General features: G+C 63.3%; 52 protein-coding genes and 1 pseudogene (1 of these 53 cut by a window edge). 17 read left to right on the top strand and 36 right to left on the bottom strand.

Annotation, left to right across the window (positions count from 1 at the left end; genetic code table 11):
• The 9 genes from HMPREF2760_RS07730 to HMPREF2760_RS07770 all read right to left on the bottom strand — a co-directional run.
• Positions 1 to 1,403, bottom strand: partial view of an ABC transporter ATP-binding protein gene (locus tag HMPREF2760_RS07730; protein WP_070597017.1) — the 5' portion only. The gene continues 331 nt to the left of window position 1, outside the view; the window shows 1,403 of its 1,734 coding nt (coding positions 1-1,403); its start codon is at positions 1,401 to 1,403; its stop codon lies beyond the left edge, outside the window.
• A complete protein-coding gene (locus HMPREF2760_RS07735; protein WP_070597018.1) occupies positions 1,400 to 3,178 on the bottom strand; it encodes an ABC transporter ATP-binding protein in 1,779 nt (592 codons plus the stop codon). The genes HMPREF2760_RS07730 and HMPREF2760_RS07735 overlap by 4 nt, the downstream gene beginning before the upstream one ends.
• On the bottom strand, positions 3,175 to 3,858 hold the full coding sequence (locus HMPREF2760_RS07740) for a class I SAM-dependent methyltransferase (RefSeq protein ID WP_070597019.1): 684 nt from the start codon (positions 3,856 to 3,858) through the stop codon (positions 3,175 to 3,177). The genes HMPREF2760_RS07735 and HMPREF2760_RS07740 overlap by 4 nt, the downstream gene beginning before the upstream one ends.
• 73 nt (positions 3,859 to 3,931) lie before the next feature.
• On the bottom strand, positions 3,932 to 4,669 hold the full coding sequence (locus tag HMPREF2760_RS07745) for an ABC transporter permease (protein ID WP_070523826.1): 738 nt from the start codon (positions 4,667 to 4,669) through the stop codon (positions 3,932 to 3,934).
• A complete protein-coding gene (locus tag HMPREF2760_RS07750; RefSeq protein WP_070517740.1) occupies positions 4,666 to 5,418 on the bottom strand; it encodes an ABC transporter permease in 753 nt (250 codons plus the stop codon). The genes HMPREF2760_RS07745 and HMPREF2760_RS07750 overlap by 4 nt, the downstream gene beginning before the upstream one ends.
• On the bottom strand, positions 5,415 to 6,458 hold the full coding sequence (locus tag HMPREF2760_RS07755; RefSeq protein WP_070517741.1) for an ABC transporter ATP-binding protein: 1,044 nt from the start codon (positions 6,456 to 6,458) through the stop codon (positions 5,415 to 5,417). Before HMPREF2760_RS07755 ends, HMPREF2760_RS07750 begins: the two co-directional genes overlap by 4 nt.
• A complete protein-coding gene (locus tag HMPREF2760_RS13070; RefSeq protein ID WP_232745441.1) occupies positions 6,455 to 6,982 on the bottom strand; it encodes a hypothetical protein in 528 nt (175 codons plus the stop codon). The genes HMPREF2760_RS07755 and HMPREF2760_RS13070 overlap by 4 nt, the downstream gene beginning before the upstream one ends.
• Before the next feature lie 166 nt (positions 6,983 to 7,148).
• Positions 7,149 to 9,395 (bottom strand): ATP-binding cassette domain-containing protein, encoded by a 2,247-nt coding sequence (locus tag HMPREF2760_RS07765; protein ID WP_232745443.1) that lies wholly within the window; start codon positions 9,393 to 9,395, stop codon positions 7,149 to 7,151.
• A gap of 107 nt (positions 9,396 to 9,502) precedes the next feature.
• On the bottom strand, positions 9,503 to 10,006 hold the full coding sequence (locus HMPREF2760_RS07770; protein WP_230307979.1) for an ECF transporter S component: 504 nt from the start codon (positions 10,004 to 10,006) through the stop codon (positions 9,503 to 9,505).
• A gap of 627 nt (positions 10,007 to 10,633) precedes the next feature.
• On the opposite strand from HMPREF2760_RS07770, the pseudogene HMPREF2760_RS07775 reads away from it, so the two are divergent.
• A pseudogene (locus tag HMPREF2760_RS07775) lies at positions 10,634 to 11,020 on the top strand (IS110 family transposase); the annotation flags it as partial.
• Between the two features lie 2 nt (positions 11,021 to 11,022).
• Here the strand turns inward: HMPREF2760_RS07775 and HMPREF2760_RS07780 are convergent.
• The 3 genes from HMPREF2760_RS07780 to glf all read right to left on the bottom strand — a co-directional run bounded on the left by HMPREF2760_RS07780 (position 11,023) and on the right by glf (position 13,196).
• The gene (locus tag HMPREF2760_RS07780; protein ID WP_046647606.1) at positions 11,023 to 11,631 is read right to left on the bottom strand and encodes a three-helix bundle dimerization domain-containing protein; all 609 of its coding nucleotides are present in this window, start codon (positions 11,629 to 11,631) and stop codon (positions 11,023 to 11,025) included.
• 50 nt (positions 11,632 to 11,681) lie between these two features.
• Positions 11,682 to 11,918, bottom strand: coding sequence for a hypothetical protein (locus HMPREF2760_RS07785; RefSeq protein WP_070597020.1), 237 nt, complete (start codon positions 11,916 to 11,918; stop codon positions 11,682 to 11,684).
• An 81-nt stretch (positions 11,919 to 11,999) separates the two neighbouring features.
• Positions 12,000 to 13,196: a UDP-galactopyranose mutase gene (gene glf, locus HMPREF2760_RS07790; protein WP_070597021.1), complete on the bottom strand. Its 1,197-nt coding sequence runs from the start codon at positions 13,194 to 13,196 to the stop codon at positions 12,000 to 12,002.
• Between the two features lie 168 nt (positions 13,197 to 13,364).
• On the opposite strand from glf, the gene HMPREF2760_RS07795 reads away from it, so the two are divergent.
• A complete protein-coding gene (locus HMPREF2760_RS07795) occupies positions 13,365 to 15,296 on the top strand; it encodes an N-acetylmuramoyl-L-alanine amidase (protein WP_070597022.1) in 1,932 nt (643 codons plus the stop codon).
• 98 nt (positions 15,297 to 15,394) lie between these two features.
• On the opposite strand, the gene HMPREF2760_RS07800 is transcribed toward HMPREF2760_RS07795, so the two are convergent.
• The 7 genes from HMPREF2760_RS07800 to serS all read right to left on the bottom strand — a co-directional run bounded on the left by HMPREF2760_RS07800 (position 15,395) and on the right by serS (position 24,993).
• Positions 15,395 to 16,495 carry an HNH endonuclease signature motif containing protein gene (locus HMPREF2760_RS07800; RefSeq protein WP_070597023.1) on the bottom strand — a complete coding sequence of 367 codons (1,101 nt, stop codon included), beginning with the start codon at positions 16,493 to 16,495 and terminating at the stop codon, positions 15,395 to 15,397.
• 45 nt (positions 16,496 to 16,540) lie between these two features.
• A complete protein-coding gene (locus HMPREF2760_RS07805; RefSeq protein WP_070523840.1) occupies positions 16,541 to 17,386 on the bottom strand; it encodes a Cof-type HAD-IIB family hydrolase in 846 nt (281 codons plus the stop codon).
• 115 nt (positions 17,387 to 17,501) lie between these two features.
• On the bottom strand, positions 17,502 to 19,049 hold the full coding sequence (gene glpK, locus HMPREF2760_RS07810; protein WP_070523843.1) for a glycerol kinase GlpK: 1,548 nt from the start codon (positions 19,047 to 19,049) through the stop codon (positions 17,502 to 17,504).
• A 24-nt stretch (positions 19,050 to 19,073) separates the two neighbouring features.
• A complete protein-coding gene (locus HMPREF2760_RS07815; RefSeq protein ID WP_070597024.1) occupies positions 19,074 to 19,811 on the bottom strand; it encodes an MIP/aquaporin family protein in 738 nt (245 codons plus the stop codon).
• Between the two features lie 74 nt (positions 19,812 to 19,885).
• On the bottom strand, positions 19,886 to 21,610 hold the full coding sequence (locus HMPREF2760_RS07820) for a glycerol-3-phosphate dehydrogenase/oxidase (RefSeq protein ID WP_070597025.1): 1,725 nt from the start codon (positions 21,608 to 21,610) through the stop codon (positions 19,886 to 19,888).
• Positions 21,611 to 21,941: 331 nt separating this feature from the next.
• Positions 21,942 to 23,636, bottom strand: coding sequence for a lysophospholipid acyltransferase family protein (locus HMPREF2760_RS07825; RefSeq protein WP_070597026.1), 1,695 nt, complete (start codon positions 23,634 to 23,636; stop codon positions 21,942 to 21,944).
• Between the two features lie 94 nt (positions 23,637 to 23,730).
• Positions 23,731 to 24,993, bottom strand: a complete 1,263-nt coding sequence (gene serS, locus HMPREF2760_RS07830; RefSeq protein WP_070563457.1) for a serine--tRNA ligase — start codon at positions 24,991 to 24,993, stop codon at positions 23,731 to 23,733.
• Positions 24,994 to 25,050: 57 nt separating this feature from the next.
• Between serS and HMPREF2760_RS07835 the strand changes: the two genes are divergently transcribed.
• The 3 genes from HMPREF2760_RS07835 (at position 25,051) to HMPREF2760_RS07845 (ending at position 27,372) form a co-directional block, all read left to right on the top strand.
• Positions 25,051 to 25,791, top strand: coding sequence for a GntR family transcriptional regulator (locus tag HMPREF2760_RS07835; RefSeq protein WP_070523858.1), 741 nt, complete (start codon positions 25,051 to 25,053; stop codon positions 25,789 to 25,791).
• Between the two features lie 72 nt (positions 25,792 to 25,863).
• Positions 25,864 to 26,994: a septum formation family protein gene (locus HMPREF2760_RS07840; protein WP_070523861.1), complete on the top strand. Its 1,131-nt coding sequence runs from the start codon at positions 25,864 to 25,866 to the stop codon at positions 26,992 to 26,994.
• A 30-nt stretch (positions 26,995 to 27,024) separates the two neighbouring features.
• Positions 27,025 to 27,372, top strand: coding sequence for a metallopeptidase family protein (locus HMPREF2760_RS07845; RefSeq protein ID WP_070531807.1), 348 nt, complete (start codon positions 27,025 to 27,027; stop codon positions 27,370 to 27,372).
• 23 nt (positions 27,373 to 27,395) lie between these two features.
• Here the strand turns inward: HMPREF2760_RS07845 and HMPREF2760_RS07850 are convergent, their stop codons facing one another.
• Together HMPREF2760_RS07850 and pheA are read right to left on the bottom strand one after the other, a co-directional pair.
• Positions 27,396 to 28,043 carry a histidine phosphatase family protein gene (locus HMPREF2760_RS07850; protein ID WP_070597027.1) on the bottom strand — a complete coding sequence of 216 codons (648 nt, stop codon included), beginning with the start codon at positions 28,041 to 28,043 and terminating at the stop codon, positions 27,396 to 27,398.
• A gap of 11 nt (positions 28,044 to 28,054) precedes the next feature.
• Positions 28,055 to 28,960: a prephenate dehydratase gene (pheA, locus tag HMPREF2760_RS07855; protein WP_070562208.1), complete on the bottom strand. Its 906-nt coding sequence runs from the start codon at positions 28,958 to 28,960 to the stop codon at positions 28,055 to 28,057.
• 41 nt (positions 28,961 to 29,001) lie between these two features.
• On the opposite strand from pheA, the gene HMPREF2760_RS07860 reads away from it, so the two are divergent.
• The 3 genes from HMPREF2760_RS07860 to HMPREF2760_RS07870 all read left to right on the top strand — a co-directional run bounded on the left by HMPREF2760_RS07860 (position 29,002) and on the right by HMPREF2760_RS07870 (position 32,338).
• Positions 29,002 to 30,147: an amidase gene (locus HMPREF2760_RS07860; protein ID WP_070597028.1), complete on the top strand. Its 1,146-nt coding sequence runs from the start codon at positions 29,002 to 29,004 to the stop codon at positions 30,145 to 30,147.
• Entirely contained in the window at positions 30,144 to 30,842 is a 699-nt protein-coding gene (locus HMPREF2760_RS07865; protein WP_070597029.1) for a CPBP family intramembrane glutamic endopeptidase, read from the top strand. The genes HMPREF2760_RS07860 and HMPREF2760_RS07865 overlap by 4 nt, the downstream gene beginning before the upstream one ends.
• Positions 30,843 to 31,048: 206 nt before the next feature.
• Positions 31,049 to 32,338 carry an LCP family protein gene (locus tag HMPREF2760_RS07870; protein WP_070597040.1) on the top strand — a complete coding sequence of 430 codons (1,290 nt, stop codon included), beginning with the start codon at positions 31,049 to 31,051 and terminating at the stop codon, positions 32,336 to 32,338.
• 106 nt (positions 32,339 to 32,444) lie between these two features.
• On the opposite strand, the gene HMPREF2760_RS07875 is transcribed toward HMPREF2760_RS07870, so the two are convergent.
• From HMPREF2760_RS07875 to HMPREF2760_RS07885, 3 genes are read right to left on the bottom strand one after another with little or no spacing between them, the layout of a single operon-like run.
• Positions 32,445 to 33,374: a DUF5926 family protein gene (locus tag HMPREF2760_RS07875; RefSeq protein ID WP_070597030.1), complete on the bottom strand. Its 930-nt coding sequence runs from the start codon at positions 33,372 to 33,374 to the stop codon at positions 32,445 to 32,447.
• A 21-nt stretch (positions 33,375 to 33,395) separates the two neighbouring features.
• Positions 33,396 to 34,100 (bottom strand): glycerophosphodiester phosphodiesterase family protein, encoded by a 705-nt coding sequence (locus HMPREF2760_RS07880; RefSeq protein ID WP_070531787.1) that lies wholly within the window; start codon positions 34,098 to 34,100, stop codon positions 33,396 to 33,398.
• Positions 34,100 to 35,047, bottom strand: coding sequence for an L-lactate dehydrogenase (locus HMPREF2760_RS07885; RefSeq protein WP_070523884.1), 948 nt, complete (start codon positions 35,045 to 35,047; stop codon positions 34,100 to 34,102). Before HMPREF2760_RS07885 ends, HMPREF2760_RS07880 begins: the two co-directional genes overlap by 1 nt.
• Positions 35,048 to 35,187: 140 nt before the next feature.
• Here HMPREF2760_RS07885 and HMPREF2760_RS07890 point away from each other — a divergent pair, with 140 nt between their 5' ends.
• Entirely contained in the window at positions 35,188 to 37,029 is a 1,842-nt protein-coding gene (locus HMPREF2760_RS07890; protein WP_070523887.1) for an alpha/beta-hydrolase family protein, read from the top strand.
• 24 nt (positions 37,030 to 37,053) lie between these two features.
• On the opposite strand, the gene msrA is transcribed toward HMPREF2760_RS07890, so the two are convergent.
• Complete coding sequence (msrA, locus tag HMPREF2760_RS07895; RefSeq protein ID WP_070523890.1) at positions 37,054 to 37,704, bottom strand: peptide-methionine (S)-S-oxide reductase MsrA; 651 nt, start codon at positions 37,702 to 37,704, stop codon at positions 37,054 to 37,056.
• 165 nt (positions 37,705 to 37,869) lie between these two features.
• Here msrA and HMPREF2760_RS07900 point away from each other — a divergent pair, with 165 nt between their 5' ends.
• Positions 37,870 to 38,472 (top strand): superoxide dismutase, encoded by a 603-nt coding sequence (locus HMPREF2760_RS07900; protein ID WP_070523894.1) that lies wholly within the window; start codon positions 37,870 to 37,872, stop codon positions 38,470 to 38,472.
• 421 nt (positions 38,473 to 38,893) lie between these two features.
• Here the strand turns inward: HMPREF2760_RS07900 and HMPREF2760_RS07905 are convergent, their stop codons facing one another.
• The gene (locus tag HMPREF2760_RS07905) at positions 38,894 to 39,790 is read right to left on the bottom strand and encodes a LysR family transcriptional regulator (RefSeq protein ID WP_070523897.1); all 897 of its coding nucleotides are present in this window, start codon (positions 39,788 to 39,790) and stop codon (positions 38,894 to 38,896) included.
• A 70-nt stretch (positions 39,791 to 39,860) separates the two neighbouring features.
• Between HMPREF2760_RS07905 and HMPREF2760_RS07910 the strand changes: the two genes are divergently transcribed.
• Positions 39,861 to 41,012 (top strand): MFS transporter, encoded by a 1,152-nt coding sequence (locus HMPREF2760_RS07910; RefSeq protein ID WP_070523901.1) that lies wholly within the window; start codon positions 39,861 to 39,863, stop codon positions 41,010 to 41,012.
• An 11-nt stretch (positions 41,013 to 41,023) separates the two neighbouring features.
• Entirely contained in the window at positions 41,024 to 42,316 is a 1,293-nt protein-coding gene (locus HMPREF2760_RS07915; RefSeq protein WP_070597031.1) for a copper oxidase, read from the top strand.
• Between the two features lie 126 nt (positions 42,317 to 42,442).
• Here HMPREF2760_RS07915 and HMPREF2760_RS07920 read toward each other — a convergent pair whose 3' ends face one another.
• The gene (locus tag HMPREF2760_RS07920; RefSeq protein WP_210386352.1) at positions 42,443 to 43,879 is read right to left on the bottom strand and encodes a TM0106 family RecB-like putative nuclease; all 1,437 of its coding nucleotides are present in this window, start codon (positions 43,877 to 43,879) and stop codon (positions 42,443 to 42,445) included.
• 75 nt (positions 43,880 to 43,954) lie between these two features.
• Between HMPREF2760_RS07920 and HMPREF2760_RS07925 the strand changes: the two genes are divergently transcribed.
• A complete protein-coding gene (locus HMPREF2760_RS07925; protein ID WP_070523907.1) occupies positions 43,955 to 44,587 on the top strand; it encodes a DUF6474 family protein in 633 nt (210 codons plus the stop codon).
• Between the two features lie 195 nt (positions 44,588 to 44,782).
• Positions 44,783 to 45,100 carry a histone-like nucleoid-structuring protein Lsr2 gene (locus HMPREF2760_RS07930; protein ID WP_070563488.1) on the top strand — a complete coding sequence of 106 codons (318 nt, stop codon included), beginning with the start codon at positions 44,783 to 44,785 and terminating at the stop codon, positions 45,098 to 45,100.
• Here HMPREF2760_RS07930 and HMPREF2760_RS07935 read toward each other — a convergent pair.
• Positions 45,097 to 45,735 (bottom strand): LuxR C-terminal-related transcriptional regulator, encoded by a 639-nt coding sequence (locus tag HMPREF2760_RS07935; protein WP_010188464.1) that lies wholly within the window; start codon positions 45,733 to 45,735, stop codon positions 45,097 to 45,099. The two genes, HMPREF2760_RS07930 and HMPREF2760_RS07935, sit on opposite strands and share 4 nt — an antisense overlap.
• A 36-nt stretch (positions 45,736 to 45,771) precedes the next feature.
• Positions 45,772 to 46,944, bottom strand: a complete 1,173-nt coding sequence (locus HMPREF2760_RS07940; protein ID WP_070597032.1) for a sensor histidine kinase — start codon at positions 46,942 to 46,944, stop codon at positions 45,772 to 45,774.
• Here HMPREF2760_RS07940 and HMPREF2760_RS07945 point away from each other — a divergent pair.
• Complete coding sequence (locus HMPREF2760_RS07945; protein ID WP_070597033.1) at positions 46,943 to 47,497, top strand: DUF2020 domain-containing protein; 555 nt, start codon at positions 46,943 to 46,945, stop codon at positions 47,495 to 47,497. The two genes, HMPREF2760_RS07940 and HMPREF2760_RS07945, sit on opposite strands and share 2 nt — an antisense overlap.
• Positions 47,498 to 47,570: 73 nt before the next feature.
• Here the strand turns inward: HMPREF2760_RS07945 and HMPREF2760_RS12875 are convergent, their stop codons facing one another.
• Entirely contained in the window at positions 47,571 to 47,723 is a 153-nt protein-coding gene (locus tag HMPREF2760_RS12875; RefSeq protein WP_167595825.1) for a hypothetical protein, read from the bottom strand.
• Positions 47,723 to 48,481: a class E sortase gene (locus HMPREF2760_RS07950; RefSeq protein WP_070532603.1), complete on the bottom strand. Its 759-nt coding sequence runs from the start codon at positions 48,479 to 48,481 to the stop codon at positions 47,723 to 47,725. The genes HMPREF2760_RS12875 and HMPREF2760_RS07950 overlap by 1 nt, the downstream gene beginning before the upstream one ends.
• Before the next feature lie 65 nt (positions 48,482 to 48,546).
• Between HMPREF2760_RS07950 and yidC the strand changes: the two genes are divergently transcribed.
• Positions 48,547 to 49,533: a membrane protein insertase YidC gene (gene yidC, locus HMPREF2760_RS07955; protein ID WP_070523917.1), complete on the top strand. Its 987-nt coding sequence runs from the start codon at positions 48,547 to 48,549 to the stop codon at positions 49,531 to 49,533.
• Here yidC and HMPREF2760_RS07960 read toward each other — a convergent pair.
• The 4 genes from HMPREF2760_RS07960 to HMPREF2760_RS12880 form a co-directional block, all read right to left on the bottom strand.
• Positions 49,490 to 50,098, bottom strand: coding sequence for a TetR/AcrR family transcriptional regulator (locus tag HMPREF2760_RS07960; protein ID WP_070563501.1), 609 nt, complete (start codon positions 50,096 to 50,098; stop codon positions 49,490 to 49,492). The genes yidC and HMPREF2760_RS07960 overlap by 44 nt on opposite strands.
• A gap of 68 nt (positions 50,099 to 50,166) precedes the next feature.
• Positions 50,167 to 50,427 (bottom strand): GlsB/YeaQ/YmgE family stress response membrane protein, encoded by a 261-nt coding sequence (locus tag HMPREF2760_RS07965; RefSeq protein ID WP_010188457.1) that lies wholly within the window; start codon positions 50,425 to 50,427, stop codon positions 50,167 to 50,169.
• Positions 50,428 to 50,567: 140 nt separating this feature from the next.
• Positions 50,568 to 51,464, bottom strand: coding sequence for a universal stress protein (locus tag HMPREF2760_RS07970; RefSeq protein ID WP_070563504.1), 897 nt, complete (start codon positions 51,462 to 51,464; stop codon positions 50,568 to 50,570).
• 40 nt (positions 51,465 to 51,504) lie between these two features.
• Positions 51,505 to 51,651: a hypothetical protein gene (locus HMPREF2760_RS12880; RefSeq protein ID WP_167595824.1), complete on the bottom strand. Its 147-nt coding sequence runs from the start codon at positions 51,649 to 51,651 to the stop codon at positions 51,505 to 51,507.
• Here HMPREF2760_RS12880 and HMPREF2760_RS07975 point away from each other — a divergent pair.
• Positions 51,587 to 52,639 carry a pseudouridine synthase gene (locus HMPREF2760_RS07975; protein WP_083299169.1) on the top strand — a complete coding sequence of 351 codons (1,053 nt, stop codon included), beginning with the start codon at positions 51,587 to 51,589 and terminating at the stop codon, positions 52,637 to 52,639. The two genes, HMPREF2760_RS12880 and HMPREF2760_RS07975, sit on opposite strands and share 65 nt — an antisense overlap.
• Before the next feature lie 35 nt (positions 52,640 to 52,674).
• Here the strand turns inward: HMPREF2760_RS07975 and HMPREF2760_RS07980 are convergent, their stop codons facing one another.
• Complete coding sequence (locus HMPREF2760_RS07980; RefSeq protein ID WP_246823651.1) at positions 52,675 to 53,493, bottom strand: hypothetical protein; 819 nt, start codon at positions 53,491 to 53,493, stop codon at positions 52,675 to 52,677.
• Positions 53,494 to 53,790 lie beyond the last annotated feature (297 nt).

Genomic DNA, 53,790 nt, shown 5'->3' on the forward strand with positions numbered 1-53,790 from the left:
CCCTCCTCCCCCACCGGGTTATCCCACCCGGAAGGCAGCAGCTCCACGATGCGGTCCACCCCGGATCGCCGGGCGGCCTCGCGCAAGCGGTCTCCGTCGCCGGGCTTGGAACCGAATCCGGGGTCGGCGAAGACCACGTTGTCCCGCACGGACGCGTCGAAGAGGAACGTCTCCTGGAACACCGGGGTCACCAGCGAGTTTACGCCGTCGGTGCCGATCCGAGACAAGGGCACCCCGCCAATGAGGATCTCCCCCGAGTCCGGATCATGAAACCGCGACAGCAGCCGCATGACCGTCGTCTTGCCCGCCCCCGAAGGTCCCACTATGGCGACCAGCACTCCCTGAGGCGCACGGAAGCTGACGCCGTCGAGGACCTTCTTCTCCCCGTACCCGAAGCTCACGTCGCGGAACTCCACGTCATGCCCGTCGGGCAGCTCCGGTGCGGCAGGCTCGGGAAGGGCGGGGATCGCCCGCAGGTCACGCAGCGCAGCCAACGTGTTGCGGCCCGCGCCGAAACCGCCGGACAACGCTCCCGCCGTGGTGATCGGTCCGGTGAACTGGACGACCACAATGAGCATCGGCGCCAAATGCGCCGGTGACATCCCGCCCGTCGCGGCGACCGCCACGGCGACGACCACCGCCGCCGTGAACACCGCATGGACGACCGAGCCCAACCGTCCGATGGCCGCGCCTTGCGTCGACGTCGCCTTCGCGAACGCATCGTGTTGGGCCTGGATCGCCTCATCCACCATCGCGTCCGCCGCCGAACCGTCGCCCGCGGCGCGAATCACCTGCTGGCCGCGGGTGAACTCGATCAGCCTGCCGGAGACGGCAGCTACGGCGTCAGCATGCGCTTCGTCCGACTCCCCGCCAACCCGGCCAATGGCCCGGTAGGCGAAGAAGAGCACCGGCGCCGACGCGACGAGAACCAACCCGACGCGCCAATCCACCGCCAGAATTCCGAGAGCGATGACGGTCGGCGCAACCACAGCAGCGATGACGGGCCTCAGGATCACGTGCGGCACGGACGCCGCGAACGCCATGCCCGAAGACGCCATCTCCGAAAAGCGGCCGGCCGTGGACTTGGTGACGTACCCGAGTGGCAACGTCAGCACGCGTTCGCCCAGGGAACGCAGCAGGGACGACAGCACCGCTGCGGAATTCGCCCTGCCGACCGTCCCCGCGGCGAGGGACAGCACCGCATGGGCGGCCGCGAGGCCGGCGATGACGCCGGTGAAACGCCACGCCGTCGCATCATCTCCCACGGCCAGAGCCGACAGCAGCGGCAGCAGCGTGACGAACGCCGCACCCTGTGCCAGCGCGGCAAGCGCGGCCAACGCAATGAGCCACGCCAGCGTCATCTTCGAGCGCCGATCCGTCATCGACCACAAGTCCCGGATCATCGGTTCCCTGCCTTTTCATCGTCTGCTTCAATGCCCCGCGGGGCGGATGGTTCGTCGTCGAGCGCGAACGCGCGCCACAGATCCCGGTAGCGGCCACCGCGCGCAAGCAACTCGTCGTGGGTGCCCGCCTCCGCGACCGCTCCCCCATCGAGAACGAGGATGCGGTCGGCGTTGCGGATCGTGCTCAATCTGTGCGCAATCACGATCACCGTCCGCGAACGAGCCAAACGCTCGATTGCGGACTGAATGAGGGCCTCGGAAGCCGGATCCGCGTAAGCGGTTGCCTCGTCGAAGATGAGCACCGGCGCGTCCGTGACAATCGACCTCGCGATGGCCACGCGCTGCGCCTCACCACCGGAAAAGGTCACGTCGACGTTGACCACCGAATCCAGGCCCTTCGGCAGCGCCGCGATGACCGTATCGAGGTTCGCGAGCTTCGCGGCCGCCATGATTTCGCCGTCGGTGGCGTCTCTCCTGGCCAGCCGGATGTTCTCCCGCAAGGGCAGCGTGAGCAACTGCGGATCCTGGAACACCACCGACACCGAACGGTGCACGTCGCGCACGGCGATGTCGCGAAGATCGTCGCCGCCCAGCAGCACCGAGCCTTCGACAGGGTCGTGGAAACGTGCCAACAGCCGGGCGACGGTGGACTTTCCGGAACCGGAGGACCCCACCAGCGCCGTGAGGGTCCCCGGTTCGAACGTCGCGGACATCCCGTCGAGGACCCGCGGCCCATCCCCGTAGGAGAAGACCAGGTTCCGAACCTCGAGCGCGCCCCCGCGCGCGGGCACCGGATCGGCGGGCTCGGCGATCGGCGGCGTGCTCAGCACCTTCGCAATGGACTTCAGAGCGGCGAGCCCCGCGATGATGGGTTCGGAGTTCATGGCCACCCGCACGATCGCCGCGGAGAGTCCAAGGCCGAGAACCAGCCCGGCGACGAGACCCTCGGGTTTGCCGCCCGCGGTGTCCCTCAAAGCGAGGCCGGCGCCGCACACCACTGCGAGGACCGTGATCGGGGACGTCACCACGTCGATGAGCCCGAGATAGATGTTCGACTGCCGGGACCAGGCGGACCACGCGCGGACGAACGACGACGCCGCGGCATCGTAGCGGCCCGCGCCCTGGCTGGCGCGTCCGAAGGACTTCATCACCGGGATGCCGCGCACCAACTCGATGACCGCAGCCGTCACTTTTTCAGAGGCTCGTTCGTAGTCGCGCTGAAGACCGGCTCCGCGCGAAATCATCACGCCCATCAGGGCGAAGGTGACCAGCACCGGGACGACCGCCACCGCCGCGATCCGCCAATCGACCGCGACGAGCGCGATGAGGGAAAGCAGGGGAACCAGCACCGCCACCACGGTCTCGCCAACGGTGTGGCCCATGAGCTGGTGGACGGCCGCGACGTCCTTCTCAACCGACCCGATGATCCCCGACGAGCGCCGGGCGTCCAGCCAACCCAGCGGCAGCTTCCGGATATGGGCAACCAACCGGCGCCGGAGGTAGAGCTGCAGGTCGTTATCCGCCCGGTGCGAGAGCATGCCGGCGGCGCCGTCCGCAGCCATTCGCACCGTCGCGGCGACGACGATGACAACCACGGCCAACCACGTCCGATGCACCGGGGCCTCCGGGTACGTCATCGCGATGTCGATGATGCCGACCAGCGAAGCGACGGTAGCCACCGACGACAGGACGGACAACGCGACCACCGCACGCATCCGGGTCCGGATCGGGGCGAGCAGCGACCACGGGCCGACGGTCCCGTCCACGGCGCTCACTTCCCCGCCTCCCCGATCGCGCTTTTCTTCGCGAGAGTGCAGAAATACACCATGCCGGCGCGTGAGGCTCCGTCCAGCTTCAGCCCGTTGGCTTCGGCGAGGTCCTCGAGCTCGCTGCCCCGGAACACCCGGTGGCCCATCTTCGCCATGACGGCCATGTCGACCCGCTCGTTCACGTCGGGATCCTCGACGAACGTCTGCACGTAAGCGATGCCGCCGTCGGCGAGCAGCCCGGAGCCCCTGCCGAGCGCGGCTCCCGCATCCTTCATTTGGTGGAGCGCGCCACACACCCAGATTTCACAGGCCCCGCCGGGCTCTCCCGCGAGCGGCGTGAGGATGTCGGCAACGTGGAATTCCGTCCGGGCCCCGAGCCCGTCGGCGGCGGCGCGTTCGCGGGCGATGCGGATCGCATTGGGCGACAGGTCGTAGCCGACGATGTTCGCCCTGCGATAGCGAGACTCAGCGGCGAGCGTGCGGGCGAGCCACCCGGTTCCGCAACCGAGGTCGAGGACCCGGGCCGGCGCATCCGGCCCGGGATCCAGCGCACGGAGCTTCCGGTACACGGCGGCGGCGTCCATCGGTTCGCGCGCATAGCGGCTTAGGAACCTCGGCTCGACCTTGTCCTCGTAGGCCGCGAGGAGCCTGCGGTTGTTCTGGACGATCTGGGCGATCGACTTCATCTGGTTCTGTCTCCGGGTGTGTGGGCCGCGTCCACGCGGCGGTTTCGGGTTAGATGCTCGGATTCGCGGGCCGTCATGCAGACTCCCCCGGCCTCGTTTTCACGGCGATGCCCCACGCCGCGAGCACGGCGATACCAAAGAACCAGGCCGCGCAGACCACCAGACCCGCAGCCCCGGTGCCGTTGACGGCCTCGCCGGCCGCGGATACGGGGGTGTGCCCGGCGATTCCGCGCAGGAGGGGACGGAAGTGGTCGGCGGGCATGAGCACCGTGTTGACGAACATCGCAACGATGATTAACGGGATGAGGGCCACGGAGCCCTGGGGGCTGGTGATGGAGAACGCGATGTACGTGCCGGTGCATGCGGCCGCCGCGGCAACCATCGCGCCGGTCACCGCGATCCTCCACCACCAGGACGCCTCAGGGGGGCTGTCGGAAAGCAAGGCGGCCACCGCCGCGACGACGACCGACATCGCCATGATCCGGATGAACTCAGCGATGATCCGTGCGACCGGCACGGCCGCGTACGGCGCCGGCATGGTGATCAACCGCTCGTGGAGGCCATTGCTGCGTTCAACGAACACAGTGGACGATCCCGTGATGGCCAAGATGAACGCCCACGTCGTCACGACCAGGATGACCGCGTTCGGGAGTTCGAACTCTCCGGTGAGCTGCCTGACCAGGCTACCGAACATGCGGTTGACGATGAACAGGTACACGAGCGGAGCAATGAACGTCATGAACCAGAAGTCGGGGCGCCGCAGCCAAATGTGGGCAATGCGCCGCAGATGCACGAAGATGGGGCCGATCATGATTCGCTCCTCGAGGTGAACCGGCGGATGAACAAGACGATTCCGGCGACCGCCGCGACACCGAGCCACAGGGCTGCCTCTTCCCCGGCACTATCCGGGAAGGCATCCGGGGACGCCGCCCTGATCACCTCGATGATCGGCGAAAACGGCATGTGACGTACGACGTCGCGCAGGGAGCCGTCCAAAGCGGTCGCCGGAATGAACGCGGTGGAGAACATGAGCAGCAGCATTTCCAGCGCCTGGATCGATGAGGCTGTCGACACCGGGGCGGGCACCATCAGGATCACCCCGTCCGTGACCAGGGACAGGACCGCGGCGGCGAGCAGTGACCACAGGACTGTCCACGCGACGTCACCAAGAGCCATGTCGAGACCGCAGGACCACGCGACGACCAGCAGCGCCGCGATCGACGCGGACATCCGCAGCACATCGGTGGCGAGCCTGCCGGCGACATAGCCGCCTGTGGCCCCGGGCAGCACGCGCACGCGGTCAACGAGCCCGGATTCGACGTCCTGTCCCACCGCCATCGCCGACGCCGCGGCGGTGAACATCGCCGCCTGGAACAGGCAGCCGCCGAGCACGAAACGCAGGTACCCGAAGCCGGATTGCCCTGCCGAGTACCCAAACACCGCGTACAGGCACAGCAGGAAGAGGGGAGGAACGACGAACATGGAGATCAGCGACGCGGTGTTGCGTCGCAACAGCAGCAGATCCCGACGGAGGAACGCCGCGACCGACGTCGCACTCATCGCGCCGCACCCCCTGCGTTCATCGATATGAATACCTCGTTGAGGGTGGGTGGCGACACGCTCAGCGAATCCGGCAACGCTTCCGAGGCCTCCATCGCCTGCGCCACCGCCTCGAGGACCTGCGGTCCGGGGTCGACGTCGAGGGACACCGACTTCCCCGCGACGCGGGCGCCGTCCAGGCACGTTCGTCCGAGGCAGCGGGCGAACGCCTCCGCCTCGGCGGTGGTGGCAAAGGACACGCGGAGCACGTGCGACCCGAAGTCGCGGCGCAATTCCTCCGGCGTTCCGCTGGCGACGATGCGGCGGTCCTTGAGCAGATGGACGTGGTCTGCCAGCGCCTCCGCCTCTTCCAGGTACTGGGTGGTCAGCACCAGGGTCATTCCGTCGTCCCGCAGTTGCCGGATGAAGCCCCACAGCTCTTCGCGGCTGACCGGGTCCAGCCCCGTCGTGGGTTCGTCGAGGAACAGCAGCCTGGGCACGACGCACAGCGACGCGGCGATGTCGAGACGGCGCCGCATGCCACCCGAATAGGCCGACGCCAACGTCGAAGCACTGTCTGCGAGCGAGAATTGCGCGAGCAGTTCCGTCGCGCGGGCGGCCGCGTCGGCGCGGTCGAGTCCGCGCAGCCGCCCGAAGAACTCCAGGTTCTCCCGGCCGGTGAGGTTCTCGTCGATCGCCGCGAATTGGCCGGTGGTGGCAATGTCGGCGCGCACGCCCGCCGGATCCTCTTTCACATCGCGCGAGAAGATGCTCACCTCGCCGGAGTCTGCGGTAATGAGCGTCGACAGGATTCGGATGAGGGTGGTCTTGCCTGCGCCGTTGTGGCCGAGGAACGACACGATCGACCCGGCGGGCACGGTGAAACTCACGCCGTCGAGCACATGCTTGCGCATCCGGGCGCCGCGCTTTCCCTTGCGCCCGCCGTCCGGCGGAGCACCTGCCCCGCCTTCGGGCGCGGTGCCGGCTTTGCCCGCAATCGGGTAGCTCTTCGTGAGGTCGCGGACGACGATCGCCGCACCCCGTTCAGCTTGATCTGTCATCGTTTCTCCTTTTCTTTGGTGTCGCAGTGGGCCGCTGCCGGCAGTGGCCCCGTGGTCGGGTTGTCATGCGGCGTTTCGATATGGATGCCCGCATCGCGGGCGAAGGCGAGGACCGGTTCGAGGAGCCGGGGGTGGCCGACGAGATCCCGGCACCCCGGCGCGACCGGCTTCCCCGCGACCGACGCAACGGTGGCGGCAGCAATCGCCGCGGTCATTTTGTAGGAACCTGGGCCGGTCGCCCGGACTACGGTCGTCTCGGCCGCCGGCCCCGCATCGCCCGCGCCGGCGTAGACGCAGCCCCAGAACGCCCGGATGAGCCCGCGGTTCTCCGAAACTTGGAAGATCACGCGATCGCCGGGGCCGATGCCGGCTTCAGCCAACCGAGTCGCAGCCGCCACCGCCTCCGCATGGACCCGGCCGTACGGGACGAGGACGTCCCGCCGATTCTCGACGAAGGTGATCCCCTTCTTCGTCTCATCGGCCTTGTCCCGAAGCACGTCGCTGATGGTCCGGATCGTGTTCACTGGTACCTCTTTCGGTTGCCGGCGCCATGCCGGTGCCGGGCGGACCGGGCCCGCATGGCGCGACCCGGAGGATGTGTCTGAAGGGTTGAAGCAACTGGGTGGGGCGCGTCTCCGTACAGGCTCGGAAACGCTCGCGGGCTCGGGGCCCGCCGGTTCCGGGTGCCCGTCAAGTCACTGCGGACACCAGGGCGGCAACGAAGGCCGCGGCGGACGCTGCGGCCGCGAAACCGTCACGCACTCGCCAGGGGTGATCGGTGCGGAAGGTACGCCGCGGATGGCGGCCGAAGTTGCGCATCGCCAGGGTCAGGGACAGCTTTTCGGCGCAGCGCACGGCGCTGACGAACAGGGGAAAGGCGATGCGCGCGGGCGTCGTCGCGCGAATGAAGCCGGAGCGGAAAGACTGCCCCGGTCGCATCGAGCGCAATCTAATCGCCCATGTCAGCTGGGGGATTTCGCTGCGCAGGAACGCCGCGATGCTCACCCCGGAAATCGCTATGGTGCACCATGTGTAGGGCACCCGGAGGCGTTGCACCATGGCGTCGAAAAGCTCCTCGACGCGCATACACGCGGAGACCAGGACCGTCCCCGCAAACACGGCCGTCAGTAGCAGTCCGTGATGGATGCCGTGGCGGACAGCCTCCGCTGGATCCCCACTGCCGTAGAACTCGGAGCGCCACCCGAGCAGGCCGAAGAACACCCCGATCAACAGGACGAGGAGGACCTTCCCCGCCGTCGCCCGAACGTCACGTTCCGCGATCGCAGCGAGTGCGAGGAACGCGACCCCCGTCAGAGCGAGAACGGCGTCTCCGCCGGAGAGCAGCCCGGCGACGAGGACGAGCATCACCGCCGCGACAATCGTGATGGCGTTCAACCCCGCGCGCCTTCGAGCGGCGGATCCACCGGTCCAGGGGCTTTCGTCCAAGGACGTCCGTGCGCCGGCCGCGGGCAGTGCGCGATCCCGCCGGGACGACTCCGGGGAAGCCGGCACGTCGGCTGCGGGACCGGACCAGGCGACCTTCCCTTCGGCGACGATGCTCGCCCGATCCGCCCACGTTCGCGCAGCACGGCGGTCGTGGCACGTGAACACAACGGTTCCGCCGGCCCCTGCGTATTCCGCTAGGGCATCCAGTACGATGCGCGAGCTCGGCGAATCCAGATGCGCCAACGGCTCGTCGAGAAGCAGCAAACGGCGATTGGCCGCCACCGCCAGGAAGATGCCCAACCGTCTTTTCTGTCCGCCCGACAGGACGAACGGCGAGACGGGGTCAAGTGCCCGGGGGCACAAGGCTTCCCGCAGTTTCCACAGCTCATCGGCGCCGAGTGGTCCGTGCGGGTCCGTGCCGGCCAGCGCGGAGTCGATTTCCGCGGCGACGGTCGCGCGGGTGAACTGGTGCTCGGGGTTCTGGAACGCCAACGACGCGAAGGCGTCGGGGACGCGCCGGGCGGACGCGCCGTCAATCCGGAGGTCCGCTCCCGCCTTCATCTGGCCCGACAGCACCGCCAGCAAGGTGGACTTACCGACTCCGTTGGCACCGACTAGGGCATGAATCTCGCCCCGTTCCAGTGTCAGATCGGCCCCGTTCAGGATCCGCTCCCTGCCCCGGGCCACATGGGCTCCGGTCAAGGCCAGCAGTGGAACGGCGTCCGCCTCCGATTCCGGATCGGCGCCATCCCCGGCTCCCCGGGGCCTTCGCCGCCGGTCCGGACTGAGACGGTCCGGTGCCCCCGTGCCCGGCGTACTGGCGTCCGGCGCTCCGGCGGTCGCGGCCGACGTCGCAATGCCCTTCACCGCGATACCCTCCGGCGCTCCGTGCGCGGCGACGCTCCCGTCCGCATCGAGGATTGTCACCGTGTCGACCCACCCGTCGAACGGACGGAGGTCGTGCTCGATGAGCAGGATGACGCGCCCCGGGGCCCGCAAATCACGGATGGCGGCGAACAGCGCCCGCCGACCGTCCTCGTCGACGTGGGCGGCGGGCTCGTCGAAGATCATGACCTCCGGCGCCCTGGCCACCGCACCAGCGATGGCCATCCGCTGGCGTTGCCCGCCCGACAAAGCCCACGGATCCTTCTCCGCGAGCTCTGACAGCCCGAGCTCCGATAGAGCCTCGGCTGATCGCTTGGCGACGATACCGGCTTCCACGAGGGAAAACTCGAGGGCCATGGCCACGTCATCGACGACTCGGAGCGTGAGCACCTGCGTCGCCGGGTCTTGCCCGACGAAGGTGACCCGGTCCCCGTCCACGGGGCGTTCGGTGCCGTCGGCATCGACGATGTGCACGAATCCGGCATGGTCGATGGGGATGTGCGAGGGAATCAGTCCAGCGATGAGGTGGGCCAGGCTTGTCTTTCCGCATCCCACGGGTCCCGTGATGGCGTTGATCGTGCCGAAATCGAAGGAGAGATCCACCATGTCGGGTGCCCATCGCCCATCGGCGTGCCGCACGCCCGCGCCCCTAACCCGTAACCGGGCCGGGGCCGTCCCGCGTGTCGCACCGGCGCACGCGGGTGCTCCGCCGGTCACCGGGTGACCCCGCGGCTGCGAAGCCCCTTTGCGACGGCAAAGCCCAGGACCAAAAACACCAAGCTCGAGGCCAAGGCTACGGCGAAGCTGATCAGGGTCATGGGCGTGGTCGGCGAGTCGACGCCAACTGCGCGCGGGGCCATCGTTCCCATCAGCGCGGAGAACAACATCGCCGACGCCACGAACTGGGTACGCGTCCACCGCCGGTACAGGGTGACCATGAATGGAAGCTCGATGAGCAATCCTTCCATGATCAGCGCCCCGATCGCGGCGACGCCGAACGGGGTGGTCGCCGCGGACACGACGCCCATGGCAAGGCACGCAATGAGGCTCGCGCCAGGCTTGCGGACGACGATGAGGGGAACGACGCACTGCAGGAACCACAACCCGAGCGTCGCCGCGACGAGATAAACGTGGGCGATGCCGGCGAACACCTGCAGGTAGGTCAGGGGCACGACGACGAGAGACCCCGCGACGCCGATCGCGGCGGCGACGAGCATATCGCGGGTGGATGGTCGGCCACCCGCTGCGACCGGTGCGACGTGTACCAACCGCCCGTCGTCCGTCTGCGACGCCACCGCGTCGCCGTCGCCCGTCCCGTCCGGGCCCGCGTCCCCGACTCCCCCTCCGGAGAGGGGTTCTCTGGTCGATCCACGTTTTCTGTTCATCGTCGCCGCCTCGCTTCCGTTGCCGATTCCCGATCGGAACATAACTTGAAACAGTATTAGGTTAGGCAATCCTTATCAACTTATGCCAGACTCGAATTATTGACTTTGCCCCCGCTTCCCCCCATTACGTTGTTAGCAGTTCCACCTCAGGGCACCGAAGATTCATAGCCTGTCCACCCGATTGGGCTGGTTATGTTTATTTCCGGTCCCTCCGTCTGAAAGGACAGTGGAACTAGTCGCTGGCTTCGGTATGGCTTGTTCCCGCCCCTGTCTGAAAATGATCCGGGGGTGATGCCGCCGAAGACAGTGACATCCTCAAACTGCTAATAGGAACCCGACCCAGCCCAGGTGGTATGAGGTCTCACAGTAATGTGGATGCCAGCGCAAGCATGTCCGACAACCCCAGCGATGAAGCTTAAATAGTCCAACTTCTCATTCATCGCTAGGAGGCATACACCCATGGCCTATGACTTCGTCATTGGCGTAGACGTCGGCAAATACTTCCACCACGCCTGCGTCCTCGATCCCCAAGGCAGGCAAGTCCTGTCCAAACGCATCAATCAGCATGAAGGCTCGCTACGCAAGCTCTTCGGCCAATTCCTCGCCGACAACGCCTCGGTCCTTGTTATTCCCAACAACATCGGCCGGTTGACCGTCGCAGTCGCCCAAGACATGGGGGCAGATGTTCGCCATCTACCAGGGCTTGCGATGCGGCAGCTCTCTCGCATCCACGTCGGCAACTCCAAGACCGATGTACGCGACGCCTACGTCATCGCCCATGCCGGTCTTAACCTTCCAGATTCCCTGCGCAGTGTCGACCGCGTTGAGGAAGTCTTTATCCAGCTGATTTAGGCCGTGACAGCGGCATCCTCCGAGATGGGCTCGATTCCCAGGCGGTTGAGCATGTAGAGCACGCGGGCGCCGAGGTCATCGGCCAGCTCGCGGGTCTCCTCCACGGTCTCGGCGGTGGCGATGTCCCAAATCTTGATGTCCTTGCCGGCCTCGTCGCGCGGGATCTCGCGGCCCAAGTACACGATGTAATCCGGGATGGTCACCAGACGCAGGTCCTCGAGGTAGCGGTCCGGGTGCTCCGCCATGCCGCGCTCTTGGAGCACGTGGGCCATGTGGGAGTCGGGGTCGTTTTCGGGGTGGGCTACGGCGGCGTCGACAAGCAGGGCCTCGCCGGCGTACTTCTTCGTCAGCGCTACGGCAGCCTGCGCCAGCGCGTGGTCAGCTCCTGCGGCGAAACGCACGTGGATGCGGTGGGTACCGAAGTGCTCGCGCACCTCGCGCTCCACCATCACAGGAATGAACTCTTCTAAAGTCGCACCAGCTTCGTGACGCTCAATGGTGGCGTCGAGAAAGGAATCAATCTCCTGCGCGGTGTATTCGTGGCCATAATCTGCGTGCAGGTCCTGGCGCAACGTATCGAAACGGCGGGCATTCGGGGAAGTCATCTCTAAACTCACTTTCTGTTCGCCTATTGTTAACCTGCTGTTAACTTTAATCAATCGTTGAGCGCCCGACAAGTTTTATGTGCGGCATCCCGGCCCCGTGCGCTGGCGAAACCTCCCAAAGAAAGGCCAAAGGCCCGCCGGGTGTTCCGGCAGGCCTTCCTGGATTGTTCCTTCTTCTTATCGGGAATGCGCGTTGCGCGACTGCGCAGCTTAAGGTGTTCCTCGAGCCGCTCCGGGGACATCTTCCACATGCTGCGGTCTGCGCGCTTCTTCTTGCGCTGAGCCATGCCGTCACCTCCTTCCATCGAGGTGTCTCAGCATAGCGCGCCACGCTGCACTATCGGGAGCAGCCGGGGCAGCGCCGCGGCTTAGTGGCCGCGCTCCTGCTCCAGGGCCTTGCCCTCATTCCAGAACGGGGCCAGCTTGTTGTCGAACATGCTCAGCGCGGACGCGATGGCCATGTGCATGTCCAGGTACTGGTAGGTGCCCAGGCGGCCGCCGAAGAGGACCTGGTTCTCGCGGGCCTCCGCGGCGGCGAGCTTGCGGTAGGCCTCCAGCTTGGAGCGGTCCTCCGGGGTGTTGATCGGGTAGTACGGCTCATCGCCCTTCTCGGCAAAGCGCGAGTACTCCTTCATAATCACCGTCTTGTCCTTGGGGTACTTATCGGCGCGCTCCGGGTGGAAGTGGCGGAACTCGTGGATGCGGGTGTAGTCCACGTCCGCATCGTTGTAGTTCATCACCGGGGTGCCCTGGAAGTCACCGGTCTCCAGCACCTCCAGGTCGAAGTCCAGCGTGCGCCAGCCCAGCTCACCCTCGGCGAAGTCGAAGTAGCGATCCAGTGGGCCGGTGTAGACCACCGGCGCGCTTGGCGACGCCCCCCGCACCTCCTCGCGCACGTCGAACCAGTCGGTGTTGAGACGGACGTCGATAAGCTCGTGCTCCGCCATCTTCTCCAGCCACGCGGCGTAGCCGTCGACGGGCAGGCCCTCGTAGGTGTCATTGAAGTAGCGGTTGTTGAAGGTATAGCGCACCGGAAGGCGCGTGATGTTGCCGGCCGGCAGCTCCTTCGGATCGGTCTGCCACTGCTTTGCGGTGTAATCGCGGATGAATGCCTCATAGAGCGGGCGGCCAATGAGCGCGATGGCCTTTTCCTCCAGGTTCTGCGCCTCATCCACGGCGAACTCGCCGGCCTGCTCCTTGATGAGCTCGCGCGCCTCGTCCGGGGAGTAGTAGCGACCGAAGAACTGGTTAATCAGGCCCAAGCCCATGGGGAACTGGTAGGCCGTGCCATCGTGCATGGCGAAGACGCGGTGCTGGTAGTCGGTGAAGTCGGTGAACTGGTTGCAGTACTCCCACACGCGCTTATTCGAAGTGTGGAAGAGGTGCGCGCCGTACTTGTGAACCTCGATGCCGGTCTCCGGCTCGGCCTCCGAGTAGGCGTTGCCGCCTAGGTGCTCGCGGCGCTCGACGATGAGCACCTTCTTGCCCAGCTGGGAGGCTGCGCGCTCGGCCACGGTCAGGCCAAAGAATCCAGATCCAACAACGATGAGGTCATATGCAGTCATGGCCACCAGCTTAAGGCAGCAACACGTGCAAACGGCGGGTGACACCCAAGCGAGGAAACTCGCGTGTCACACCTTCTTTCACTCCAATACCTGACGTAGCATCTGTCCCGTTAGTTAACTTTTTGCGCTTCTCTTAACCTTGTGGCGCCACCATCCTAGGGAGTAACAGTGCACCTCAAACGTCGTCTTGTTCCCGCGAAATCGACGTGGTCAACGCCGGTTATCGCCACGGTCACCTCGATCGCTGTGGTCGCTGCCGCAGCCGTGGGCGGCCAAACCCTCATCCAGACCCAGGAAGCGGGCAGCGGCCCCATCGAAGTGAGCTCGGCCTCCGAAACCTTCGGCTCTGGCGAAACGGTCGTCGTGGATGACCCGGCCATCGCAGCCCAGGGCGAGGGCGAAGGCCCGCGCGCCGTCAAGCAATTCCACCGCGATGAGACCTTCTCCTCCTTCGCCATCACGTGGAAGGGCACGCGCGATGTCGCGGCCTTCGTCCGCGCGAAGCAACCGGACGGGTCCTGGTCCGAGTGGTACGACATGGACTCGATGTCCTACAACAACGATGACCCCAACGCCACGAACGGCACCGAGCTCATCTTCGTGGGCGATACCAACGACGTGCAGGTCTCCATCAACAACGTGGACCTGGTGACCGGGTCGAACTTGGATGAAAAACTCACCGAGTCCCCCGTTGAGGACGCCGCGCTTGACGACGCCCCCTTCAACGTCGGCGACATCGCCCCCGTTGCCGAGACCGAAGAGCTTCCGGCCAACAGCGACGTCGAAGGCCTCGAGGCCGTTTTCATGGACGGCAACGCCCAAGAGGGCGAGAGCATTGAGCCGACCGCTGAGACCGATGGCATGCCGCGCGTGGTCTCCCGCGCCGGTTGGGGCGCCGACGAGAGCATCCGGTGCAAGGATGCCGACTATGACGACGGCGTGAAGGCTATCGCGCTGCACCACACCGCGGGTTCCAACAACTACACCCGCGCGCAAGCAGCCGCGCAGGTGCGCGCTGCTTACCAGTACCACGCCCAGAATTTAGGTTGGTGCGATATCGGATACAACGCGCTGGTGGATAAGTACGGCACCATCTACGAGGGCCGCTACGGCGGGCTCGCTAAAGCTGTGCAGGGTGCGCACATCGGCGGTTTTAACAAGAACACGTGGGGTATCTCCATGATCGGCAACTACGAGACTGCGCAGCCGACGGAAGCCCTCTTGGAATCTGTCACCGACCTTGCCGGCTGGAAGGGCGCCATTTCCGGTGTCGATCCGACCTCCCGCGTCTCCCTTCGCTCGGAGGGCTTCGGTGGTTCGCGCTACCCAGCAGGCGCTTCTGCCCCCGTCTATGGCCTCTTCGGCCACAGCGATGTGCACTACACCGCGTGCCCGGGGCAATACACCATTGCCCAATGGCCGAAGATCCGCGCGGCGGCGCACAAGAAGTACCTGGCCATCAAGTCGGGCGCGTCTGGTTCGACGTCGACGGACTGGGACAGCGAGGATACGACCACACCAGACACCCCTGACTCCACGCCGAGCACGGCTGCGCCGTCTGCCCCCGCACCGGCCCAGGAGGCAACATCCTCGCTGGGCGATACTGAAATCCCGATGAGCACCGTAACAGCACTGGTAGGCCTGGCCGGCACGCTCTTCGCCATCATGTATGCCCGCTCGGACCAGCAGATTGACACGGACCAGACCGTCAACGGGCTGCCGGTGGAGCAGATCCCGGGCATCGTGACCAAGGTGCTGTCCTTGAGCAAGAACGAGGGCTTGAAGGAAACGTGGACGGCGGTCCTTAACGCCTTCGGCCCAGCGCTGGGATTGGCTGTGGGCGGGCCGGATGAGTCGGCCGGCATCATCTACCAGCTCTTTCAGAACGGCATCGTCCTAGGCTCTGAGGACACTGGTACGCACGCACTCGTGGGACGCATCGCCAAGGAATGGGCTTCCGGCGACAACTCGGCGACGCTCGGCTTGCCGACGTCCAACGAAGTCCCCACCGGCCTCGGCAAGGAAGTCCGCGTGCAGTTCCAGGGCGGTTCCATTGTCTACAACCCGGAGACTGAACAGATTCAGGTCTTCACGAACTAATCCCAGACGCACCGTGTGCGCGTGCAGCTCTGTGGGATCGCCGATGTAGCGGGAGCCACCTGGTGGCTTCCGCTTCGGCACTTATCTGGGTTTGGGGTTTAGGTATCCGGCGGTACTGTGTCGAGTAGGTCCCCGTTGATCTGCTGCTTCAATGCTGCCTGTGCCGCTTGGTATGCCGGCTGCGAAGTAATCGGCTCCGCCCAGGGTGGTACATACCCCACCCCGCCCCGCAACCTAAAGACATAGCCGGCACCAGTCGGCTTATCCGGGTCATCATCATTGATGCCATTGTGATAAGCACACAACATCGTCAGATTCGGCGGATCCGTCGTCCCACCCGCCTGCCACGGCACTAAATGATGCACCTGGCAATAATCCGCCGGTTTATTACACCCCTCACGCGCACACGTCGGATGCTCTGCACTCGCCATAATCCGCTGCTCAAACCCCGCCAAACGCCGCACACGATGCAACCACACCGGCCCTATAGTCGGATGCACCAACGTCACATACCCAACCTCAGCAAACTTATAGGTCACAAACTCCCGACCAGTCATCCGCCCACCGTTGGTAAGCACGAGCTCAATATCATCGCCCTCACCCCGCACAATCTGGTCCAACTCATCCAACGTAACCACCACATTGGTCGCCACCGCAGGCTTCGAACCCCCATGCGCCTGGTTAAAGAACACCTGACCTGCCGCATCCAACAAATCAGCCGGATTAATCGACTCCAAAGTCCCACGCATCTCACTAATGCGCAACGGTGAATCAGTAATCGTCAACGAATGCGGACCCGACCCCCGATACGTCAACCGCACCCCAGGTTCGGGCACCCGCCGCGGCCGCAACTGCTTCAAGCGTTCCTTCGCTACCTTTGGGATTTGGTGTGCTGGAGTCCCTGCCAACCTGACACGCAGATTCCACGCATCCAATTCCTTTTTCACCTTGGCGGTATACGCCTCAATCAAACTCAATGAAGCCACATCATGACCTTGGGCAACCGCAGCCGCACGCGCTTGGCGCTGCTTGCCCGTAAAACGCGTCGACCCAAAATACACACGATGCAGCCCAGCTAACTCCACCGCATCAGCCAATGAAGCGCCACGCGCGCGTAAATCATCCACACTGCCTACCGCAAGCCCCACAAGATCCAACCCCGAACTGCGGTAGGAGAAATAAGTCTCCAAATCCCCCATGCGACAAAGACTAAAACACCACCACGCACCCCGCAACCGGAGATATCAGAACCAGCGCTCGAGGACCTTTGCCACACCTGCTTGATGGTGCGGCAGCGTCACTGCATCTGCAGCGGCCACGACATCCGGATGCGCATTCTCCATGGCAACACCGCACCCTGCCCACTCAAGCATCTCGATATCGTTGGGCATATCGCCAAAGGCGATGATGTCTTCGCGGGCGATACCGTGATGCTCAGCCAGCCACTTCACTCCGCGGCGCTTCGTCACGTTGGGGGCCGCAACCTCTAGAACGCCCTCGGACATCGAGTAGGTCACGTGAGCAAGCTCGGAATCAATGTGCGGCGCGATGAGTTCGTAGAGTTCCGGCGCCGAGAACGCGGTATTACGAATCAACAGCTTGACCGCCGGTCGAGACACCAACTCCCCCACGCTCACCAGCCCGAAGCCCTCAAAGAGCGCGTTCTCTGAATAGTGCGATTCCACCACGAAGAGTTCCTCAACCGGGTCCAAGACCGAGCCTCCCGCGCGCTCCGCCCCGAAGCCAACCCCGCCATGCGGTTCGAGCACCTTTGCAGCGACCTTCACGGTTTCAGCGAGGGCCTCAGGCGAAAGCTCGTGGGCGGAGAGAACGCGGTCCTCCGCCGAGTCATAAATCACCGCACCATTTGATGTCACGCAGACTGGGCGCACGGTCAGCTGCTCGAGCACGGGCATGATCCACCGGAAGGGGCGCCCAGTTGCCAGCGCAAACTCGCTGCCCGCGGCGACCGCACGGGCCACAGCTTCGCGGTTTCGCTTGGGCACCCGGTGGTTTCGGTCCAACAAAGTACCGTCGATATCGCTGATGATGAGGCGCGGAGCGTGGTCCGAGAATACTTCATTGGCCATAGCCCCGAGTCTACGTCAGGTTGAGACACACGACGGCACGGATAAGCGCCCAACGACGAAAGCGGCCGCCACGAGATTACTCGTCACGGCCGCGTCCTCGTGCGTCGTTCAGGTCTTAGGCAATCACGTCGTCATCGTCCACGTCTTCCCAGTTCAGGGAACGCTTGATGGCGCGCTTCCAATCGCGGTAGAGAGCCTCGACTTCTTCCTTTTCGCGTTGCGGCTTCCACACCTTGAAGTCACCCTGCTGGGAGCTCAGCACGCTGAGGTCATCCCAGAAGCCGGAGTCAAGGCCCGCGGCGAATGCAGCACCGGTGGCGGTGGTCTCCACGTTCTTCGGGCGGTGCACCTCCACGCCAAGCATGTCCGCTTGGAACTGCATGAGCAGCTCGTTCATCGTCATGCCGCCGTCGACGCGCAGCTCGGTGATCTCCACGCCGGAGTCCGCCACCATGGCATCGGCGACGTCGCGAGTCTGGTACGCCGTGGACTCGAGGACCGCGCGGGCCAGGTGTTTGCGGTTGGCAAAGCGGGTCAGGCCCACGATGACGCCGCGGGCATCCGGGCGCCAGTACGGGGCGAACAGACCAGAGAAGGCAGGAACGATGTAGACGCCACCGTTGTCCTTAACCTCACGGGCCATGTTCTCGATGGAGGCAGAGTTCGGGATGATCTGCAGGTTATCGCGCAGCCATTGCACCAAGGAACCGCCCATGGACACGGACCCTTCGAGCGCATAGACAGGGCGCTCGCCCTCGCGCTGGAAGCACACGGTGGTGAGCAGGCCGTTCTCGGAGAACTTCGGGGTAGTACCGGTGTTGAGCAGGAGGAACAGGCCGGTACCGTAGGTATTCTTGGCGGAACCCGGGCGGAAGCAGCCCTGGCCGAACATGGCGGCCTGCTGGTCACCTAAAATGGCGCGAATCGGCACGCCGGCCAGCGAGCCGCGCTCGCGCACGGTTCGGAAGTCACCCAGGGACGGGCGGATCTCCGGGAGCATGGACGTCGGGATACCCATCTCCTTGCACAGTTCCTCATCCCACTCGAGCTTCTCGATGTCCATGAGCAAGGTGCGCGAGGCATTGGTGACGTCGGTGGCGTGCAGGGCCTCCTGGCCGTTGTCACCGTCGGCACCACCGGTGAGGTTCCACAGCAGCCAGGTATCGATGGTGCCGAAGAGCAGCTCGCCCTTTTCAGCGCGCTCGCGCGCACCCTCGACGTTATCGAGGATCCACTTCACCTTCGGACCGGCCGGGTAAGAGTTGATGATGAGGCCGGTGCGGCGGCGCCACTTGTCCGCGCCCTCGTCGCCGGCGAGCTCCTTACAAATCTCGGTGGTGCGGGTGTCCTGCCAGACAATGGCGTTGTATACCGGCTTGCCCGTGTTCTTGTCCCACACAACGGTGGTCTCACGCTGGTTAGTAATACCGAGGGCGGCGATGTCTTCGACATTGATGTCGCCGTTGGCCAAAGCCTCACCCACCGCGCGGCGGGTGTTGCTCCAGATTTCCTCCGGGTCATGCTCGACCCAGCCCTTCTCCGGGAAGATCTGCTCGTGCTCGAGCTGGCCGACGGACACCTGTTCGCCGTCGTGGTTGAAAATAATGCAGCGGGTAGACGTGGTTCCCTGATCAATTGCTGCAACGTAGCTCTTGGTAGACATTGTTTTCTCCTTGTCGGGGTTGGTTTAAAGAACCATGGACAACAGGCCAACGGCGACGGCCGCCAGCATCGGTGCAACTATCGGGACCCATGCATAGCCCCAGTTGGCGTCTCCCTTGTCCTTAATGGGAAGGACGAAGGCGTACATGATGCGGGGGCCAAGGTCACGGACCGGGTTAATCGCGTAGCCGGTGGCGGTGCCGAGGGACAGACCAATAGAGACGATGACGAAGGCAACACCGAAGTAGCTCAGCGGCCCCAGCTCTCCTCCGGTTGGGCCGAAGGCGATGAACATGAGCAGCACGCAGGTAGCGATGAACTCGGTAACCGCGTTCCACCCGTTATTCGGGTGCGCGGGCTTGGTAAAGAAGATGCCCCCGGTGTTCTTGTTGGCGCCGGTGACGTTGCCGGCTTCGTCGAGGTTGTTGGCGTCGAAAAGCTGCTTAAAGGTGGCCCAGGCAAGGAATGCACCAAGCATGGCGCCGAGAATCTGCCCCAGCAGGTAGTAGGGAACGAGGCCCCACTCGAGGGAACCGTTCACGGCCAGCATGATGGTGACCGCCGGGTTGAGGTGGCCACCGGTGGGGTCGGCAACACTAGCGCCGATGAACACCGCGAGGCCCCAGCCCATAGCGATGACGATCCAATCCGAACCGCGTGCGCCCGAGGTTCGAAGGTTAACAACGGCGCACACGCCGTTACCGAGCAGGAGCAGCAGCGCAGTGCCGATGAACTCCCACAGGAATGCATCCATTCCGGTCATTAGATGTCCTTTCTTATCTGCCTAGGCCAAGGGCCCAGCGAGGGATATCCACCGCTCGCTGGGCCCCGTGACTTTTAGGCTTCTTCCTTGGTGGCTCGTGCGCTGCCTGCGCGCTCGAGGATGTCGTTTGCCTCACGGTCGGTCAGCGCTGCCTCTGCGGCGAGCTCTGCCTCGGTGTGCTTGGTGAAGTGGGAGACTTCGCGCTCAATATCGGCCTGATCCCAGCCCAGCAGCGGGGCGACGAATTCAGCGATCGGCTGTGCAGCGGCGACGCCGCGGTCGGCGAACTCGATGGCCACGCGCAAGCGGCGGGAGACGATGTCGTCGATATGCAGTGCACCCTCGTGGGTCACGGCGTAGCGCACCTCTGCCCAGATGTAGCTCTCAGCGCCCGGAACCGACTCGAGCAGCGTGGCATCGTCGGCAGCCGGGGCGAGCACCTCGCCGATCAGCGAGCCATAGCGGCCGAGCAGGTGCTCGATGCGGTCCTCGCTGAGGTTATAGCGGCGGGCCAGGGCAGGAATCTGGTTGGCCAGCGCGTGGTAGCCGTCTGCGCCCAGGATCGGGGTGCGTTCGGTGACGGACTCGGACACCTTCGTGCCCAGCTCCTTGGCAGCCAGGTCCACGGCATCCTTGCCGATGACACGGTAAGTGGTGTACTTGCCGCCGGCGACGGAGACCATGCCCGGTGCCACGCGGGCCACAGCGTGGTTGCGGGAGAGGTTGGTGGTGGAATCTGACTTGCCGGACAGCAGCGGGCGCAGGCCGGAGTACACGCCGACGATGTCATCACGGGTGATCTTGTTGCGCACGCGCTGGTTGACCTCGTCGAGGATGTAGTCGATATCCGCCTTCGTCGGCGCCGGATCCGGCAAGGAAAGGCCCTTCTCCCAATCGGTATCGGTGGTACCGATGATCCAGTACTCACCCCACGGGATGACGAAGAGCACGGACTTCTCGGTGACGAAGCACAGCGCGGCATCGGCGTCGAGGGCATCCTTCGGGACCACAATGTGCACGCCCTTGGAGGCGTGAACGGTGAACTTACCCTCAGCGCCCGCCATCTCCTGAATCTTGTCGTTCCACACGCCGGTCGCGTTGATGAAGGCCTTGCCCTTCACGGTGGTTTCGCGGCCGGTTTCCAGGTCACGGACCTTCGCGGCGGTGATGCGGCCACGGCCGTCCTTCTCAAAGCCAATCACTTCAGTACCGGTGCGCACGCTCGCGCCGTATTCAGCGGCGGTGCGCAGGACGGTCATGGTGTGGCGGGCGTCGTCGACAAGCGTGTCGTAGTAGCGCACGCCACCGACGACGGCGTCCTCCTTGAGGCCCGGGGTCACCTTCAGCACGCCCTTGCGGGTGAGGTGCTTCTGCATCGGAACGCTCTTGGCGCCGCCCATGAGGTCATAAAGGGTAAAGCCGCCAAACATCATGACGCGCTCCCAGCCGCGGTGGGTCAGCGGGAAGATGAACTTCAGCGGCTTCACCAGGTGCGGTGCGAGGGTGGACATGTTGAGCTCGCGCTCCTTGAGGGACTCCGCCACCAGGCGGAAATCAAACATGGCCAGGTAGCGCAGGCCACCGTGGAACATCTTGGAGGAGCGCGACGAGGTGCCAGCGGCGAAGTCGCGGGCCTCGAGCACAGCCGTCTTCAGGCCACGAGTGGCCGCATCCACGGCGGCGCCGGCGCCTACGGAACCTCCGCCGATGATGACGACGTCATAGTCCTCGGTGGAGTAGTCGTTCCAGGTCTTTTCAAAATACTCAGGGTTGAAGCTTGTAATACTCGTCGTGGTCATTGTTGACTGAGTCTCCTCTCTCGCTGCACGGCGTCAGAAAGTCCTGTCCAGTTGACGGATTGCGCAGCATAATGTGCTCATCCACCACGAGCGCCCTGCTCACCGATGCCTCGGCTACCTGCCCGAGAGGCGGATGAGGAAGAAGTTTTCTCCCAAAGCCAATGCTATATATCACCTGGATTTCTCTCCGGAGACGCTACTCACACGTAGGTTCCGGTGGCGTAAGCTGGCGTTTTTAAGGCATTCCATAGGTGAACAAAATAAAATAACACCCCCTTGCGGGGGTGTTTGCGGACTTTTGCAACCCTCGGCACACCGAGGATGTTAACGCCTATTCCTTCTCACGCTGCAGGCGTGCCATCGCCTCCAGCACCTCAGCAATGCCATAACGCTCCGAGGAATACGTCACCGCACGGGCAGCCTTAATCACCTCAATGGGGGCAGTCTCCAGCGCCACCATATGCACAGCGACGCCTTCCCCACCCTCCGCAAAGGTCTCATCCCCTGGCTCGTTGGCAAAGAACAAGAGATCCTTGGGCTCGGCGCCGATCTTCTTCACCACGGCTGCCAATCCCTCCGCCGGCGAAGCCGCGGTCACCACCGCGCCACCGGGAGCATCGTTGAACTGCACCCCTTCGGCCCCGTCCGCGCAGGCAATGCGCCAGCAGGTTTGGGGGAGATCCCCAAAAGCCGCAGCGTCCAGCACCTCGCCCTGCGGCGAAATCACGATCACTTCCTCAACCTGCGGGTGCAGTTGTACAAGCGCCTCCTGGAGCCGCTTCGAAATCTCGCCGTTCTCCATGCTCAACGCACTCTGATCCGCCGCAATCACCCGCGGCGCTTCAGAGTATTCAGCCTTCACCCGGTGCGGCAGGCGGGAAACGATGATGCGCGATTGCGTCGCCGCAGACAGCAAGCCCTGCTCCACCACGGATCCGGCGAAAATCTCCTTGCCGCTCGCCGTCATCGAGGCCTGGGCTTCCATCACGTCGGATTTCAGTTGCGCCATGACCTCCGTAACCTTGTCGCGGCCTTCCCCGACGCCGCGCATGGCCTCTTCGACCACCGAATTGAGGTTCTCCTTGATCCACTCGAGGGTTTCCGGCGCAGTACGCGGGCGATTCTTCTCTGCGGCGTCGGCTCCAGCTTCTGCAGTACCGGTTTCCTCGTTACTGCCCGGCTTCATCAGTGCCATCCGATCCCGCATGAGCTCCACGGTGGCCTCAGAGACGCGGTCCTTAAGGCTTGTCAGATCATCGCGCAGCCGACGCACGCGGTAGCGCTCGGACTCCACCTCAGAGTCCTTTGCCTCTGCCTCCTCCAACGTCGGGGCGCCGCCGCCCTTGCGTGCCGGCACCCAGAACTCGCCGGCCGGCATCGGGCCAAACTCCGCTTCATAGTCGGCCCACAGGCCCTCCAGGGCCTCCTGCATCCGGCGGCGCACCTCAGCGATGTCCGCGTCAAAGTCACCCGTCGTGTAATAAGGCTCCAAGGCCTTAATCAGCACAGGCGTCTTCGTGCGGCCCAGGTGCTTCTTCTGCCCCTTCGTCCACAGGCGCTGGGAGCCAAAGATAACCTGCGGAATAATCGGCACACCCGCGCCATGAGCAATCCGCGCCGCGCCATTGCGCATGCTGCGAATCTCAAAGCTGCGGGAGATCGTTCCTTCCGCGAACACCCCAACGAGCTCCCCGCTCTTGGCCAGCTCAATGCCCTTCACAATCGACGCCCCACCATCGATGCGGTCCACCGGCACATGGCCCATCAGCCGAAAAAGTTGTCCTGCCACCGGTGTCTTAAAGATAGAAGCCTTAGCCAGGTAGCGCACCAAGCGGCGCTTGCGATACGCCAGGAAAGCCCCAAAGAGAAAATCCATGTAGCCGGTGTGATTGCACACGATGACGGCCCCGCCCTTATCCGGGATATTCTCCTCCCCGGACAAGCGCATCTTGAGCCCCTGAGCAATAGTCACCCCGCGCCCGATGTGCGTGATCTGCCGGTAGAGGAAGTTAGCCACAGCGCTCATAGTGCTCCAAATGCTTAAGACCTCGCCGCCGGCGGAAGGAAGCAAGGAGGGGACAAAAGTAAGCGGCGCGCGAGCCGCCGCGCGCCGCGTTCTTCTAGGAGTTTACGGGGTACAGAACGTCCTTGCCCACGAATGGGCGCAGTGCCTCCGGAACCACGACGGAGCCGTCCGCCTGCTGGTGGTTCTCCAGAATGGCCACGAGCCAGCGGGTGGTAGCCAGGGTGCCGTTGAGCGTAGCGGCGTACTGGGTCTTGCCGTTCTCATCGCGGTAGCGCGTGGACAGGCGGCGGGCCTGGAAGGTGGTGCAGTTCGAGGTCGAGGTGAGCTCGCGGTAGGTCTCCTGAGTCGGCACCCACGCCTCGTTATCAAACTTGCGCGCCGCGGAGGAGCCCAGGTCCCCACCCGCAATATCGATGGTGCGGTAGGGAAGCTCCATCGCCGCAAGCATGTCCTTTTCCATCTTCAGGAGTTTTTGGTGCATCTCCTCGGCGTCTTCCGGCTTGCAGTAGACAAACATCTCCAGCTTGTCGAACTGGTGCACGCGCAGGATTCCGCGGGTGTCCTTGCCGTGAGAACCCGCCTCGCGGCGGAAGCAGGAGGACCAGCCCGCATACTGCAGCGGCCCCTTCGACAGGTCGATGATTTCTTCCTTGTGGTAGCCGGCCAGAGCCACCTCGGAGGTACCAACCAGGTAGAGATCATCCGCCGGCAGGTAGTAGATCTCATCCGAGTGCTGGCCCAGGAAGCCGGTGCCTTGCATGACGTCCGGGCGCACGAGCACCGGCGGGATCATGAGCTGGAAACCGGCCTCGCGGGCCTTCTGCGCAGCCAACATCAGCATGCCCAGCTGCAGGAAGGCTCCATCGCCGGTGAGGTAGTAGAAACGTGCGCCACCGACTTTGGCGCCCCGCTTGACGTCGATAAGCCCCAGCGTTTCACCCAATTCCAGGTGATCCTTCGGTTCGAAGTCGAACTGCGGCTTCTCGCCGACCTCCTCGAGCACGATGAAGTCATCCTCACCGCCCGCCGGGGCACCCTCCACCACGTTGGAGAGCTGGTACTGCAGCTCCGTCACCTTGGCCTCGGCTGCGGCCGCTTCCTCGCCGGCCGCCTTGACCTTCTCCTTCAGCTCGTTGGAGCCCTCCAGCAGCGCGGGGCGCTCCTCCGGGGAGGCCTGGCCAATCTTCTTGCCAAAGGCCTTCTGCTCCGAGCGCAGCTGGTCTGCCTTCACAATGGCCGCGCGGCGCTGTTCATCGGCGGAGAGCAGCTGGTCCACCAAAGCGGGGTCCTCCCCACGGGTTACCTGGGAGGCGCGGACGACATCGGGATTTTCGCGAAGAAACTTGAGATCAATCACGCCGGACAGTTTAGCGCACGGCCACACCTTTGCGCTGGTAATAACCAGCGGATTATCATGGATAACATGGCACCTCACATCATTACCGACGGCCCCGTGCCCAAGCACGCTCAGCTGCGGGATATTCTTTCCGAGCTCTGCCGAACCACTCTCAAACCCGGTGACATCCTTCCGGGCGAGCGCATCCTCGAGGAAACTTACGGCGTTTCCCGCATCACCGTGCGCCGCGCCATCGGTGACCTAGTAGCTGAAGGCCGCCTGCGCCGCGTGCGAGGAAAAGGCACCTTCGTGGCCCCCAACCCTCTGGTCTCCCGGCTTCATTTGGCCTCCTTTTCTGATGAGATGGGCTATCAGAAAGTACAGGCCTCCTCGCGCATCCTGCTGGGTGAACGCAGCGCCGCCCCCGGTGAAGTCTGCGCCTTTTTCGGTACGGAAGCCTCTGTTTCCCATACCCACCTGCGGCGCCTGCGCTTGGGCGATGGCGAGCCTTATTCCATCGACGATGGCTGGTATAACTCTGCCTTCGCGCCCACGCTGCTGGAAAATGACATCTACAACTCCGTCTACTCGATTTTGGATAACACCTTCAAGGTCCCCATCACCGAGGCCGAACAAACCGTCACCGCCGTGGCAGCTGAGGAGGACATCGCCGAGCTTCTCGACGTCTCACCGGGCACCCCGCTCCTGCACATCACCCGCCTCGCCCGCTCCGGGGACCGCCCGGTTGAATGGTGTTCCTCGGTCTACCGCACCGACCGCTACCGGCTCACAACACACGTCTCCCGCTCGCGCATCTAGTGATTCTCCCGCCGCCTTAGCCTTGGGCGGGCTAGAAGCCTGAGCCGTTGAGGGGGTAGTATGAAGAGTTCTATGAGCACTTCATCTGCGTGGCGCTCCGCCTCCGCCATCCGCGTCGTCCTCGTTGCTGCCGTGGCCGCGGCCGTCTTCTTGGCGTTCTACGGTCTCTTCAGTGGCGGGCCAACTGGCACCGATTCGGCCGCACATGACTCCGCTTCCCCCAGCGCCGACGGTAGCCAGGCCGCTGATTCCTCCGAAGGCGAAGCCGCATCCTTCACCACCGCCTCCGCGGGCTCGTGTGTGACGTGGGATATCGCCCCGGACGGCACTGCCACAGGTTTTGAGCAGACCAGCTGCGATAAACCGCACCGCTTCGAGGTCTCCGCCCGAGAGGATCTCAGCGCCTACCCCACCAGCGAGTTCGGCCCCAACGCCAAGCGCCCAGACGTCACGCGGCAAAACGCCCTGCGCGACGAGCTATGCGAGGCCCCCACGGTGAGCTACCTCAACGGCAAATGGGATCCCAACGGACGCTACGACATTGCTTCCATCCTTCCGCCGGCCGGTTCCTGGGATCAGGGTGACCGCACCCTCCTGTGCGGCCTGCAGACTACCGACGCCAACGGCGTACCGCAGGAGTCCACGGGCAAGGTCAGCGAGGTGGACCAGGCGATCGTCGCCAAGCCCGGCGAATGCCGCAAGGTGGATGACAAACAGGTAGTCAGCACCGTGCCGTGCCAGGAACCGCACCAGATGGAGACCGTGTCCGTCATCAGCCTGGCAGAGAAGTTCCCCGATGCTTACCCCAGCGATGAAGAGATGGATAAATTCCTCTCCGAAACGTGTACCCAGAACGCCATGGATTACCTGGGCGGCGAGGAGAATCTCTACCAATCCACGCTGCAGCCTTTCTGGGGCGCGATGAGCCGCGAATCGTGGGAGGGAGGCTCCCGTTCGGTGAATTGCTCGCTGATCCACATCAAGGACGGCCACTTCTCCGAGATCACCGGCTCTGCCACGGGCGGCCGTGATGCCCTGAGCATCAATGGCGCCCCGCCCACGGAGCAGCCGAAGCGCAACCCATTGCGCGACCCGAATGCCCAGCCAGCCGAGCAGAACTCCCAGCAGGGCAGCGAGAATGCCCAGCCGGCCGGGCAGAACGCCGATCCCGCCGCGCCTGAAGCCGTGGCACCGGCCCAATAAACCCCCGTCCGCTCAACAGGGAGTAAGCACATGTACGAGGTCAGCGAGGAACGCTTCGAGGAATTAGTCGGCGAGGCCCTGGACAAGATCCCGGATCGCTTCGTCGATCAGATGCGCAACCTGGTCATCCTCGTCGAAGAAGAGCACCCGGATAGCCCCAACCTACTTGGGCTTTACGAGGGCGTGATGCTCACCCACCGCACGGCCTCACACACCGGCCACCTGCCAGACACCATCTCGATCTACCGGCAGCCTTTGCAGGCGATAAGCAACTCGGAAGAAGAGCTCGCCCACGAAGTCATGGTGACTGTCTTCCACGAGGTCGGGCACTACTTTGGTTTCGAGGAGGACCGTCTCCACGAGCTCGGCTGGGGGTAGGTACCTACCGTGGCCGCAATGAACTAAACTTCGGTATCCGCCCAGCGCCTCAGCACCCACTGGCCAAAGGGCTGGCCCTGCGGCTCCATGAGGGTGAAGCGGCAGTTGGGCATGTACCCGGTGTAGGCAAAATCGGGGTCCACGCCGCAGGCGTGCGTCGTCACCACACGAATGGCGGCGCCGTGGCTGACGACGATGATGTCTTCATCATCCTCCAGCTCAGCAGCGAGATCCTCCAGCACAGGCTGGTAGCGCCCTAACACGTCCACGTAGCTTTCACCGCCCGGCATTCGGGCTTCCGGGTCGCCGTCGACCCAGCCGCGCAACGCCACCATGTACTCGCGGTGGGTATCCTCGCTGCCGCTCATCTCGTGTTCGCCGGCAAAGACCTCGTGAAGGCCCACGCGAACCTCCACCGGAACGCTGCGCTCATCGGCTGCCTCGCCGTATGTGCGGGCGGCCAGCATCGCCGTCTGCTGGGCGCGCAGGGCAATAGAACACACAAATCGCACGCGGCGGCCTGCGCACAGCTCAGCCAATTCGCGGCCGACATCTTCCGCCTGGCCGCGGCCGCGCTCGGTGAGCTCGGCGCCCGGCGGGCGGGTATCCATGATGCGGTCAATATTGGAATAGGTCTGGCCGTGGCGCAGGAGGATGATTCTTCCGGTCATGCTTCACCACACTATTGACCGGTGCGCGCCTGCGCTACCCAGTCATCGGCCTCTTTCAGCCGCGCCAAATCCCGTGGGCCCTCCCCGAGTTTTACCGCGGAAGGCCAGGAGCCGACAAAAACGACGTTCTCCGCGCGCAACCACAGCGCCCGCAAAGCCTCCGCCACCGGTTGGTCCTCGATGTGCCCGATGAGGTCGGCGTGGAAGCGATAGTTACCGAAGACGGTGCGCAGCGGTCGGGATTCGATGCGGGAAAGATCCACCCCGCGGTGCGCGAATTCTTGGAGGGCGCCGACGAGGGAGCCAGGCTCGTTGGGCAGGGTGAAGATGACCGACGTCCTGTCGTTGCCGGTCCGCTCGGTCGGTTTTCCGGCCGGCCCCACCAGGACGAAGCGGGTCGTGGCCCCGGCAACGTCCGCGACATTCTCCGCAATCGAGTCCAGCCCGAAGACCTCCGCTGCCCGGGCAGGGGCGGCCGCGACATCCACCTCCCCGCGCGCCACGGCCTGCGCCGCCGCGCCATTCGACGCCGCCGGGACATACTCCACGTCCGGCAGGTTCTGCTCCAACCAACCGCGTACCTGCTGGTAGGCCACAGGATGCGTGGAGAAAGTTGTGCGGCTGGAACTGCCGGGGCGCACCAGAATGGAGAAGGACACCGGCAGGTCCACCTCGCGGTAGATCTGGACCCGGGAGCCGTCGGCAAGCGCGTCAAAAGTAGCCGTGACGGGTCCGTCCACGGAGTTCTCAATGGCCACGCAGGCATAGTCCGCCGCGCCCGAGCGCACCGCCGCCAGCGCCTCGGCCGGCGAGCTCACCGGAAGGCCCTCGGGGGAATCAAAGTCAGCGGCGAAATGCTGCATCGCCGCTTCCGTAAAGGTTCCGGCGGGCCCAAGGAATGCGATGGTGGTGCTCATGACAGCAACTTTATCCCACTCAACTACTAGACTGAGCCGCCATGGAGAGAACCGAGTTCACACTGGACAAGCTGCGCGAGGATCTAGCGGGCCTGAGCCCTGCCGAGCACGGCTTCACGTATCTCGATCTCGAGCGCCGGCCCCAGGCACACGGGCGCTTGAGCGGGTGGATTCTCTCGGTCAAGGATCTCAACGACGTCGCCGGCATGCCCACCACGCTCGGCCATGCCGAGCGTGCCTACGTGGCGGAGGAGACTGATCCTTTTGTGCAGGAGCTTATCGACGCCGGCGCGCGAGTCGTCGGCAAGTCCGCCGCACCCGAGCTGGGCCTGCGTGTGGACACCGAACCTGTCGGCCTGCCCCACCCGGATAATCCTCTCTATCCCGGCCATACGCCGGGCGGTTCCTCCGGCGGGGCAGCGGTCCAGGTGGCGCGAGGATTACTGCGCGCCGCGCATGCTTCCGATGGCGGCGGTTCCATCCGCGTTCCGGCCGCTGCCTGCGGCGTCGTCGGGTTTAAGCCCGGCGGCGAGGACCTCTCGGTGCAGGGGTTCATCACGCGCAGCATCGCCGATACCGCCGCGCTGCATGGCCTTCGTCCGCGTGCCCGGCGCGCCCGCATTGGCGTGCTGACGGATCCCCTTTTCGCTCAAGCCGAGGTGGCCCCGCACATGCTGCGTGCGGTCGCGGAGGCCACCGCCTCCTTTGAAGGCGCCGGCTTCGAAACCGTCGCCATCTCTGCCTACCCTCAAGCTGCCCGCACCTTTGAGGCCTTCCAGCACATCTTCACCCGGAGATTGGCGGGCCTCGACTTTGCGGAGGGCTACGCGGAGTGGATTCGCGCGAAGGGCCGCCGCGTCACGGATTCCGAATTCGCCGCGGCCCGCGCCCATGCCGCTCAGCTGCCGGAGATGCTGGCCCAGGAATGGGACGTGGATGCCATTTTGAGTCCCATGCTGGCTTTCGATCCGCCGCGGCGCGGGCATTTCCTGGCGCTGGATCACCAGGCCAACTTCGATGAGCAAACGCGGTGGTCACCGTGGGGCTCGCTGTTCAACGTGGCGCAGCTGCCTGCCATCTGCGTGCCGTGGCCGGTGCGCGATCACCCGCCGGTGGGCGTGCACTTAGGGTCAATCACGCTTGACGAGTCCTCCCTCCTCGGCCTCGCCCAGGTGCTTCACCCATGAGCGCGCGCTCCCGCTTGTACGCGGAGATCCTCATCGTCCTCACCATCACGTTTGGTATCTCGGGTGTACGCGCCGCATTGCGCCTGACCGATTCCCTGCTCAACCCGGCGCCGCTCAACGAGCAATCGGTAACCATCAACGCTTCGCAGTCAGCGACTACGTTGCTCGACCTCGCCTTCCAGCTGTGCAGTGCCGCGGTGCTCTTCGCGTGGGGAGCGCTTGCTCTGTACTTGATTTCCTCTCCACCCCGCCCGCAGCGGCGGGATGGCCTGCATGGCGCGGCGTTGGCGGCGGTAATCGGTCTGCCGGGTCTGGCGCTGTATTACATAGCGCTGCACTTCGGCTGGACCAAGGAGGTCGTCCCGGGAGCTTTCGATACGTGGATTGAGATTCCCGTGCTGCTCATCAAGTCCTTTGCTAATGCCTGGGCGGAGGAGCTCGTGGTGGTGTATTGGCTCATGACCAGGCTTAAGCAGTCTGGGTGGGCCCTGCCCGCAACGCTGGCGGCTTCCTCCATCCTGCGCGGCTCTTATCACCTTTACCAGGGTGTTTCCGCGGGCTTCGGCAATATCATCATGGGCGTGGTCTATGGCTGGTACTTCCACCGCACGGGCAAGGTGTGGCCGTTGGTCATCGCGCACTTTCTTATCGACGCCATCGCTTTCGTCGGCTACGCCCTCCTCTTCGGCGCTTAAGCAAGAGCTATCGACAAGCCACAGCGAAAAGACAGCTACCGCCCCCTGTGTGATGGGTGGGGCAGAAGTTGTTTCGCGGTACAGTGTTCCCCATGACCTACCAAGGACGCGATCCAGAGCGCGAAGCCCGCCGTGCCGGCGAGCCCCACGGCAGACCTCGCCGCGCGGGCTCCGCTAGCTCTGCAGGCCCTTCCCGCCCCCGGAACATGGCCAGCCCACGCGGCTCACACGCGGCCGGTGATGACGCTGGCGAGTTCGTCCTTGGTGCCGACGGGCAGCCCTTGCGCGATCGCTACGGCCGCCCGGTGCGCCGCCGCCCATCCGCGCAGCAAGCTAATCCTGCGCATTCATCCTCCCGCGCTCAGCGCCCCAGCGCGCGGCGCTCCCGGCCGGAGGAGACCCGCTTCGACGTCGACGCCTACATGGCCCAGCGCTCCCCTGCGCGCCCAGCGCCCCGCCGGAGCGTACCTTCGCAACAGCCTGCTGTCCGCGCCAATCGGTACACCCCGGATGCCCCACCGCGTAGCTACGCTCCGCAAGCCCCCACCCGCAGGCGTGCCGAAGGTCGCCCGCACAGCCGCCGCAAGAAAGTAAACCCAGCCAAGCAGGCTTTCGGTTGCCTGGGCTGGCTCGTCGTCATCGCCCTCGTCTTCATGGTGGCCTTTACCCTGTGGACGGATTCGCGTTTAACGCGCATCGATGCCCTGCCCACCGAGCAGGTGGCACAAACCTCTGGTACAAACTGGCTGCTCGTAGGTTCGGACTCGCGCCAGGGGCTCACTGAAGAACAACAGGCGGAGCTAGGCACCGGTGGCGATGTGGGCGTCGGCCGCACCGATACCATCATGCTGCTGCACATTCCCGCATCCGGAAAGGCCCAGTTGGTCTCCATTCCGCGCGATAGCTACGTCGACGTCCCCGGCTTTGGCATGGACAAGGTCAACGCGGCCTTTACGTACGGCGGCCCGCAGCTGCTGACCCAAACCGTGGAGCAAGCCACCGGCCTCCACATCGACCACTATGCGGAGATCGGCATGGGCGGCTTGGCCAACGTCGTGGATTCCGTCGGCGGCGTGGATATCTGTGTTAAGGAGCCCATCAACGATCCGCTTGCCGGCATCGACCTCCAAGCGGGCTGCCAGAAGCTCCGCGGGCCGGATGCGCTCGGCTACGTGCGCACCCGCGCCACCGCGATGGGTGACTTGGACCGCGTGGAGCGCCAGCGCGAGTTCTTCGCCGCGCTGCTGGATAAGGCAACGTCTTTCTCCACCATCGGCAACCCCTTCAAGGCAATTTCACTGGTTAACCACACCGCCGACTCCTTCATTGTCAACGAGAAGGACCACGTCTGGCACCTTGCACGCGTGGCGCTATCCATGGCCTCCGGCGTGGAAACAAAGACGGTCCCCATCGGCGGCTTCGAGGACACGGTCGTGGGCAACGTCGTCCTCTGGGATGACGCCGAGGCCCAAGCGCTCTGGGACTCCATGCGCTAAGGCTTCGGCCGGTCGTTTCGATCAAATAAGGCTCCAAAACCTTGTGGTTTTGGAGCCTTATTTGATCGTTTCGTACCCGCGCCTCGGGGGCGAAGGCACCGAGATACTAGCGCAGCGTCACCTGACGGGACTTGATGTTCTGCAGCTGCTTGCGCTCATCGGCGTCGAGGTTGGCGTCGTTGGAGATCTCCTCCTCCAGCGCCTTATTCACGCGAGACAACTCTGCCTCGTAGGAATCGTGCGCAACCTCCGGGTCGAGGTCGAAGACCGGAGCGATGAGGCCGTGGGTACGGAAGACACCGGCAAACTTGGTGTTCTCTCCCAGGTTGAGCTCACCGCGAGCGGCGATGCGCGCAAGGGCGTTAAGGAAAGCATTCTCGTCATCGCAGGGGCGGACCCAGCGGATGTGCGCCTTGCCGCCACCGGCGTTAGCCCAGAAGGCGGTGCCCACAAAGCCTTCAGCCTCCTGGCCCACCTGGTAGGACTCGATGACGGAATCGTTAGCGCGCTGCAGGGCCTGCGCCATCTGCGGAGGAACCTGCGCGCCTTCCGGCATCCACCACGCGAAGTCCTGGTAGACGTTGATTTCCAGCTCGGCGTCCTCCTCCAGCAGCTCCTTGAGCTCCGGCTGGGAGCCATCAGCAGCGGTGGACTCGAGAGTGGAACCCGGCGCGTTGTTCTTCACCCAGTTCAGGGCGAAAGCCAGGTCGCGGCCCGGATTGTGCGTGTGGGACTGCACCTGCAGGCCCACGAAGGCCTCACCGCCGGACTCCTCATCACGGATGAGTGCGGCGGTAGCCCCGGGCAGCACGGTGGCGACGCAAACGTCCTTGTCAAAGCCTTTCACAGACAGCTTCGCCGTTGCGGAAGGAACGAATTCCTGCAGGGCGACGAGGCTAGCCTCAGCGGCGAGTCCACCGAAGGGGCGGGGGTCCTTTTCTAGGGCAGCGCGCTCGGCGGCGCGGGCAGCGAGCTTAGCTTGGCGGCGGGACATACCCTCCGGCAGCTGTTCGTTCTTCTTTTTCTTCTTGGCCATACTGAACAACTTACCTGTTCATTACAGCTCAATGGCATGCAGGGCCACTTCCGGTTGGTTCGTGGCAAGAATATCCACCCCGTTGGCCCACGCCCACTTCATGTCCTCGGGTTTGTCGATGGTCCACATGTACGTGGGCAGACCATGCGCACCGATGGCAGCAGGCTGCAGCTTGCCGCGCAACAGTGACATGCCAAGGCCTGTTGGCTGCGATAACAGGATGTCCGGGCGGTTGAAATGGCGCTCCCAATCGCGGCGCAAATATATGCGGTCGATATGCGGGGCGAGCGCTGCCATTCGACGGATGGCCCGGTGGGAAAAGGAAATCATGTGGATCCGGGGGTCGTCGACAAGCCCTGCGTAGCGCAACCGCAGCACCATCTGTTCTTCGAGGATGTCGCCCTGCCCCGAGGGATGCTTGGTCTCGATGTAGAGGTGATGCTTCTTATCGCCGAGCATCTCGAGGAGCTCGTCGAGAAGCAGCATGCGCTGGCCACCACCGATCTTGAGGCGGCGCAGCTCCTCCCATGTCATGCGAGACACTCGGCCTGAGCCATTCGTGGTGCGGTCCAGGGTGGGATCATGGTGAACCACCACCTTGCCGTCGCTGCTCAGACGGATATCGCACTCGATGCCGTGAATGGGAAGCTCGAGCGCTTTTTCAAAGGCAAGAGGGGATAGCTCCGGATATTTCCCGGAGTATCCCCTGTGGGCGACAATCTTCACTAGCCGAAGATTTCTTCCTTGATGGTGTTGAGAGTGTTGAAGGAGTTCTCGAAGCGCTCCTTCTCGTGGTCATCGAGGGCCAGCTCGATAACACGGTTGACGCCGGAGCGGTCAACGATGGCCGGGGTGCCGATGAAGACATCCTCGTGGCCGTACTCACCCTGCAGGTAAGCGGAGACAGGAAGTGCGACAGCCTGGTTCTGAATGACCGCGCGGGTGATGCGGGCCAGGGCCATGCCGATGCCGTAGGAGGTGGAGCCCTTGGCGTCGATGATGTGGTAGGCGGCGTCGCGGGTGTCCTCGAAGATCTTCTCGATGCGCTCGTTGTAGCCCGGGTCCTTCTCAGAACGGTGGGACAGGGAGACACCAGCGATGTTGGCGGAGGAGACGACCGGCAGCTCGGAGTCACCGTGCTCGCCGATGATGTAGGCGTGGACGGAGGTCGGCGCCACGTCATCCATCTCAGAGAGCATGTAGCGGTAGCGGGCCGAGTCCAGGACGGTGCCGGAGCCGATGACGCGCTCGTGCGGGAAGCCGGAAGCCTTCCACACCGCGTAGGTCAGCAGGTCCACCGGGTTGGAGGCGACCAGGAAGATGCCGTCGAAGCCGTTCTTCATGACGTCACCCACGATGGAGTTCATGATCTTGACGTTCTTGTCCACGAGCTGCAGGCGGGTCTCGCCGGGCTTCTGAGCGGCGCCGGCGCAGATGACGACCATGGAGGCGTCCTTGCAGTCTTCGTAGGTGCCCTTGGTCACGCGGGTGCGGGACGGGGCCCAGACAACACCATGGTTGAGGTCCATGACGTTGCCCTCGAGCTTCTTTTCGTCGATGTCGATGATGGCCAGGTGGTCAACAGTTCCCTGGTTGACCAGAGCGTAGGCGTAAGCAACTCCAACGTCGCCCGCGCCGATGAGTACTACTTTGTTTCCAACATGATTTCCCATGCCTCCTATTGTGCCCCCAATGTCCGAATTTTGCTCGTTATGCGCCCGAATTCACAGACCCAGTAGTCCGATCTCACATTTTTATGTCTGATCGGACATCTATGGAGGCTGCGCTGCACGTCGAACCTAAAGCTGGTTCAATGGCCAGCATGCGTCAACTTGCGCGCCGCATCGCACTCAGAACCGCCCGCACGGGCCTTCAGGCTGCAATCTTTTCCCTGGAGATCATCAGCGATCTCACGCCCGGCATGCGCATGACTGGCCGGCGGCGCCTGCCACAAAACATGTGGCCCGGGCTCTTCGGCGCCGAAGTCGCAACGTGGGCAGCCGTCTCCCCTTCCCTTTTGCCCCGCCCGTGGTGGGTCACCGCCGCCAACGTGGCCATCGGCCAAGGCGCTGGACACCTCGCCGCGACCACCGCGGCCTTCGCTGCCAAGCGCGCGCTGCACCACGCTGGCCGCCGCCCCCAGGACCGCGTCGGCCCCACCACTCGGCGCTATTCCTACTACGCACTGGGGGTTGGCACGCTCATCGCAGGCATACGCTCCCTGCGCAATCAGACGGAGCAAGCCCGGCTCGTGGGAAAGCTCAATGACCGCGGACCTCAGTCCGCAGCACTGGGCATGGCCGTGGGCACGGCAGGCTACGGCGCCTTGCTCGTTGTGGGGGAAGCAGCCCAGCTCACCGTCACCCAGCTTTCCCTCCAGGTCCAGCGCTGGCTGCCCAGGTGGATTGCCTGGCCGCTAGCCGGCGGCGCGGTCGGCTTCGCCACAGCCCTGGTCAGCGACCGGATGGTGTGGCGGCGCCTACTCCGCAAGGCCTCCGTCCAAGGCCTTGCACTCAACAAACTGGTATATCCGGGCTCCGCCATGCCGTGGGAGCCGGAGCGCTCTGGCAGCCCCTGGTCCCATGAGCCTTGGACGGCCGTCGGCTCACAGGGCAGAGCGTTTCTTGACCGCGGCCCGCGCGCCCAGGACATCAAGGAGGTCATGCACTTCGAGCGCGCCCACGAGCCAATTCGCATCTATATCGGACTCATTCGCGGTCGCGGCCCGCACGCCGCCGCACGCCACGCGGTGGCGGAGATGGACCGCACGGGTGCGTTCCACCGCGACACGATCGTGTTGCAAATGCCCTCCGGCTCAGGATGGATCAATAACTATGCGGTCAGTGGATACGAATTCCTCACGCGGGGCAATTGCGCCACCGTGGCCCTGCAATTCGACTACTTGCCTTCCATGTTTTCCTACCTGGTGGACAAGAACCTCTCCCGCACCTTTGCGCGCGAGCTCATCGCGGCCGTCCATGACCGCCTCGAGCTCCTCCCTGAGGACAACCGCCCCAAGTTGTATTTCAGCGGCGAGTCGCTGGGCTGCTATGCCATCGTGGAGAACTTTGAGACGCTCGAGGAACTCCTCGCCGCCTGCGATGGTGCGGTCTTCACCGGACCTCCGCGGATGACCAGCTTCATGCGGCGCCTGCACCGCGAACGCGGCTCCTTGGAGCGCTTGCCGCTTATCGACGGCGGCCGGCACCTCCGCTTCGCCGCAGTCCCCGCCCACATGGAGCACGATGCCTTCGGCGAGCCTTATGGCCCCTGGGAGCGCCCGCGGGTAGCGGTGGGGCAACACGCCTCCGATGCCATCGTGTGGTGGGATAGCAAGCTCATTTATGCCCGCCCCAACTGGATCCACGAGCCGACCCCGCAGACCTTGTACGCAGATACTTTTAACAACCTGCGCTGGCATCCGTTCATCACCTTCTGGCAGGTAGCACTGGACCAGATCAACTCGCTCAACGTGCCGGGCGGCCACGGGCACAACTACTTCGAGGAAACCTTCTGGTACTGGGATTCCGTCCTCGGATCCCAAACGCGCACACAACTCACCCCGGAATTAGCCGAGCGCATGCGGGTCTTCGTGGAGCGCGACCAGCTCAACAAACCTTCCGACTTCCGCACGCATGTGCGCAAGCAGCTCTAGCCGGACTCACGTCCGTAAGCAGCTCTAGCCGCACTTCACACCGGTGCTGTGGTGCGGGCAATAGCCATTGGGCACCTTATGCAGGTACTGCTGGTGCTCGTCCTCAGCCAGGTAGTACTGGCCTGAGTCCGTCTCACTGAGGAGGGTGACTTCGGTGGTGGTGGCGCCGAAGCCGGCGTCGGCAAGCTTGCCCGCGTAGGAATCCACAAGCTGCTGGATCTCCGCGCGTTCCTCTTCGGTCTCGGGGTAGAAAGCCGAGCGGTACTGCGTGCCCACGTCGTTGCCCTGGCGGAATCCCTGGGTCGGATCGTGGGCTTCCAAGGCCTTGACCACGAGGTCGCGCAAGCTCACGCGCTGCGGATCATACGTAATCTGGACAGCCTCCGCATGGTTGGTCAGCCCGCGACAGACCTCATAATAAGTGGGATTCGGCGTGGTGCCGCCCGCATAGCCCACGGACGTGGACTCCACGCCCTCAGTTTCCCAGAACATCTTCTCCGCGCCCCAGAAACAGCCGATGGCGATGATGAGGGACCTCTGCCCCTCTTTCCACGGTCCAGTAATCGGAGTGTCTAACACCGCGTGGGGCTGTGGGGCCTCTAAGACGGGCTCCGCGCGCCCGGGAAGGGCGTCCTTAGCCGCCACCAGCGTGGGCTCTGGCCTGAAAAGAAACATGCTGGGTTCTCCTTACACTTAGCGTTGTCCTCCCTCTTATACTCCGCCGCGCTGCCCGCAATCCAGGTTTTTGTTCACGGCGACTCCCATAGAAAAATTATTGTGGCCAAATTCTCATCCGGGCCCTACCATGGGGCCTCGTACCCCAAAGAAAGGATGAAACAAATGGCTGTTTACGAACTTCCGGAACTCGACTACGCATACGATGCCCTGGAGCCGCACATCTCCGCTGAGATCATGGAGCTGCACCACTCCAAGCACCACGCTGGCTACGTTGCTGGCGCTAACGCTGCGCTCGAGGCTCTGGAGGAGCAGCGCAACGGCGAGGCTAATGCTGACGCCATCCGCGCTCTGTCCAAGAACCTGGCCTTCAACCTGGGTGGCCACACCAACCACTCCATCTTCTGGAAGAACCTCTCCCCGAACGGCGGCGGCGAGCCCACCGGCGAGCTGGCTGAGGCTATTAACCGTGACTTCGGTTCTTTCGAGAAGTTCAAGGCTCACTTCTCCGCCGTTGCCACCGGCCTGCAGGGCTCCGGCTGGGCAGTTCTGGGCTATGACCACGTTGCTGGTCGCCTGGTTATTGAGCAGCTCACCGATCAGCAGGGCAACATCTCCGTGAACTTCACCCCGCTGCTGATGCTGGATATGTGGGAGCACGCCTTCTACCTCCAGTACAAGAACGTGAAGGCTGACTACGTTAAGGCCGTATGGAACGTCTTCAACTGGGACGACGTTGCCGAGCGTTACGCTGCTGCCACCAAGTAAGCACTGTGGCCTCCTTTAAGGCCACGTAGCTTCATCCCGCGCTGGGGCCTCTTCGTTGAGGCCCCAGCGCGGTTTCGCGTTTTCATCCATCTACAGGCCTCGCGGAGGGGCGCCCAATCCCGGCGCGCGAGCCGAAACTGCCCGAGCTGCCAAAGTTATACGCCGTCATTGCCGATCCGCGCGGATCTTCGTCATGTAGGGCAGTTGGCCTCTCGGCAAAGGCAATCTGCGACCCGTGAGGGTGATGGACTACACCCCTTCTGCCCCCACTTAAACGTCATAGAGAGCAACGCGGCGCGGCCCTCGCATTGCTCGCGGTGAAACTGCCGGGCCAACCGGTGCACACCATCCCCTGGCTGCCCCACGAGGTCTCTACCCCGAAGACGCTCGCTGCTCTGGCCGCTAAGCTTCCCTTCGGCAGCTAGTCGGCCTCGACCAAGCTACTGCCCTCAGCGGTGCGGGCCACGACGAAATCCTTGAAGTGCTCGACCGGCGGGGCATCATCGCCTTCGCGCCACACCAAGCCCAGCTCGCGGTAAGCCGCGGGCTGCAGGGGCACGGGGTTGCGGGCTTTGAGGTAGGGGTCATCGAGTGGCAACAGAGCCGATCCCAGCCCGGCGGCCACGAGGCCCGCCACGGTGGTGAGCTCCATGGATTCGAAGACGAGGCGCGGGGTGAAGCCGGCCTCGCTCGCTAGGGAGTCGAGCAACATGCGCGTTCCATAGCCCGGCAGCATGCCGATGAAGGGTTCATCGCGGAAGTCTTCCATGCGCACCCCGTCTCGCCCTGCGGCCCAATGACCTTCCGGAACCGCTAGACCGAGGCGTTGCAGTTTGAGCTGGTGCCACCCTAGCGGTCCGGGGGCCGTAGGGCGGGGGCCGACCAGCGCCAAGTCGGATTCGCCGGCGGCTACCCTCTCCACGAGCTCGCGGGCCGCACCCTGGTGCAGACGGATATCCACGTGGGGATGCTGGGCGCGGTAGGCCTTGAGCAGCTCCGGGACCATCCACGTGCCCAAGGAATGCATGAAGTCGAGGCGCACGGTGCCGCGCTCCGGATCCATGAGGCGGGACACGGTATCGCGCGCGGCAGCTTCGGACATCAACATCCGCCGAGCGTGTTCCACGAATGCCTGGCCGCGGGCATTCAGCCGCAGGCGCCGGCCGCTGCGCTCGAAGAGGCTGGCCCCCACCTCCGCCTCGATGCGCTGCACGCGGCGGGTCAGCGCGGATTGAGAAAGCCCGAGGGCGTCGGCAGCCGCGCCGACGAGCCCATGGTCCGCCACCGCGACCACGCCGCGCACATCTTCCAGATTCATGCACACCTCGCATGCTTTAAGTAACTTTCGGACATTTTACACATAATCCGCGCTAGGCCATGCTTGATGCATGACCAGAACGCGGCGCGCCACCATTGCCATGCTCTTCGTGGGCCTGGCAATTTTTTCTTGCCTCTATCCCACCCAAGCCATGCTGCCCACCTTGGTGGAGGACATGGGCATGTCCCCCACCGAAGCCGCCATGACCATCTCCGCGGCCACCGGTGCGCTGGCCATTTGTGTCATCCCCGTGTCCATCATCTCCGAGCGCATCGGCCGCGGAAAACTGCTGCTTGTTTCCACCATCGCGGCCACGCTCATCGGCATGCTCGTGCCGCTTGCCCCCAATCCAGAGATTCTCATCGCCACCCGCGCGCTCCAGGGAGCGGTCATCGCCGGCGCACCCGCTACCGCCATGGCCTGGATTTCGGAGGAGCTCGAAAGCTCCTACGTCGCCCGGGCCATGGGGCTGTACATCGCCGGCACCACCATCGGTGGGCTAACCGGCCGCCTCATCCCCACCGGGCTTCTCGAGCTCACCTCCTGGCGCTGGGCCCTGGCCGGCTCCAGCTTGGTCACGCTCATCCTCGCCATCATCGCCGCTATTTTGCTGCCCTACCAGCAGAATTTCACCCCGAAGGAAATCCACTTCCGCTCGGAGCTGCGAGCCATCTTCCGCCATGCCCGGGATACCCGCCTCATCCCCTTGTTCATCGTGGCCTTCGTGGCCATGGGCACCTTCGTGTCCCTCTATAATTTCCTGGCATTTAGGCTCATCAACCACTTCCACCTCGCGCCCGGTTTGGCCGGCTTGGTCTTCCTCTTCTACCTCACCGGCACGTGGTCCTCGGCGCGCGCCGGCCGGCTGGTCTCACAAGTAGGCCACGCCAACACGCTGCTCCTATCGTGCCTGCTTTTTGCCGTGGGCATCGCGCTATGCATGGGCTCTTTAATCCCCACCCTGCTCGGCATCGTGTTATTCACCATCGGCTTTTTTGCCGCGCACTCCACGGCCTCGGGGTGGGTGGGGCATATCGCTACTCACGACCGCGCGGAGGCCTCCAGCCTCTACGTCTTCTTCTATTACCTGGGCAGCTCCATCCTGGGCGCGCTGGCCGGTGTGCTCTTTGATTCCTTGTCGTGGACCGGCTTCATCGCCGTCTACACCGCCCTCGCCGCGGGCATCGCGGTATTGAGTTGGGTTGTGAGAAAAACCGGATAAACTCGTGTTTTATGGATAAGTGGTCGCCGCGCACATGGCACAGGAAAGCATCCCGCCCGGTCAGCCTGTGGATGATGGTTTTTCTTCTCGCCGGCGCAACCCACACCCTTATCCCAAACTACCGCTGGGTCCTCATCCATCTCTTCACCCTGGGCATCCTCAGCAACAGCATCGTGGTGTGGTCCCAGCACCTCACCGAAAAGTTCGTGCAGCTCAAAGTTCCGATGTCGGCCCGCCCTCGCCAGCTCGCGCGGATTTATCTGCAGAATGCCGGCGTTATCCTCACCCTCGTGGGCCAAATCCTCAGTGAATATTGGGGCCACCACTGGGTGCTCACACAGATAGGTGCCACGCTTGTCGCTCTTGCGGTGTCTTGGCATGGTTTGGCCCTCTTTGCTTTGTGGCGCCGCGCGGAATCCAAACGATTCCGCCCCGTCGTCGCAGCTTATGTGGCCTCGGCCTTCTTCCTTGCCGTGGGCGCTACTCTTGGCGCATTCCTCGCCACACACCCTTCCCATCCGCGCCTGCTCATTGCACACGTTGCCGCCAACATCGGCGGTTTCGTCGGCCTCGCAGCCGCCGGTTCACTCACCATCTTGTTCCCATCTATCTGGCGCACCAAGGGAATCAACCCACACATGAGCCTAAGCTTCACACTGCTGGCGCTGGGCGTGGTGACCACCGTGATCGGCAGCGCGTGGAATGTACCGCAAGCGGGTCTGATCGTCTACTGCGTCGGCTGGGTGCTCAGCCTGCAGAGCTGGCTGCTCAATGCCCTCACCGTGTTCCGAGAACCACGCGGGCGCATCACCTTCCCGGCGCTATCTGTGCTCTTTTCCTGCTTCTGGTTGCTCGGCAGCCTGGTGTATTACACCACCCAGCATTTCTTCTCCAGCGAGCCACAGATTCCCATGCTCGCGCTCGTCGTAGGGTTTGGCGCCCAACTGCTCATCGGCGTCATGGGCTATATGCTGCCCACCACGATGGGCGGCGGCCCTTCAGCGGTGCGGGCGGGCCTGCGCGAATACAACCGCTGGGGGCTGGGGCGCTCGGTCTTAATCAACGGCGGGCTTGCCCTGTGGCTGGCCACCTCCAGTTCCCTCACCATGGTTGCCGCCTCCCTGCTCTGCCTCGGTTCCATGGCCATCATCCCCGTACTCACCGCTCGCGCGGTCAAGGCTCAGAAAGCCGTGCTCCTCAAGAAGGCCGAAGGCCCAGCACCCACGACCACCACGGACTGGAACCAGGTGTGGGTGGCCCTTGCGGTGCTCATCATCCTCGGCGGACTCAGCCTCATCCTGTAGATCCCCAGACCTCGATCCCGCAACCTCCAGGGTGGGTGGTGGGGCGTCGGCAAGCGCTTGGCGACGCCCACCTGCAGGTTGCGGGTTTCAGGTCTGGGGGCTTGCACACGGGAGGGCAGGGAGAAGCTAGGGCTCGAGGGATGGCACTCCCGGCGCGCCGTGAGACATCCACTCGCGGACGGCATGGGTCGCGCGCACATCGCCGGCGTTATAGCGCAGAATCTGCGCACGCGCGTCCGTGTCACCGGCGAGGGCGGCTCGGCGGGCATTGACGGATTCCTCGCCATCGAACTCTTCCGGCCATTCAAAGCCAGCGACGGGCGCCACGGTTTTCAGCCCCAGGCCCGCAGTGCCGGCGAAACTGCGCTTGACGTGGACGAACATGTCCACCCATTCCTCTGAGGAGATGAATTCCTCGACCTCCTCCAGGTTCGGAGAGGAAAAGCGCTGGGCGGACCTGCGCATCCAATGGTTTTCGCCGTGGGCGGAGTAGCAATAGGCCGCGAAGGTCTTGCCCGCCGCATGCGCGTCAGCGCGCACCCCCATGAGCCACTCCCAAAACTCGGCGAAATTCTCCGCCTCGGACCGCCCTCCCAGCGGATCCCAGGTCACAAAGGGGTGGTACTCGCCGTCCAGGAGCGCGCCCCACAGGTAAGCACCTTGATCCAGGTAGGCCTCCATATCGACGTCGACTTCCACATCTGCGCGGGGAACGCTGATGCGGCCGCGCCGCAGCAAAGGGACGCCCTCACGCCACGCAGCAGCAAGGGCGGAGGGGGCGCCGAGGGAGGCGTCGATAAGCCCCTGCACCGTCGTGATGCCGCGCTCGCGGTAGGGGTTAGCGCGGTCGCCCGGCAGGAAGAGGGAGATATCATCCCGGGCCTCCAGCTCTTGCTTACACAAGGGCCAAAAGCGGCAGGAGGCGCACTCCTTGACGCGGCGCGGCCCAGCGGGAAGCGGCTGTACGAGCGCCTCATCGATGCCGAAGCGCGAGGTATCCGTGACGAAAGCCTGACCGCGGTCCTGCCCAATCGCCGCACCTCTGCCAGAATTCAGGCCGACGTCCTCCAAACCCCGCGCGGCCAGGGCTAAGCGGTAACCATCGACGGCATGATGCTTAATCTTGTATTTCGCCGGCAGCGGCTCACTCAGCCCCAAGCGATGCGTGGGGACAACCAGCGTTCGCGCACCCTCGTGCGGGCGGGCCACGCGGTGATCGGAGACGATAACAGGGCTGTACTTATCACCATCCCGAACCAGAAGCTCCACGCGCACCATCCACTCCGACGTGGAAAAGACGGCGTTGGTGATGTGTGTGTAACCGTGAGCCAGCGCCTCCAGCGTGGCAAGCGCCCGCTCGAAATCATCCCCCTCCAGATCAATCCGGCGGAAACGGCCAGGCCCCTTCTTGGGAAGGCGAGCGAGCGCGGCATCGATAGCCGCGGCGTGGCGCTCCGCCCGGGCTTGGCTCACCGCGGTGCGTGGGATCTCGGGATGCGCGCGGCGCTGCACCAAGCGATAACGGCAGCCCACGAGGTCCGTGGCGACGAGCACATCCTTCACAGCAGGTGAGCTTAGTAGACCACCTTGCTAGAGTTGTAGCGAGACCCTAAAGATAGATTATTTAAGGACGTTTCAATGGGCATTATGAAGAAGATCCGCAAGGCCCGCCGTGAGGCCCGCGCCGAGATCAAGGCTGCCAAAACCCGCGCAAAGGCAGAGGTAAAGGCCGCGGATAAGGCCAAGCACCGCCAGCAAAAGCTATTGGCCCGTCAGGAAAAGGCGCTTATCAAGTCCGAGGAAAAGGGCCTAAAGAAGCGCCGCAAGCACGAATACAAGATGGCCAAGAAGGAACTCGAGCGCATTAAGGAAGGCCGCTTTAATAAGAACAATGTCAAGCGTTATGCCGGCGCCCTGCGCACCGCAGCACCCCTTCTTTTGCCTCTCCTTTACCGCGGCATCACCGTTGCCCAGCGCGAGGTTGAGAAGAAGCGCGCGCAGAAGGCCGGCGTCAGCGCCGAGCAGCTGGCCTCCTTCTCCGGCCACGGCGCACCGCTCAAGGCCCGCACCGCCGGTATCCGCAATTCGCTGAAGGATGCGCAGCTTCCCGCCGGTTTCAAGCGCGACGTCAAGGAGCGCCTCAACGAGCTTGATTCTGCGATCGACAATGCCGAGTACATGACCGATCAGCAGCGCCAGCGCGCGCACCGCTCCATCTCCGGTGAGATCGACTCGCTCAACGACGAGATCCAGTCCAAGCTGCGCGCATAGCCGCTCGCACGGATTCTCTACGCCTTCGGGCCGCTGCCTTCCCCGCTTTTAGACGGTGGAGGATAAGCGACCCGAAGGCTTATTCTTTCGCGCTCAAAACCCCTTTTTGGCAATGCATATTAACGCTGTCACGGAATTTGTTTTCGTTCTATAGTTAATAGCGGGAGAATCAGTTTAGAACTCGAATGGAGAAACATGGCACGCCGCGAAATCACCCAGTTTTTTGACGATATTGATAATTCGCCCCTCAACGAAGACGAAGTGATCGTTATCCGCTTCAGCGTTGACGGTAAGGATTACCTCCTCGACGTCTCGCAGGAGAATGCCGACAAGTTCCACGCCGCCATGGAGCCTTTCGTGAAGGCTGCCCGCCACCCGGTCAAGAAGGACACTCGCCGCTACAAGCCGGCCGATGTCCGCGCATGGGCCGCCAAGCACGGCTACGAGGTGGCCGAGCGCGGCAAGATCCCCAACGACGTCATCCTGGCGTACCGCGACGCCAACAACCTCTAAAGAACGCCCTGCTCGCGCGCTGCCGCCACGGCGGAGGTGCGGGAGCGCACGCCCAATTTGTCATAGATGTGGACCAGGTGAGACTTCACCGTCGCCTCCGACAGCATCAGCTCCACCCCGATCTCACGGTTTGAGGAACCCGCCGCGACCAGCTTCAGCACCTCGAGCTCGCGCGGGGTGAGCGAGGTGCGCGGCGTACGCACGCGGGTCATCAGTTTGTCAGCAACCACGGGCGAGAGCGCCGAATCACCTTCCGCCGCCGAGCGCACCGCCGCGAGCAGCTCTACCGGCGGCGCGTCCTTGAGCAGGTAGCCCACTGCGCCTGCCTCAATTGCGCCGAGGATATCCGCGTCGGTGTCGTAATTGGTCACCACGAGCACCTTGGGGGGATTCTCCATGGAGTAGCGGATAGCGGCGGTCGCTTCCGCACCACCCATGACGCGTGTGCCCTCGATCCCCGCACCAAAACGCAGGTCCATGAGGAGAACATCGATGCCACCCGCTTGGGCTGCGGACACAGCGGCTTCGGCCGTAGCGACTTCGCCCACAACCTCGATGTCCTCAGCCCCCTCGAGCACCGAGCGTAAACCTAGGCGCACGATCTCATGGTCGTCGGCAAGCAAGACCCTAATCACGGGCTTCCTCCTCATTGGTACGGTGTGGACAATTTCCTAATCTACATCGTTGTTTAAGGGCACACTAACTGAGACCGCCGTGCCACTTCCCGGCGTGGATTCAACCACGACCTCGCCGCCGAGTTCCGCCGCGCGCCGGCGCATGGCGGATAGACCAATGTGGCCCAGCCCCGCCGGCTTATTTTCCACCGCCTCCACATCAAAGCCCTGGCCGTTATCCACCACGTCCACGCGCACCTCGTCCGGCGCATACGTCACGGTCACCCGAGCCTTCGTGGCGTGGGCATGCTTGACGACGTTCCCCACCGCTCCCTGCGCAATCCGCAGCAACGCGGCCTCCACCTTCATGGGCAGCTGTTGCGCATCGCCTTCTACGTCCACTGAGACGTCGAGCCCACCGGTCGCCGCAAAATTCTCAGCCATCCTTGTCATGGCCGCCCCCAAGGAGGTTTCGGACAACGCCGCCGGCTGCAACGCCGCAATCATGGCGCGCGCTTCGTGGAGGTTATCCGCTGCTGTTCGCCGAGCCAGTTCGATGCGTTCCTGCGCCTTGGGGATATCCTCCTGTTCGAGATCGCGGTCAGCGGCATGCAGGAGCATCTGAATGGAGGACAAACCTTGTGCAAGCGTGTCGTGGATTTCGTGGGCGATGCGCTGGCGCTCAGCGGTCATGCCGGCCGTGCGCTCGGACTCCACGAGCTGGGACCGGGTCTTCATCAACTCCTGGTTCATGCGGCTCAACGCCCGGAAGGCATAGGTAATAGCAATCGTCACCAAGGCCGATACCGCCGGGCCCATGATGCCGCCGAAGGAGAGCCCGCCCGGTACTTGCACCAGGATGGTCACCGCCGTGGCCGCGAGCACGCAGATGATGCCGGGGATCATCTCCAGCACGTAGAGGTAGACAAAATACAGAGAGAACACGAGGTAGATGGCCGCGGGCGCCACCGCTATATCCGCTAACCACAAGACCGTGAGGATAACCATCCAGCCATAGCGCGCGATGCGCGGCAGGGCCTCCATATAGGCCGAGCCCCCGAAGTACACCACCGCGAAGGAGACCAACAGCAGCAGATTGAGCACGCCCTGCCACAGCGGCAGGCGCACCGTCATAAATATCGCCACCACCAGCAGCGTCGCCGTCAGGACGTGGATACCGTTGCGCAGTGCATCCGATTCAACCGAGCGCTGGTCTAGTGTGGACGTCATGCGCCACAGCCTACTTCCCCCACTCGCCGCCTGCCTGATCGGCATAGGCTTTGCCGCGGTGGGGTGTTCGGATGCAGCCGACCCCGCCCCCAGCACCGAGGCCGCCAGCCCCGCGCCCGACACAAACTCAGGCGATGGCCTGCCCACGGACGCTACCGCCGAGGTCAGTGACTGGGAAGACTGCCCCTACCTGGACACGCAATGGGTGGCCGATACGAATGGGCAGAGGATGACCCGGTGGGGCGTCGACAAGCGTTTTAGCACCCCCGCCTGCGTGTTCTGGTCCTACCCCGAGGAACCACAGGCTACAGTCCTAGTCCGGCAGATGCCCAGCGTCGACGAGGCGCGCGCGGTCGTGGATTGGGCCGCACCGGTTGAAGATACGGAGCTCGCCGAATTCGATGGTTGGTCCGGTGGGCGCGGCGTCTTTGAGGATCACTCGGTCTTTGCCGTCCAGAAGGACAACCACGCCGTGGTGGTGTGGTCAAACCAGCTGCAGACTCTCAAGCCCCAGCTCATAGCGCAGGAAGCAATCAACCGCTTAGGTCTGTAAAGACCTAAGCACAGTAACGACCTAAGCATTTAATGGTCTAAACAGCGACTAACGCCTAAACAGCGACTAACGCCTAAACGGCGACGTCATTATAGGGCATCTGCGCCGCTACCCAGGGGAAAATCACCTCCATGAGCAGGAAGAAAACCCCTACGGCGAGGGCCAGAGCCAACAACGCCTTGACCGCGGTGGGGCCGGGCAACAGGTTCCAAAGTGCGCGATACATTAGTTCTCCTCCAAGACGGCGGGGCGGGCATTGTCATCTGCTCCGGGTGCTTTAGCCTCGCGGTCAGTCTCCATCGCGTGAATGATCATGCGCTCTGCATTGGAGAACTGCGGGTGGCAGGTGGTGAGGGTGAGCAGGGATTCGCTGGGGTCAGCCCCTTCCATCCCGGGAACAGGCTGGAGCACGCTCACATCACCCGGCAGGGTGATATGGCGCCCCTGTACAGCCTGGTATTCCGGCTTGGCTTGCTGCTCTGGGCTGAAGCAGTCCCCCGCAGCCCCCTCGATAGGCAGCACGCGGTAGGTAATCCAGTCCGTCGCGGTTTCGATGACGATGGCATCGCAAGCCTGCAGGTTTCCCAGGTCATTGAAGGGAGCGCCCTTGCCCACACGGTGCCCGGCTACCGCGAAATTGCCCGGCTCACCAGGCATCTGCGTGTCGGTATAGTGCCCCGGCCCGCGCAACAAATCGTCTTCGTCGGTTCCTTCGAGAACCGCGAACGCGAAGTCCGAGCCGAAGGCCGGGATATAAAGGCGCGCAAAGGCCTCACCGAGCTTCGGGGCATGGCCCGCTCCGCGTGGGTTGTGCCATTCTTCCTGCAGCGTCTCGTTGGCTTGGTCCTGCTTGTGACCAGACTCGATGTTTGTCCAATAGGACTCATAAAAGGCAAAGAGAAGCAGAAGCACGCCGGCCGTCAGCATAAGCTCACCGATGACGGTCCCTACGGTCGGCCGAGTGCGCGCGGTGGGGTGGGGCATACCCATACCTTAGCCTCCCGGTAACGTATAAGTGCCCCATCACCCTGCAGAAAGAGGAGTAGGCGATGATCAACATCTTCATGTACCCGGTCTCCGGAATCATGAAACTGTGGCACTTGCTTTTTGGTTCCTTCCTTGACGGCTCGACTGCGTGGATCCTCACCATCGTCTTCCTCGTGCTCACGGTCCGCGGCATCATCGCTCCGCTGAATTGGCTCTCCGTGAAACAGGGCCGCATCGGCGCCCTCATGCGCCCGGAGATGACCGAACTCAATGAACACCTCACGCAGGCCGATTCGGTCGATGAGGCTGTCGACATCCTCACCCAGCAACGCGAGCTCAAGGAGCGCTTCCAGCACAACCCGCTGGTGGGTTGTTTCCCCGCCTTCCTCATCATCCCGGCTTTCATTGGCCTCTACCAGGTGGTTCTTCGGGTGTCAGGCTCCGCGAATGAACCGGTGGGGATGCTCACGCTTGGCGACGTCTCCTCCTTCCGCACCTCCACCGTCTTCGGCGTCCCCCTCACCGATTTCGCGCGCGAGCATCACGACTTGGTCCTACCGATGCTCGTGGCGGCTCTCGTGTTCACCTCCCTCAACACGCTCATCACGCTCTACCGTGGCTTTCTTACCACGGTCTTCGATCAGAAGATTCCGCGCCGCTTGCTGTGGTTCATGGCGCTCATGGTGGTTCTCATCCCCTGGATGCTGTGGAAAGTGGCTTGGCATGGCCCCATCCCCGTGACCATCATCTTCTACTGGGGCTGCTCCTACCTCTTTACCCTGCTACAGACCTTGGTATATGAATTGATCCTGCACCGTCGCTATCCCCTACCGGAGGCCGTCCACGAACAGCGGCGCGACAGCATCCGGCGGTGGCGGGCTAAGGAAAAGAAGAAAGAGAAGAAAGCCGCTAAACAGCGCCTTAAGGAAGACCCTGCCCACAAAGAGGAGGTTGCTGCTGCCCGCAAACGCCACTCGGCCATCGTGGCGGAGGCACGCAAAATTGTTAAATCGAATAGTCAGCAGGAGGCGCCGAGAGAAGCTGAATAGCCAGCTGCTTCGCGGTTACTAGTGGAGCGACGTCGCGGGTAAGGCGAGCGCCGGCAAGGCCGCCATCGAGGAAGATGAGAATTTGGCTCGCCTGCTCCTCTGAGGGGTAGCCGTTCTTGGCGTTGAGCAACGCTGTGATTGTGGAATGAATCCACGTGCGGTGTTCCACACAGGCGGCCACGATGCCCCGCTCGGCATCCGTCTCTGGACGCGGGTATTCACCGGCCGCGTTGAGGAAGTGCGAGCCCCGGAACTCCATGGAGGGCTGTTCCTCAATGGCCTTATCGAAGAAGGCCAGGATTTTGCTCTCCGGATCGGTCGCGTCCTCGGTGCGCCTCTGCCAATCAGCGCGGTATTCCTCATCGAGGGCCTCAACGTAGGCGATAACGAGGGCATCCTTGGAGCCAAAAAGGGAGTAGAGCGAGGCCTTGGCCACGTCGGCCTCGCGCAGGATACGGTCGATGCCGATGACGCGGATGCCCTCGGTGGTAAAGAGCCGCGTGGCGGATTCAAGTAGTCGGCTGCGCGGGCTCGGGCGGTTGCGACGCGACTTCTTTTCGGCCATTTCTTCTCCTTACATGACAAAACCGGTTCATCTATACAATATAGACAAACCGGTATGTATGCGAATTTTTACTTCTTGCGGCCCGTAATGGCTCCCACGATCCACAGCAAGATACATGCACCGACCGTTGCCGTAATGATCATCAGGAACCAGCTATCGCCGACGCTCTTGTTGAAGAGCGCTAGCAATCCGCCACCGATGAGGCCGCCGATAACACCAACGATGAGGTTGGTGAACAGCCCCTGGTCACGCTTCATAATCTTCTCAGCGAGCCAGCCGGCAATGATGCCAACAACAATCGAACCAAAGAAACCGAGACCGAGTCCCATGACACTCACTCCTTTGAATAACAGTAAATAGCGTTTATCTACGTACCCTCCCACCGTACGCGTTAAAACACCAAAACGACCCGGGCCCACCACATATCCACTGGATGGTCCCGAATCGTTATAGCGAGGTTATGCGATAGTTACTCCGAGTCTGGGCGAACCACCATCATCGGGCACGGCGCGGACTGCAGCAGCGCGCGGGAGGTAGAACCCAAGAGCATGCCCTTGAAGCCACCGCGACCGTGGGAGCCCACAACGAGCAGCTGCGCACCTTCGGAGGCCTCCGACAGCGCACGGACCGGGCGGTCACGGGCGATAACCTTCTTAACCTGCACTTCCGGGTACTTCTCCTGGAACTCCGCGAGGCGTTCAGTCAGCAGCTCCGCCTGCTCCTTCTCCACCTCAGCCCATTCAGCCTGGGCTGCCGAGAGGCCGGCCAGGGAAGCCTGAACCTGCATGTCCATCCAAGTGTGAACGGCAATCAGCTCTGCGCCGCGGGCATCTGCTTCCTTGAAGGCGTAGTCCGTTGCCTTCTGGGAGACCTCGGAGCCATCGACACCGATAACAACGGGACCGTACTTCGTGGATTCGGTGACGTGGTTATCCTCACGGACCACGACCACCGGGCAAGATGCGTGGGAGACCACAGATGCAGATACCGAGCCCATGACCATGCCGGACAGGCCGCCCATGCCGCGGGAGCCCATGACAATCATGGTGACGTCCTTGGACATCTCCAGCAGCATGTCGATAGGGGAGCCCTCAGCCACGGTGTGGCCGATCTTCAGATCCGGGGCAATCTTGTGAGCCTCGGCGCGGGCCTCCTCGATCTTCTCTAGGGTCTCCGCCTGGAGGTCATCAAAAAGCTCCTTCGGCGGGACCATGCCTTCGGCGTAGAGGAACTGCGGCATCGTGTAACTCGATGCGATACGTAGCGGGATACCCCGTTTCACCGCAGTATTTGCAGCCCAGCGGACGGCGTTCTTCGACGCTTCCGAACCATCAACGGCGACGACGACAATGTCTTCCTTTGCCATGACCTTTCCTTTCGAAGTGCTTACACCTCCAGTCTAATACCTACTGGCCGACCTGTGGGGCGGTAGCGGCATCAGCATTCGCTGGGAAAAGAATGTTGTAGGCAGCCACAGCAATATCACGAATGACGGCACCGATACCATTAGAGAAGAAATCGATGACGGGCGCGAGAATAGAGTTGAAATCCATGGGGCAAAGAATATCGCAAAAAGGGCGTGGCGCAACACCACTTCCTATCCGCGATGGACTAAACCCCACTCACGCCCGCGTTGTCGAAGGCCCCATCACCGCGTGGGACTTTGTGCACGACCTCATCGTGACCCAACGTCACCGCCACCCCGACGATAACGACGCGGCCCTCCAAGCCCGCTTCACAGCGAACGAGGTTGTATCCCAAGACGGCACCCCGCTTAGTCCCGACAGCACCCTCGCCACCAACGCGATGGTGTACTTCTACCGCATGCCGGCTCCCGAAACACCCGTCCCATACGACATCCCAATCCTGCACGAAGACGAGCACCTCTTGGTCGTCGACAAGCCGCCCTTCATGGCTACGATGCCTCGCGCCCGCCACATCACGGAGACTGCCACCGTTCGCCTTCGCCGAATGACAGGCAACAACGAGCTTTCCCCCGCGCATCGCCTGGACCGGCTTACCTCGGGCATACTCGTCTTCACCAAGGACCGCACCGTTCGGGGCGCCTACCAAACGCTCTTCGCCGAGCGCCGCGTCACCAAGACTTACGAAGCCATCGCCCCGCTTGCCGACGTCTCCCCCGGCACCGTCTGGCGCTCCCGTATGGAGAAGACCCCAGGGGAATTGCAAGGTCGCATCGTCGAGGGCGAAGTCAACGCCATCACCGAGGTCGGCGGCGTGGAACCAGTAGATAAGGCACCGTACGAAGCCATCCACGGTTCACTTCCCGAGATAGCGAAGTACACTCTCAAGCCACAGACCGGCAAGACTCATCAGCTCCGGCTACACATGCTTCAGGCGGGCATCCCTATTATTGGTGACCCCATATACCCGGTCATTTTCCCTGCAGAGGCCGAAGACATGCGGATTCCCATGCACCTGACGGCGACACACATTTCTTTTGTTGATCCATTCACAGCCAGACCCCGAGAATTCTCCTCTCAACTACCGCTTGGAACCCACCATTTATTGAGCCCGTAATTAGGAACATTTAACCATTGTCAATGGCCTTCGACCTACCTTTCGAAGGCCGGGATCTCGCGTTCATTTCCAAGCGGACGCCCGGCCGCCTCCCACCAGGTGCCCGTGTCCCGCGCGCCCTTCCACCCGGCAACGTAGGCCACCACCAAGCCAGCGACCGGAACGACGACAGCGCCAATCGGACTGAACAGCGACGCCGCAAAATCAATCACATGGTCAATCTGGAAGAACTCAAACACCATGCCGTAAAACTCACCCCGGCTATGCAGGTCCGAAACGCGCTTAGCCACGGGTTCAATCACTGGTTCTAGTCGGTCACGAATCGCCGGCCCGAAAAGCAAAAGAAAAAAGGACAGCGCCGCCAATGCGAACTTCTTACTGAGTTCCCACGCGCCCGCGCGGTGGGGATGTGTGGCTAAGTCAACGCGCCTCTTCCGTGCTGACTCGTTGGCAACCGGAAGAAAGTCGATCCGCTTAAGGTCATCACCGAGTCTTACCCGCGCTGAACGACTATCGGGCTCAAAGACATCTACAGTCTTGCCCGCAAAGAAGTGGCTCAGACCGTCCTCTTCCCACCCTGGGGCCGGCTTCTCCCTCAAGACCAAAGAATGCTCAATATCTTTCACCCGAGAGACAACCTGTCCCTCACGTATCAGACATGCAGCCGGCACCTTATCCATCAATCCACGGGGTGTAGGACACTGCGAAACCCGCGTCTGAATCTCATCCGAGGTAGCAAGACTTTCAGCACTTTCTGAGTCCGCCAGAGCAGAAACTTTGCCCCGTGCTGCAAGCAGGACATAGACGGTCTTTCCCTCATAGGGAAGTTCCCACAGGTCAAACTTGTCGGTCAAACGCAACGCCCCCAACTTTGACAGTCTGCGCGAACAACACCAATAACCACAGCCTCTACTGTAACTGACCCTGCCAAGGAAGACGAACAGAACAACTTCACCCCAGCATCGACAGACGTGGTGCCGAGGAGGGCCCTCATGACTCGGTCACTAAAAAGCTATTTGTTCAGACCTGGAAGTGCAGACGTGGTAACGCATGCCGGTAGTGCTGGCAAAACGAAAAAGAGACCGTTGAAGCAATCGTGCTTCAACGGTCCTTGTCGTTGTATTGAGTTGTTGTTTGTTGTTTGGTGTCGG

It is taken from the genome of Corynebacterium sp. HMSC065D07 (assembly GCF_001810695.1).
Lineage (GTDB): Bacteria > Actinomycetota > Actinomycetes > Mycobacteriales > Mycobacteriaceae > Corynebacterium > Corynebacterium hesseae.

Bases quoted from the DNA above. Each gene is read 5' to 3' on its own strand.
- HMPREF2760_RS07815 (WP_070597024.1), bottom strand. From the start codon at position 19,811: ATGACCGGAATGGATGCATTCCTGTGGGAGTTCATCGGCACTGCGCTG.
- HMPREF2760_RS07870 (WP_070597040.1), top strand. From the start codon at position 31,049: ATGGCCAGCCCACGCGGCTCACACGCGGCCGGTGATGACGCTGGCGAG.
- HMPREF2760_RS07965 (WP_010188457.1), bottom strand. From the start codon at position 50,427: ATGGGACTCGGTCTCGGTTTCTTTGGTTCGATTGTTGTTGGCATCATT.
- HMPREF2760_RS07960 (WP_070563501.1), bottom strand. From the start codon at position 50,098: ATGGCCGAAAAGAAGTCGCGTCGCAACCGCCCGAGCCCGCGCAGCCGA.
- HMPREF2760_RS07750 (WP_070517740.1), bottom strand. From the start codon at position 5,418: ATGAGTGCGACGTCGGTCGCGGCGTTCCTCCGTCGGGATCTGCTGCTG.
- HMPREF2760_RS07915 (WP_070597031.1), top strand. From the start codon at position 41,024: ATGGATAAGTGGTCGCCGCGCACATGGCACAGGAAAGCATCCCGCCCG.
- HMPREF2760_RS07890 (WP_070523887.1), top strand. From the start codon at position 35,188: ATGGCCAGCATGCGTCAACTTGCGCGCCGCATCGCACTCAGAACCGCC.
- glpK (WP_070523843.1), bottom strand. From the start codon at position 19,049: ATGTCTACCAAGAGCTACGTTGCAGCAATTGATCAGGGAACCACGTCT.
- HMPREF2760_RS07745 (WP_070523826.1), bottom strand. From the start codon at position 4,669: ATGATCGGCCCCATCTTCGTGCATCTGCGGCGCATTGCCCACATTTGG.
- msrA (WP_070523890.1), bottom strand. From the start codon at position 37,704: ATGTTTCTTTTCAGGCCAGAGCCCACGCTGGTGGCGGCTAAGGACGCC.
- HMPREF2760_RS07910 (WP_070523901.1), top strand. From the start codon at position 39,861: ATGACCAGAACGCGGCGCGCCACCATTGCCATGCTCTTCGTGGGCCTG.
- HMPREF2760_RS07850 (WP_070597027.1), bottom strand. From the start codon at position 28,043: ATGACCGGAAGAATCATCCTCCTGCGCCACGGCCAGACCTATTCCAAT.
- HMPREF2760_RS07835 (WP_070523858.1), top strand. From the start codon at position 25,051: ATGGATAACATGGCACCTCACATCATTACCGACGGCCCCGTGCCCAAG.
- HMPREF2760_RS07945 (WP_070597033.1), top strand. From the start codon at position 46,943: ATGCGCCACAGCCTACTTCCCCCACTCGCCGCCTGCCTGATCGGCATA.
- HMPREF2760_RS12875 (WP_167595825.1), bottom strand. From the start codon at position 47,723: ATGTATCGCGCACTTTGGAACCTGTTGCCCGGCCCCACCGCGGTCAAG.
- HMPREF2760_RS07805 (WP_070523840.1), bottom strand. From the start codon at position 17,386: ATGGCCAATGAAGTATTCTCGGACCACGCTCCGCGCCTCATCATCAGC.
- HMPREF2760_RS07740 (WP_070597019.1), bottom strand. From the start codon at position 3,858: ATGAAGTCGATCGCCCAGATCGTCCAGAACAACCGCAGGCTCCTCGCG.
- HMPREF2760_RS07940 (WP_070597032.1), bottom strand. From the start codon at position 46,944: ATGACGTCCACACTAGACCAGCGCTCGGTTGAATCGGATGCACTGCGC.
- HMPREF2760_RS07875 (WP_070597030.1), bottom strand. From the start codon at position 33,374: ATGGCCAAGAAGAAAAAGAAGAACGAACAGCTGCCGGAGGGTATGTCC.
- HMPREF2760_RS07970 (WP_070563504.1), bottom strand. From the start codon at position 51,464: ATGGCAAAGGAAGACATTGTCGTCGTCGCCGTTGATGGTTCGGAAGCG.
- HMPREF2760_RS07785 (WP_070597020.1), bottom strand. From the start codon at position 11,918: ATGGCTCAGCGCAAGAAGAAGCGCGCAGACCGCAGCATGTGGAAGATG.
- HMPREF2760_RS07950 (WP_070532603.1), bottom strand. From the start codon at position 48,481: ATGCCCCACCCCACCGCGCGCACTCGGCCGACCGTAGGGACCGTCATC.
- HMPREF2760_RS07820 (WP_070597025.1), bottom strand. From the start codon at position 21,610: ATGACCACGACGAGTATTACAAGCTTCAACCCTGAGTATTTTGAAAAG.
- glf (WP_070597021.1), bottom strand. From the start codon at position 13,196: ATGACTGCATATGACCTCATCGTTGTTGGATCTGGATTCTTTGGCCTG.
- HMPREF2760_RS07845 (WP_070531807.1), top strand. From the start codon at position 27,025: ATGTACGAGGTCAGCGAGGAACGCTTCGAGGAATTAGTCGGCGAGGCC.
- HMPREF2760_RS07905 (WP_070523897.1), bottom strand. From the start codon at position 39,790: ATGAATCTGGAAGATGTGCGCGGCGTGGTCGCGGTGGCGGACCATGGG.
- HMPREF2760_RS07925 (WP_070523907.1), top strand. From the start codon at position 43,955: ATGGGCATTATGAAGAAGATCCGCAAGGCCCGCCGTGAGGCCCGCGCC.
- HMPREF2760_RS07930 (WP_070563488.1), top strand. From the start codon at position 44,783: ATGGCACGCCGCGAAATCACCCAGTTTTTTGACGATATTGATAATTCG.
- HMPREF2760_RS07885 (WP_070523884.1), bottom strand. From the start codon at position 35,047: ATGGGAAATCATGTTGGAAACAAAGTAGTACTCATCGGCGCGGGCGAC.
- HMPREF2760_RS07825 (WP_070597026.1), bottom strand. From the start codon at position 23,636: ATGAGCGCTGTGGCTAACTTCCTCTACCGGCAGATCACGCACATCGGG.
- HMPREF2760_RS07975 (WP_083299169.1), top strand. From the start codon at position 51,587: ATGACGGCACCGATACCATTAGAGAAGAAATCGATGACGGGCGCGAGA.
- HMPREF2760_RS07755 (WP_070517741.1), bottom strand. From the start codon at position 6,458: ATGACAGATCAAGCTGAACGGGGTGCGGCGATCGTCGTCCGCGACCTC.
- HMPREF2760_RS07780 (WP_046647606.1), bottom strand. From the start codon at position 11,631: ATGACTTCCCCGAATGCCCGCCGTTTCGATACGTTGCGCCAGGACCTG.
- HMPREF2760_RS07860 (WP_070597028.1), top strand. From the start codon at position 29,002: ATGGAGAGAACCGAGTTCACACTGGACAAGCTGCGCGAGGATCTAGCG.
- HMPREF2760_RS07840 (WP_070523861.1), top strand. From the start codon at position 25,864: ATGAGCACTTCATCTGCGTGGCGCTCCGCCTCCGCCATCCGCGTCGTC.
- HMPREF2760_RS07800 (WP_070597023.1), bottom strand. From the start codon at position 16,495: ATGGGGGATTTGGAGACTTATTTCTCCTACCGCAGTTCGGGGTTGGAT.
- HMPREF2760_RS07900 (WP_070523894.1), top strand. From the start codon at position 37,870: ATGGCTGTTTACGAACTTCCGGAACTCGACTACGCATACGATGCCCTG.
- pheA (WP_070562208.1), bottom strand. From the start codon at position 28,960: ATGAGCACCACCATCGCATTCCTTGGGCCCGCCGGAACCTTTACGGAA.
- yidC (WP_070523917.1), top strand. From the start codon at position 48,547: ATGATCAACATCTTCATGTACCCGGTCTCCGGAATCATGAAACTGTGG.
- HMPREF2760_RS07770 (WP_230307979.1), bottom strand. From the start codon at position 10,006: ATGCTCGTCGCCGCCGCGATCGGCGTCGCGGGGTCTCTCGTCGTCGTG.
- HMPREF2760_RS07765 (WP_232745443.1), bottom strand. From the start codon at position 9,395: ATGGTGGATCTCTCCTTCGATTTCGGCACGATCAACGCCATCACGGGA.
- HMPREF2760_RS07865 (WP_070597029.1), top strand. From the start codon at position 30,144: ATGAGCGCGCGCTCCCGCTTGTACGCGGAGATCCTCATCGTCCTCACC.
- HMPREF2760_RS12880 (WP_167595824.1), bottom strand. From the start codon at position 51,651: ATGGATTTCAACTCTATTCTCGCGCCCGTCATCGATTTCTTCTCTAAT.